Source organism: Solidesulfovibrio sp. DCME, assembly GCF_049995385.1.
Classification (GTDB): Bacteria; Desulfobacterota; Desulfovibrionia; order Desulfovibrionales; family Desulfovibrionaceae; genus Solidesulfovibrio.
Genome location: NZ_CP188261.1, coordinates 3,135,712 through 3,191,126, shown reverse-complemented (window position 1 = coordinate 3,191,126; position 55,415 = coordinate 3,135,712). Strand labels below are relative to the sequence as shown.

Genomic DNA, 55,415 nt, shown 5'->3' with positions numbered 1-55,415 from the left:
TGCCAGCCCACGGGGCCGGTGGCCTTCCAGGGCTATATCGAAGGGGAGTTCGTCTACGTGGCCGGCAAGATTGGCGGGCGGCTCGACGCGTTGCCCGTGGCGCGCGGCGACCGGGTCGCGGCCGGGCAGTTGCTCTACGTCCTGGAGCACGCCTACGAGGCCCAGGGCGTGGCCCTGGCCGAGGCCGAGCTCAGGCAGGCCGAGGACACGCTTCGCGACAGGCAAAAGGGCCTGCGCCCGGAGGAGATCGCCCAGATCGAGGCCGACCTGCGCCGGGCCGAGGCCGAGCGTGCCTTGTCGCGCCTGGAATACGACCGCCGCACCAAGCTCTACGGCCAGTCCGTCATCGCCCAGGAGGAGCTCGACACCTCCCGCACCAGCCATGACCGCAGCCAGCAGCAGGTCCGGGAGCTCGAAGCCAAGCTGGCCACGGGCAAGCTGCCCAGCCGCGTCGATCAGGTCCTCGCCGCCCAGGCCGCCGTGGAAGCGGCCCGGGCCGCCCTGGATCAGGCCCGCTGGAACCTGGGCCAGATGTCCCAGCCGGCCGGGGTGGCCGGCCTGGTCTACGACGTGCTCCACTACCCGGGCGAGTGGGTGGCCGCCGGCAGCCCGGTGGTGACGCTGTTGCCGCCGGCCAACGTCAAGGTCCGTTTTTTCGTGCCCGAGGCCGTGGCCGCAGGCCTCGCCCTGGGCCAGGAAATCCGCGTGGCCGCCGACGGCGGGGAGCCGGCCGTGGCCCGCGTCGCCTACATCGCGCCCACGGTGGAATACACCCCGCCGGTCATCTACAGCCAGGGCTTTCGGGAAAAGCTCGTCATCATGGTGGAGGGGCGCTTTACTCCGGAGGTGGCGGCCCGGCTGCATCCCGGCCAGCCGGTGGACGTGTCCCTGGAGGCGGCGCCGGCCGCCACGCCCGGCGGAGGCGGCGCATGACCGAGGCGGCCCCGGTCATCGACGTCACCGGCCTCACCAAGGTCTTCGGCAAAAAGACCGTGGTGGACCACATCGACATGCGCGTGGCCCGCGGCGAGATCTACGGCTTTCTCGGCCCCAACGGCTCGGGCAAGACCACATTTATCCGCATGCTGTGCGGGCTGCTGCGCCCGGACGACGGGGCGGGGACCTGCCTGGGCTTCGACGTGCGGGCCCAGGCGGAGCTCATAAAACCCCACGTGGGCTACATGTCCCAGAAGTTCTCGCTCTACGAGGACATGACCGTGCGGGAAAACCTGGATTTCATCAGCCGCATGTACGGCGTGGCCAACCGGGCGGCGGCCATTGCCCGCACCATCGAGCGCATGAACCTGGGGCGGTTTCGCGACCAGTTGGCCGGGACGCTTTCCGGAGGCTGGAAGCAGCGCCTGGCCCTGGCCGCCTGCATGATCCACGAGCCCAAGCTGTTGCTCCTCGACGAGCCCACGGCCGGGGTCGACCCCATGGCCCGGCGCGATTTCTGGGACGAGGTCCACAAACTGGCCGGCGAGGGCATCACGGCCCTTATTTCCACCCACTACATGGACGAGGCCGAGCGCTGCCACCGCCTGGCCTACATCGCCTACGGCCATCTGCTGGCCACGGGCACGGTGGCCGCAATCGTGGCCGCCGAGGGGTTGGTGACCTACGAGGTCAGCGGCCCCAACCTCTATGGCCTCATCGACACCCTGCGCGGCCTGCCGGGCGTGGAGCAGGTGGTGGCCTTCGGGGTGACGCTACACGTCAGCGGCCGCGACCGGGCCGCCCTGGAGGCGAGCCTTACGCCCTTTCGGCGCGATCCGTTGGTTTTTCGCCGGATTCCCTCCAACCTGGAAGAGGTTTTCATCAGCCTCATGCGCAAGGCCTTGTCCTGACGGGGAGGGGAAGCATGTTTTCGCCCAAACGCTTCGCGGCCATGGTGTCCAAGGAATTCACGCAAATGCGCCGCGATCGCCTGACCTTCGGCATGATGGTCGGCATACCGCTCCTGCAACTCATCCTCTTCGGCTACGCCATCAACTCCGACCCCAAGCATCTGCCCACGGCCATCCTGGACAACGACCGTTCGGTGTTTTCCCGGGACATGGCCGCGGCCATGAAAAATAGCCTCTACTTCGCCTTCACCAAGGAACTGTCCAGCGAGGCCGAGGCCGACGAACTGCTGCGCCTGGGCCGCATCCAGTTCGTGCTGACCATTCCTCCCAATTTTGGCCGCGACCTCATCCGCGGCGACCGGCCGGTGGTGCTCCTCGAAGCCGACGCCACCGACCCCTCGGCCACTTCCAACGCCGTGGCCGCCATCCGCCAGGCGGCGACCGACGCCTTCACCCGCGACCTGACCGGGCCGTTGCTGCCCCTGCGGGCCGGGCAAGGCCCGGTGGACCTGCGCCTGCACGCCCGCTACAACCCCGAGGCCGTCACCCAGTACAACATCGTGCCCGGGCTCATGGGCGTGGTCCTGACCATGACGCTCGTGATCATCACCTCGTTGGCCATCACCCGCGAGCGCGAGCGCGGCACCATGGAGAACCTGCTCATCACGCCGGTGCGGCCGGTGGAGGTGCTGCTCGGCAAGATCCTGCCCTACATCATCGTGGGCTATCTGCAGATGGGGCTCATTGTCCTGGCGGCCCTGCTCCTGTTCCACGTCCCCATCGTCGGCAGCCTGCCGCTGTTGTTTTGCGTCTCCTTTCCCTTCATCGCCGCCAACCTGGGCGTGGGCATCACCTTTTCCACCATCGCCCAGAATCAGTTGCAGGCCGTGCAGATGTCGTTCTTCTTTTTCCTGCCGAGCATCCTGCTGTCGGGCTTCATGTTCCCCTTTCAGGGCATGCCGGTCTGGGCCCAGTGGCTCGGCTCGGTGCTGCCGCTGACCCACTACCTGCGCGTGGTGCGCGGCATCGTGCTCAAGGGCAACGGCTTCCTCGACATCCTGCCCCACATGTGGCCGGTGTGCCTGTTTCTGCTCGTGTCGCTGGGGCTTGGCGTCAAGCGCTACCGCCAGACCCTCGATTAGCCTTGGCCGGAACCACCGAACGCGGCGGTATTTTTCGAAAGAACGTGTTGTTTTCGGGCCTTGCCCCCAAAGGCCGGCCCTTGGTCCCGCGAGGGCCGGACTACCGCTTGGACCCGCCGAGGATCGCCCCGAGCAGCCCCCGGGCGATCTGCCGGCCGATCTGCGTGCCGATGGAACGCAGGGCGCTTTGGGCCATGCCCGTCAGCAGCTTCTCGGCCTGGGAGGGCTTGTCCGGCCTGGCCGGCTTCTCCGGCTCCTCGCGGCTTTCGGCCCGGTCGCGCAGGAGCTCGAAGGCCGACTGCCGGTCCACGGCCTGTTCGTAGTGGCCAAAGAGGCTGCCTGCCCGCACGATCTCCCGCTGTTCGGCCTCGGTCAGGGGCGTCAGCCGGCTGGCCGGCGGCACGATCAGGGCCCGCTCGACCACGCCCGGCTGGCCGCGCCCGTCCAGGCAGGAAACGAGCGCCTCGCCCACGCCCAGTTCGGTGATGGCTTCGGCCGCGTCGAAGGCCGGGTTTTGGCGAAAGGTGGCCGCCGCCGCTTCCACGGCCTTGCGGTCGCGGGGGGTGAAGGCCCGCAGGGCGTGCTGCACCCGGTTGCCGAGCTGGCCGAGCACCGTGTCCGGGAGGTCCAGGGGCGACTGGGTCACGAAATAAACGCCCACGCCCTTGGAGCGGATCAGCCGCACGGTCAGCTCGATTTTTTCAAGCAGCGCCTTGGGCGCGTCGGCAAACAGCAGATGGGCCTCGTCGAAGAAAAAGACGAGTTTGGGCTTGTCCGGGTCGCCCACCTCGGGCAGGCGCTCGAACAGTTCGGCCAGAAGCCACAGGAGCATCACGGCGTAGACCTTGGGCGAGGCAAGCAGCGCGCCGGCGCACAGGATGTTGATGACGCCAAGGCCCGAGGCGTCGGTCTGGAGCAGGTCGTCGATATCCAGCGCCGGTTCGCCGAAAAAGGCCTGCCCGCCCTGGTCGCCCAGGGAAGCCAGGGCGCGCTGGATGGCCCCCACCGAGGCCGCCGAGACGTTGCCGAAGCGCGTGCGGTACTCGGGCGCGTGTTCGCCCACGTGGGCGGTCATGGCTTGCAGGTCCTTGAGGTCGAGCAGCAGCAGGCCGGAGGCGTCGGCCACCCGGAAAACGATCTCCAGCACGCCCGTCTGGGTCTCGTTGAGGCCCAGCAGGCGGGACAGCAGCAGCGGCCCCATCTCCGAAACCGTGGTGCGCAGCGGATGGCCCAACCGGCCGAAGACGTCCCAGAAGGCCACGGGAAAGGCCTGGGGGGAAAGGTCGAGGCCCAGTTCCCCGGCCCTGGCCGCGATCTTGGGGTTGTCGCCGCCCGGGGCGCCAAGCCCGGACAAGTCGCCCTTGACGTCGGCCAGGAAGACCGGGACGCCCCGGGCCGAAAAGGCCTCGGCCAGGACGCGCAAGGTGACGGTCTTGCCCGTGCCCGTGGCCCCGGCCACCAGGCCGTGGCGGTTGGCCATGGCGGGCAACAGCAGGCAGTCGGCTTTCCCCCTGGCGACCAGAATCGGTTGGCGATCGGTTGTCATGGCTGCTCCTTTCTCCTAAAACGACGAAGCGTCATCCGGTAGGTTGTTTCCCATAAACGGTCCGTCATCGGCCGTCCGTCGCACGGTGCCGGGCGAAACGTCCGCAACGGAGGGTGTCATGGTTCGCCTGCGCGCATTGCTTCTCGCCTGCCTGGTCGGTGCCATCCTGATCGCCGTACCGGCCCTGGCCGCCGAGCACAAGGAAAAGAAGGAAAAAGCCGTTCCCGACATCACGGGCGTGTGGAAGGGCATGTCCGACACCGTGTCCATGGGCAAGACCAGCCATGTCGAGCCTTCCGACAGCCCGAAATTCCAGCACATGGACTGGACGTTGACCATCGACAAGCAGGACGGCCCGAATTTCTCCGGCACGAAAGCCTCGGCCAAGGGCAAGGAGGCGGTGGTCGGCGTCCTGGACGGGGCCATGGTCTTCATGGCCGACGACGACGGCACCTGTTTCGGCAAGCTGACCGGCAAGAACACCATGATCGTCAAGTACCTGGAAGCCGGCAAGGACTCCAAGGTGGCTTCGGTCACCCATTTCCGCCGCGAGGCCGCGCCCGAGGCCAAAACGCCGGCAGCCCAGTAATTCGCAGTCAGTTCTGACCTTTTATTGCTCCTTTGGCATGGTGGCGGGTCGCGGTTCCGGTCGCGGCCCGCTTTTTTTGCGCGGATGCAGGGTGCCGTCGTCGAAGAGGGCATCGTAGCGGGCCGTGTCGCCGGGATGGGAGTCGTAGCAGTCCGAGGCGGCCACCGGCCGGCCGGCGGCCAGCAGTTCGCTGACGGTCACGAAGCGGTAGCCGCGCTTGGCCAGTGCGGCCAAAAGCTGGGGCAGGGCCTCGGCCGTGCCGTGGCCGAAGCCGTTGGCGTGGCCGATGACGATGTCGCCGGGGCGGATGCGCGCCAACACGGTGTCCAGGATGCGCTGCGGCGTCGAGGCCGGGTCCGGGTCGCCGGAGGTTAGGCTCCACTGCACGGCGCAAAGGCCCATGTTGCCGAGCAGGGCCAGGGCCTGGGCGGTGCAGCGGCCGTAGGGGAAGCGAAAAAGCGTCGGCACGGCCGGGATTTTGGCGATTTCCGCCTCGCCGACGCCTTTTTCCCGGGCCAGGCGGGCGACCTCCTGCCGCAACAGGGCGTATTCGGCCTGGGTCCAGGCGATCTCCCGGGCCATGGCCGGGGAGTCCAGCCGGCCGAAATTGCCGTGGGTCCAGGCGTGGCTGCCGATTTCGAACAGGGGGTCGGCCAGCAGTTCCATGGCCCGCCGGGGGTGGGAGCGCATCCACTTGCCGCCGGCGAAAAAGGTGGCCTTGGCCCCGGCGGCGCGCAGGGCCTCGACCACCGCCCCGTCGTAGCCGGACACCTGGTCGGCCAGTTCGCACAGGTCGAAGGTCAGGGCCACGAGTTTCTCGCCGTGGGTGTCCACCCGGCGGATGGAGCCGGCCAGGCCCGGCGGCAGGGGGGGCAGTTGGGCGAAGGCCGTGGCGGCCGGCGGCGAGCGATCGGGCGCGGTGACGCGGCCGGATTTCTTCTCGGCCGGCTGGACCGTGCGGGTGTCCGGCCCGGCCACGGCGTCGAAGGCCGCCCGGGAACCGCCGGCCCCGGCCCGGCCGGCGGCGGCGCCAAGGACAAGGGTCAAGACCAGGAGCAAGGCCAGGAGCATGGCGAGGGATTGTTTCAAGAAAGCCTCCCGGGCGGCTCGAGGAGGCCGCGCCCGGGCACGATGCCACCGGGCCGCGGCCTTTGGCAAGGCGTGGGGGAGTGGCCAGACCTGGCCGGGGGGGGCAGGGGCCAGGCGGCCGGGGAACGGCCGTGGAGGGGGGCACCCAGAGGGAAGGGGGGACAGACGCGGCCGGGGAATGGGCCTGACCGGGGTACAGCCGTGGACGCGAAACAGCCGTAGGGCCGGGGGACAGACGCGGCCGGGGAACGGGCCTGACTCAGGGGCTGGCGTGGCCGTGGGGCAACCGGCCGTGGGACGATTGCGGCCGTGGCCGGGGGGCGAGCGGTGGCGGCGGCAACCTCACCGGCAAGGCCGGGTGCAAGCACCGGCCCCGGTCGACCGCCATCGGACCGGGGCCGGCTGGGCGTCGGACGAACCTGTTGGTCTTGGGTTAGGGATTACTCGGTGACCAGCATCACGCTCGAGGCCTTGACCATGGCCTTGACGGCGTCGCCTTCCTTGAGGCCCATGTCTTCGACGGAATGTTTGGTGATGACCGAGGTGATGGCCACGCCCGGAGCGATCTCGATGACCACTTCGCTGCTGACCATGCCGTTGGTGATGGATTTGATGGTGCCGGGGATGAGGTTTCGGGCGCTGACTTTCATGCACGTCTCCTGGTTGGAGGTTGTCAGAAGATGCGACTATACCAACCGGGAAACAAAAGGGTCAATGCTGTCAGTATTTCTCTTTGGCTGTCACGCGATTTGCCGTGGGCATGTGACCTGTGGCGGCTGGCCGGCTCTTGCGTTGCCTGAGGCGCGTTTTACCGTTGGCCATGAACGGGCCTTGCGCCGCGCAACAGACGAGGACTACCGATGCTGCGGGCCGCTATGCCCGAGATACCGGACTGAAGGCGGGCCGGCCGCCGGCCAGACACAGCGCAGGGATCGGGCCTCGCTCCCGAAGCGTCGGAGAGAAGGCATGGCAGACGCCGCAGTGGCGTAGCGCAGGGCGCGGGCCGCTTCCCGCAGGCGACGGGCAGCGGCCAAGTTGCTGGGAAAGGGGGACGGTGCCAGGCCGGGCGGCGCTCAGCGGCTGGAGGTGCCGCTTTTCTTGTGTTTCTTGGCTTTGGCCGGGGAGGCGGCCTTGGTCGCCTTGGTCGCCGACGCCTTGTGGCGGGTCTTTTTGACGCTCCCGTCGTGAGCGTCGAGGCGGGCCGAAGCGCCGCGCTTGGCGCCGATCTTGGCCCGGCCGTGGTCGGCCTCGGCCACGCGCAGGGCCTTGGCGTGGCGGCCGGCGCGGGAACGCTTGATTTTTACCGGGGCGGCCGGTTCGTCGTCCTGGCCGGGCCCGTCGGTTGCGGCCAGCATGGTGCTGACGGCGCCGGAGAAGGAGGCGTTGAGGATGCGTTCGGTTTCGCGGTTGCGCACCTGCTTGGAGCGCCCGCCCAGGATGACGGCGATGACGCGGGTGTCGCCGCGCTTGGCCGTGGCGATGATGTTGTAGCCGCTGGAGCCGACGTAGCCGGTCTTGAGGCCGTCGACGCCCTCGCAGGTGCCGAGCAGCCGGTTGGTGTTGCCGTGGACCGCGCCGCAGTGGTTGATCTCGGTGGCCGAGTGGTAGCGCAGGGACTGGGGATAGTGGCGCAGGTAGCTTACGGCCAGTTTCATGAGGTCCCGGGCTGTGGTCAGCTGGCCGGGGGCGGGCAGGCCGTTGGGGGTCTTGAAGGTGGTGGCGGTCATGCCCAGTTCCCGGGCCTTGCGGTTCATGCGCTCGACCCAGGCCGGCACGCCGCCGAAATGCTCGGCCACGGCCACGGCGGCGTCGTTGCCCGAGGCCACGGCCATGCCGCGCATGAGTTCGTCGAGGCTGACGACTTCGCCGGTGCGCAGGTTCATGGTGGAACCGCCCGTGACGTCGGCCCGGCGGCTGACCCGGACCTTGTCGGCGAAGCTGGCCTTGCCCGAGGAAACCAGGTCGAAGACCAGGTACATGGTCATGACCTTGGTGATGGAGGCCGGGGCGATGCGTTTGTCCGGGTCCTGGGTGAAAAGGACCCGGCCCGAGCCGTATTCCGTGACCATGGCGGCCTTGACGGCCAGCTTGCCCGGGTTTTTGGCCGGCAATGCCGTTTTCGGACCGATCAGGCACAACACGATGGCGAGGAACAAAACGCGTCGCATGAGCTCTCCCCGTTTAAGAAAGTGAAACGAAACCCCCGAGTCCAAGCCGTCCCCCGACGGCCCCCACAGGCAGCATGATCCATGCCACGGCCCGGAAACCATTTTTGGGCCGCAAGGCAACAACCCAGGATCGTACGGGAAAAAGAGAGGGTCATGCCGGCTGGTGGGCAGGCCCGGACACGGCCGTGGCGGCCGTGTCCGGGTGCTGTTTGCAATTGTCAAACGAGGCGGTTGATAATCTTAAACATCTTGCAGGGCAAGGGGAAACGCCGCGACGGATGCCGACAATTCCGTAATCCAACGGCACCGGGCGTCGGCCGGGGGCGACCCTAGAGGCCGTAGACGGCCTGGGCCTTGGCCTGCAAATGGCGGATGAGCGGGCCGGCCGTGGGCGCTTTGCCCGTGGCCGCCGTGATCAGGTCGCGCGGGCGCAAAAGCCGCCCCTTCTCGTGGATGTTGGCCCGAAGCCAGGCCAGCAGGGGCCGGAAATCGCCGCCGGCCATGGCCGTGTCCAGGTCAGGCAGGGCGGCCCGGGCCGCCTCGAACAGGCAGGCGGCGTAGACGTTGCCCAGGCTGTAAGTGGGGAAATAGCCGAAGGCGCCCATGGACCAGTGCACGTCCTGGAGGCAGCCCTCGGCGTCGCGTGGCGCCGCGAGCCCGAGGATCTCCCGGGATTTTTCGTTCCAGGCCCCGGGCAGGTCGGCCACGGCCAGGTCGCCGCGCACCAGGGCCAGCTCCAGCTCGAAGCGCAGCACGATGTGCGGGTTGTAGGTCGTCTCGTCGGCATCCACCCGGATCAGCCCCGGCCGGATGGCGCCCACGGCCGCGAAAAGCTCCTCGGGAGTGCGGGCGGCCAGTTCCGGGAACCGGGCGGCGGCCAGGGGCAGCACGTGCTCCCAGAAGGGCAGGGAGCGGGCCACCTGGTTTTCCCACAGCCGCGACTGGGATTCGTGCACGCCCAGGGAAGCGAATTCGCCCATGGGCGTGCCGTGGCGGGCGTCGCCGGTGTCGTGGCCGAGGCTGTAGAGGGCGTGGCCGGTTTCGTGGACCGCCCCGAACAGGGCCTTGGTCCAGTCGGCTTCGTCGTAGCGCACGGTGATGCGGGCATCGTCCGGGCCGATCAGCGTGGAAAAGGGATGGGCCGAGACGTCCAGGCGCGAGGCCTCCGGGGGCAGGCCCAAAAGGCGCGTGATGTCGGTGACGAAGGCCTGCTGGGCGGTCAGGGGATAGGGGCCGGCCGGCAGGGGCTTCGGCGCGGGGGCGTCCTTCACGGCTGTCAGGAGGGCTTTGGTCGCGTCGCGCAGCTCGGCCAGGATGGGGGCCAGGCTGGCCGCCGTCTCGCCGGGCTCGTAGCCGTCGAGCAGGGCGTCGTAGGCTTCGCCGGCATAGCCGATGGCCTCGGCCTTGCGCCTGGAAAGTTCAAGCAGTTCTTGAAGGTGTGGCGAGAAAGCCTTGAAATCGTTGTCCTTGCGGGCAAGCTCCCAGGCCCGCTGGCCGGCGCTGGCCGCCCGGGCCAGGGCCACGGCCAGGTCCTCGGGGATCTTCACGGCCAGGTCGAAATCGCGCCGCCATTCGCGGATGTTGGCCGCCTCGGGCGAGCCCGGTTCCCGGGCCAGTTCCGAGCCTTCGCAGGCGGCCAGCCAGTCGCCCACACGCGGGTCCGTGGCCCGGCGGTGCAGGATGGCGGTCAGCGCCCCGATCTGGGCGGCCCGGCCGGGATGGGCGGCCGCGGGCAGCATGACCTGCTGGTCCCAGGAAAGAAGGCCGAGGGCCGCGCCGATGTCGGCGCTTTCCCGGCCGTGGGCAACGAGGCTGTCATAGGCTTGCCGTGCGGTCATGGCTTCCTGCTCCGGGGTGCGGGTTTGGCCTGCGCCTTGCGCGCGGCCATCATGGGTTCGTAGATGGGCTGATAGAAGTAGCTGACGTCGCCGTCGTTTTCCGTGGGGTGGTAGGCGCAGTAGACGTTGACGTCGCCCAGGTTCCAGGCGTGGTAGTATTTCTCGGCGTTTTCCTGGGTCGGCGGGCCATAGGCGCGCACCAGGCCTTCCAGGGCCGTCTTGTAGGCGGCCAGGCCGTCGAACTCGATCCAGACGTGGTAGAAGCGGTCCTTGTGGAATTCGTAGTAGGCCTCGCGGATGGGCGCGCCGAAGATGTCCTTGGGTCCCTGGGGCCAGATGCAGGTGGTCACGCCGGCGGCCTTGTCCGTCTCGTGCAGGGCCAGCCCCGGAAACGTGTGGGCCGCATCGCCCCACTTGAGCCCCCCGAAGCCCGGGGGGGCCAGGCCGGGCGTGGCCAGGCCGGCGGCCTGGTCCGGTGTCGGCCCCATTGCCGTGGCCGGGGCGGCGCCCGGAGCCGCCAGCGGGGCGGGCGTGCGGTCCGGGACGGCCGGTGCTGGCGTTGCGGCCGTGGCCAGAAACGGGGCCGGGACCTGGTCCTGGATGGACGGGGCGGCCGGGGCTGGCGTCGCGGCCTGGGGCGCAGCGGCCACCTGGGCCGGCGTGGCGGCCGGCCGGCCGGCGGCGTCCTCGGGCAACGGCTTGCCCATGACCACGCGGAAACCGTTTTTGCCTTGGTTCGGCGCGGTCTTGGGGGCGGTGGACTGGGCCGGGGCGGTGTTTTTCGCGGACTTGGCCGTACCCGTCGGCGCGGCGGCCTTGTTGGCGGGGGCACAGGCGGACAGGGCCAGGGCGAGACACAGGACCGGGGCGAGACGGAAGCACATGGAGGGCATGGAAAACTCCGGGCGCGATGCGGGCGATCCGCTATGGTAGCCAAAGCCGGTGCGAAAGGGAAGGGTTGCGGCGCCAGGCAGTCGCCGGCCCATCGGCTTTACCCCATAGGCTGGGCGGCGTAGACGGGATGTGCGCCAGGCTCGGCGGTAAACCGACCGCAACCCGGACAGGGGCGCGTCGCCGTCGCCGGTGGCCCGGGTGTGCGCCGGACACGGCGGCGACCCGGCCACAACCGGTCCCGCGGTCCATTGGCCAGGCCGGCGGCGCAAAGGAGTGTTGCCCATGAAAAACATCGACTATCGCGACGCCCCGGCCAGGGAACTGACGTCCGCCACCATGCGCGGCGTCACCGGCCGGGTGGTCATCGGCAAGGCCGACGGGGCCGACAATTTCTGCATGCGCGTCATCGAGGTCGCGCCCGGCGGGGTGATCCCGCTGCACCAGCATCCCTGGGAGCACGAGCAGTTCATCCACGCCGGGACCGGCCGCATCCGCATCGGCGAGGACTGGTCGGCCTTGGAGCCCGGCCGGGTCGTGTACGTGCCGGCCGATGCGCCGCACGGCATGGAAAATACCGGTGACGAACCGCTGGTCTTCCTTTGCCTGGTGCCGGGCTTCGCCCCGGAACTCTGATCGGCCTTAGGGCGTGGTGAAGCCGAACCGGGCGAAGGTTTCGCGGGCCTCGGGCGTGGCCAGGAAATCGAGAAAGGCCGCCCCGCCGACGGGGTTGAGGGCGTCCGCGGCAATGGCCCCGGGGTAGGCCACGGGCGGCGTGGTCGGCACCACGGCGGCCGTGGCCACGGTGTCGCCGGCGATGGCCGCGTCGGTGGCGTAGACGAAGCCGGCGTCGATTTCCCGGCCCGACAGGGCCGCCAGCACGTGGCGCACGGACGGGTAGTAGACGAGCTTGGAGGTCAGGGCGAACCACAGGGCCTTGTCCTGCAGCGTCCGTTTGGCGTAGCGCCCGGCCGGCACGGATTCGGGGTTGCCGACGCCGATGCGCCGCACGCCGCCGCGCGAGAGGGAATCGAGCCCGGTCACCCCGGCCGGGTTGCCGGCCGGCACGGCCAGGACCAGCCGGTTGCCGGCCACGGTCCGCCGGGTTTTGGGGTCGATGCGCCGCCGGTCGGCGGCCGCGTCCATGGTGGCGGCATCGGCGCTGATGAACACGTCGCAGGGCTGGCCGTTGGTCATTTTCTGGAGCAGCGTGCCCGAGGCGGCGAAGGCCGGTACGAGGATCAGGCCCGGATGGCCGCGTTCGAAGGGGGCGCGCAGGGCCTCGATGGCGTTGGTGAGGCTTGCGGCGGCAAAAACCGTGACCTCGCCGGCCAGGGCCGCCGGGGCCAGGGCCAGGACCAGCAACAGGGCCGCGCCCAATCGTTTCATGCCAAGCCTCCTGCGTGGGGGGTGTTGTGTTCGATGGAACATCCATAGCCCAAGCGGGCGCCGAAAAAAAGGGCCGACGGGAGGCTTCCCCCGCCGGCCCTTGCGTTTTGGCCGGGTGGCTAGAACGTGTATTTGAAGCCGAAGGAGGCCATCCAGGCGTCGTGGACCATGGCCGTGAAGCGGCGTGTGGAGGAGTTCCAGATGCTGCCGTTGGGATTGTTGTAATGGGCCCAGCCGGTTTCCACGATAAAGGCCAGGTTCTCGTAGAGCATGTACTTGGAGTCGCAGTTGGCGCCGAGGACGGATTCGCCGATGGCCAGGTCGTTGCCCATGGTGAGGTATTTGCCGTTGCCGCCCGAGGCGGCGACGGCCTTGCGCAGGCCGGCCGGGGAGTTGTTGCCCCAGGTGGCGGTGAAGGTGAGGCGGTGGCTGAGGCGCTCGAGGAAGCTGATGTTCTTGATGGAGCCCGTCAATCCCCAGGCGCCGATGGAATTGACGTTCATGTTGTTTTTCGAGAGTTCCTGGCCGGTGGAATTGAGGAAGGTGTTGCCGAGGCCAAAGTAGTTCTGGATGGAGGGAATGCGTTGCGACCCGTTGTTGAGGCTCGAATCCTCGCCGGTGCTCCACCAGAAACCGGCCTGGGGCGTGCCCCAGTCCAGGCCGGTGTATTCGAGGCCGGCGTCCACGAACCAGCCCTGGCGGCGGTTGCGTTCCCGGTCGTTGGCGGCGCCCTGGCCATACATCAGGTCGGCGTAGAATTTGAGCGGGTCGGCGGCGGTTACGGTCGCGGACGCGCCGCCCCACCAGTAGGCGTTCTGGTTGTTGACAAAGCCCGTGCCCACGAAGGAGCCGCCGGACACCATGCCATTGCGGATGGAGGTCACCGCCGAGGCGCTGGCCTTGCCCATGACCGCGGCCAGGCCCCAGGGGGTGAACTTGAAGCCGTTTAAGGTGATCGGCAGGGTCAGGAAATAGGTGTCCAGCTCGTCGCCGACCTGGGTGGTGGTGGGGTCGTAGGTGCGGTTGACGTCGACGAGCCGGGCGAAGCCGAACATGGTGTCGAGGGTGCCCGCAACGAGGGGGGTTCTGACCACGAATCCGGCAAAGGAGTTGGTCGCGCCGTCTCCGGCGCCCCCTTTGGTGGCGAACACCGGCGAATCGTAGAAGAGGGGCGATTCGGGCATGGAAAAGGGCTGGAGGCCGGCGGTGATGTCCACGTCACAGCCCGGCCATTTGAAGGCGAGGTAGGCTTGGTAGACCTCGATGGCCACCGCCGGGTTGGCCGCGGTGTAGGTGCCGTAACCCCAGGGCGTGTCGTTGACCCGGGTGCCCAGGCGGAATTTGACCGCCTCGTTGGCCACGAAGTCCGTGCGCAGGCGCCAGCGCTGCCAGGTCTCGAAGGTTTCCTCGGTCTGGCTGCCGGTGGCGTTCCAACTGGTCCAGTTGTGGTTCTCGAAAAAGACGCCGTAGGCGCGGAAATCGCCGGCCATCCTGACCTCGGTCGCTCCTTGGGCCGTGGCTGCGCAGGCCAGAAGCAGGCACAGCAGCAAAAGCGGCATAAGGCGTTTCATGGCTTCTCCCGTCTTGATGGAAGTGTGTTTCCGTTACAAGGTTGCTACACTATCGACATTGGCCGGCAATACAGGGGAAGCGGCAAAGCGATGTCTTCACTGGCGCGATGCGCACGTTGAAACATGATGGGAATGTCAGAAATCAACAGAGAAGTAAATCGATAATTGTGGTCACGGCTTTGTTGTTTTACGTGACCTCATGCTGTGTTCTCTGGCGAGATGTGTCTCGCGAATCGTGACTTTGTCGATATCTGTTTTTTGAAGACAGCGAAAACGGATCGAGATGGTACTGCCGCATCGTTTTCTGCGCAGTCATAAAGTCGTAACAGTCTGGAACTTGGCTGGCCGGCGCATTTTCCTGCCGCGTCTCGGCGTGACAGGTTGCGCCGGCCCTGGTCTGTGGTTCCCCTGGGAAACGTGACGGTGTTGACAGGCGCCACGCCCCGTGGTTGAAGCAGGGGCTTGGCCGCCGCCGGCAATGCCGGCAAGCGGCCGGGACAACGTCACAAGCCGGAGAAGCGCATGGAGTTGAAAATCAATCTTCCCGAGGCGGAGATGCCCCGGCAGTGGTACAACGCCCTGCCCGACCTGCCGACCCCCCTGGCCCCGCCCCTGGACCCCCAGACCCAGAAGCCCCTGAATCCGGAGCAGCTTGAGGTCATTTTTCCCAAGGCCGTCATCGAGCAGGAACTCTCGCCCCAGCGCTGGATCGACATCCCCGAGCCTGTCCTGGACATCTACCGGCTCTTTCGCCCCACGCCGCTGGTGCGGGCCAAGCGGCTGGAGGAGGCGCTGGGCGTCAAATGCAAGATCTTCTATAAAAACGAATCCGTCTCGCCGGCCGGCTCCCACAAGCCCAATACCGCCGTGCCCCAGGCCTACTACAACAAGCTCGAGGGCGTGCGCCGCATCGCCACCGAGACCGGGGCCGGCCAGTGGGGCACGGCCCTGTCCTTCGCCTGCTCCCAGCTGGGCCTGGACTGCACGGTCTACATGGTCAAGGTGAGCTTCAACCAGAAGCCCTACCGCCGCATCCTGATCAATGCCTACGGCGGCGAGATCTTCCCCTCGCCCTCGGACAACACCCGGACCGGCCGGGCCGTCCTGGCCGCCGACCCCGACTGCTCCGGCTCGCTGGGGCTGGCCATCTCCGAGGCCGTGGAGGACGCCGCCACCCACGACGACACCAAGTACGCCCTGGGCAGCGTGCTCAACCACGTGCTCCTGCACCAGACCGTGGTCGGCCTGGAAGTGGAAAAGCAGCTGGCCATCCTGGGCGAGAAGCCGGACTATCTCGTGGGCTGCGTGGGCGGCGGCAGCAACTTCGCCGGGCTGGTCCTGCCGTTTCTGCCGCGAAAGCTTTCCGGCGAGCGGATCCGCTTCATCGCCGTGGAGCCCAAGGCCTGCCCGACGCTCACCCGCGGCCAGTTCCGCTACGACTACGGCGACGTGGCCAAGCTCACGCCGCTGCTCAAGATGCACACCCTGGGCCACGCCTTCATGCCGGCGCCCATCCACGCCGGCGGGCTGCGCTACCACGGCGGGGCGCCCATCGTGTGCAACCTGGCCAACGAAGGCATCGTGGAGTCCACGGCCTATTTCCAGACCGAGTGCTTCGAGGCGGCCCGGCTGTTTTTGCGCACCGAGGGCTACCTGCCGGCGCCCGAGACCTCCCATGCCATCAAGGCGGCCATCGAGACGGCCAAACAGGCCAAGCCCGGGGAAAACGTGGTCTTTCTCTACTCCGGCCACGGCCTGCTCGACCTGGCTTCCTACGACGCCTTCCTCCAGGGCAAGCTCACGGACTTCGCCTATCCCGAGGCCCACATCACCGAGGCCCTCAAGGCCTGCCCCGATATCGACGCCTAGGCCTTCCCCGCAGACGGCGCCAGGGGCGCTGTCTGGGAGAAGCACGGCCGGCCATGGCCGGCGACAGCACAACAAAGACCGGCGGCCCGACCAGGATTCCTGGCCGGGCCGCCGGCGTTTGGGCCGCCGAGGCGGGCGGGCATGGCCGTCTGTTCTGCGCCGGCTAGTCGGTGCTGAGGATGACGCTGAAGGCCTTGAAGAAAAACCAGACCGTGTCGCCTTCCTTGATGTCCAGGCTTTCCACGGATTCGGCGGTGATGAGCGCGCACATGGGCGTGCCGCCATCGAGCATGCCCATGATCTCCACGGCCACGCCATCGCCCCGGATGCCGGTCACCCGGCCGGGGAAACAGTTGCGGGCGCTGGTGCGGGCCTTGAACTCGTCCTTGCCCAGAAGGACCCAGGGCGCCTTGACCAGGGCCGTCACCTGGCCGCCTTCGGTCAGGCCCAGGCGCTCGAAGCTCTCGTTGGTGATGACGGCCACGACTTCGAAGCCGTTTTGCACGGCCAGGGAAATCTCGGTGAGCAGGGGACTTTTGCGCACGCTGTTGACGGTGCCGAAAAAGGTGTTGCGGGCGCTGGTCTTCATACGGCTCTCCTTGGTGACACAGTGGTTGAGGATGCGCTGGCAGTCCTGTTCGGAAAAGGAGCAGTAGATGGAGGTGAGCACCAGGCTCGAGTGGCCGAGCATGACCTGGACCACGGGCAGGGGCACGCCGCCGCGCAACAGTTCCACGGCCCGGGAATGGCGTAGCGACGTGGGGCTGACGCGGCCGGGCGGCAAGCCGGCCTTGACCGCCTGCTCGTAGAGCTTGCGGCGCACGAAGCCCGGGTCGAGCTTGAAAAGCTCCCCGCGCACGTGCCGGTTGGCCGGGCTTGCCGCGAACCGGCGCACTTCCTCGAGAAACGGTTTGGGCACGATCACCCGCCGGGCGACCTCGTCGGGCTTGCCGCCGCCCAGGGTCACCATGGACTGGCCCATGTCGATGTCCGTGTTTTCATTGAGCGCCAGCACCTCGCCGAGCTTGCCGCCGCTGTGGCGCAACATCTGGAAGACCAAGCGCATGCGTTCCCGGGCCCGGCGGATGGGCGCGGTGCGGGCGGCGTCGCGCCAGCCGTCGAAGGCGGCGCTTAACCTGTCGATCTGCTCGCCGTCCAGGTAGCGGATGTCGCGCGGCACCTTGAAAAGCGCCGCCTGGCACGGCCCGCCGCCGGGATGGTGCCGCCTGGGGGCGCGGTCACCCTTCTGGGCCAGCAGGGCCTCGGCCTGCTCGATGAGCCGTTCCAAGGCCGGTGTGTCGAAGCGGGCGAGCCTTTCCAGGATGTTGTCTTCGGAGGTACTCATGCTAAGGATCGATAGCGAAGTATGCTTGTGTTGTAAAGAACAGAATGAGTGTATCACGAATAGTATATCTGGCGTGATACCGAGATGTCTCGCGCCAAAAATCAAGCCGATAAGCGAACACTGCAGTTATTGTCACGCGTTTTTTAATTCTCGTGATTCTAAAATCCGGCCATTTCCCCCTGATCAAGAATTCCAATCCCGGCGGTACTGGCTTTTTTTTCCGATTGTTGTAGCCTGCGGCATCCCGGCCGGCGGAAATGCGGCGACCGGAGCCAAGGAGGTTTGCGAGCATGGCGACATTTGTCTGCGTGCACGGCGCGTTTCAGGGCGGCTGGGTCTTTCGGAACACGGCCGCCGCCCTGTTTTCCCTGGGCCACGCGGCCCATGCCCCCACGTTTTCCGGTTGCGGCCACCACCGTGGCGCCAAGGCCAAGGACATGGGCCTGGCCGACTACGTCCGGGAATTGACGGCCTATCTGGAGCTTTTCGACCTCGGCCAGGTCATCCTCGTCGCCCACAGCTATTCGGGCATCGTCTGCGCTGCGGCCATGCCCGGGCTGTTGCCCCGGCTGGCGGCCTTCGTCTCCCTGGAAGGCATCATCCCCAAGCCCGGCGCCTCCTTCGCCGACCTCGGCGGCGAGCCCTTCCGGGCCATGCTCGAGGCGCGGCGCCTGGATGGCGGCCTGGTTTCCCCCTGGCCGGCGGCCATGTTCGGCGTGGCCGGCGCCCCGGACGAGGACTGGTTCATGTCGCGCCTGGCCCCGTTCCCCATGGCCGCCTTCACCGATGCGGTGCCGGACGGGGAGCTCGTCCTGCCGGCCAAACGCCATTACGTGCGCTGCCTGGACAACCCCAACCCGATGCTCGCGGCCATGGCCGAACGCGCCCGGGGGCTGGGCTTTGCCATGCACGAGCTGCGCACCGGCCACTGCCCGCAGATCACCGTGCCCGTGGACGTGGCCCGGCTGCTGGCCGCCATCGCGGAAAACGGGGCGTCGTAGGACATGACGCTCGCCGCCCGGCTGGTCAAAAAGCTCCCGCATTTCGGCCTCGACGTGGAGCTGGCCTGTCCGCCGGGCACGATCCTGGCCGTGACCGGGCCGTCGGGCTCGGGCAAGACCACGGTGTTGCGCCTGCTGGCCGGCCTGGACGAACCCGACGCCGGCCGCATCGCCCTGGACGGCGAGGTCTGGCGCGACGTGGCCGCCGGCGTGCGCGTGCCGGCCCGAAAGCGGGGCGTGGGCCTGGTCTTCCAGGAATACTCGCTGTTTCCCCACATGACCCTGGCCGACAACGTGGCCTACGCCACAAGGGACGCCGCCTTTGCCGGCCAGTTGCTCGAGCTGTTCGGCATCGCCCACCTGGCCGGCAGCCGGCCGGGGGGCATGTCCGGCGGCGAGCGCCAGCGCGGGGCGTTGTGCCAGGCCTTGGCCCGCCGGCCCAAGGCGCTGCTGCTCGACGAGCCCTTTTCCGCCCTGGACGCCGCCACCCGGGCCACCCTGCGCGAGGCGCTGCTCGGCGTGCGGGCCCGCTTCGCCATCCCCATCGTGCATGTGACCCACGACCTGGCCGAGGCGGCGCTGCTCGGCGACCGGGTCGTGACCATCAACCGCGGACGGATCGATCCGGACTGGTTCGCCCGGCAACTGGCCCTCTACCGCCAGGAACGCCAGGCCCTGCTCGCCCGCTTCGAGGAATCGCCCCCGGCCGAGGCGACGGTCCGGCCGCCGCGAAACATCCCCACGGAGGAACGCCCATGCGACGCATCGTTTTGACCCTGGCCCTGGTCCTGTGCCTGACCGGCAACGCCCTGGCCGACAACCTGCTCGTGGCCGCCGGCGCCGGCTACAAAAAGCTCGTCACCGACCTGGCCGCCGCCTTCGAGAAACAAAGCGGCGTCAAGACCGAATTGTCCTTCGGCAACATGGGCCAGGTGGCCACCCAGGCCAAGGCCGGCGGCGTCATCGACGTCATCGTCGGCGAGAAGGGCTTCCTGGATACCATGGGCCTGGCCTTCAGCGGCACCGCCCCCATCGGCAAGGGCATCCTGGTCGTGGCCTGGCCCAAGGGCAAAACCCTGGCCGCCCCGGCCGATGTGGCCAAACCCGAGGTCAAGCGCCTGGCCATGCCCGATCCGCAAAAGGCCATCTACGGCAAGGCCGCCACGCAGTACCTGGAGAAAGCCGGCCTGACCAAGGCCGTGGCCGACAAGCTGCTGGTCGTGGCCACCGTGCCGCAGGTCACCACCTACGTCGTCAGCGGTGAGGTGGACGCGGGCTTCGTCAACCGCACCGATGTCATGACCCTCGGCGACAAGATAGGCGGCTACCTGGAAGTCGATCCGGCCCTGTACGCGCCCATCGAGATCGTGGCCCAGCCCCTGGCCGACGCGCCCCATGCCGCGGCGGCGGGGAAGTTCGCCGCCTTCCTGGCCACGGACGCGGCCAAGGCCATTGCCGTCAAAAACGGGATGTAGCCCTTGCCCGACGCAAGCCTGCTCGCGGCGGCCACCGACCCGGGTGTCGTCTTCTCCGTCACCCTGACGCTTCAGGTCATGGCCGTCGCGATTCCCTGTTTTTTCCTGTTGGGCGTGCCCCTGGGCTACCTGCTCGGCCGGGGGCGCGGCCGGCTGGTGGCTGCCCTGGATTTTCTGATTTCCCTGCCCCTGGTGTTGCCGCCCATGGCCGTGGGCTTTTTCCTGCTGCTGTTGCTTGGGCGCGAGGGGATTTTGGGCGTCTACCTCCAACGCTTTTTCGGCCTGCAGATCGTCTTTAGCTTTCCGGGGCTGGCCCTGGCCTCGGTCACGGCCGGCATACCGTTGATGGTGCGCCCGATCCAAGCGGCCGTGCGCGGTGACCTCATGCGCCTGGTCGAGCTTTCGGCCGTGCTCGGCAAGCCGCCCCTGACCACTTTCGTGCGCGTGGTCATGCCGCACTGCAAAAAAAGCATCGCCGCCGGCCTGTTTCTGGCCACGGGCCGGGCGCTGGGCGAAGTGGGCGTGAGCCTGCTTCTGGGCGGCGACATCATCGGCCGCACCAACACCGTGTCCCTTGAAATCTACAATGCCGTCTTTACAGGCGATTTCCAGCGGGCCGGCCTGCTTTCCGGGCTTTTGGCCATGGTGTCCCTGGCCCTGGTGTTCGCGCTCAAGCGCACGGGAAGTGGTTAAGGCGTGACGGTTTCGTCGAGAGGGAGCTTGACAATCATTCTCAATGTAGTTACCCAAGAGGCCATGCAAGGAGCGCAGCCCATGGCCCCCCTCGAAAGCCTGACCCATTTCCCTCCCGGTAGCCGTGTGCGTGTCGAAACGTTGTGCGATTGCCCCAAGGCCAGGGGCCGGCTTTGTGCCATGGGCATCACCCCTGGAACCGTGGTGGAGATCACGGCCTGTTGTGGCGGGCCGGTCTGTCTGCGGGCCAGGGGTTCGTGCTTTTCCATCGGCCACGGCCTGGCCGAGAAGGTCATGGGCCGTCTGGACGCCGCCGCCTGCCAGGTGGCCTAGTGCCGCGTCCTGGAAAAAAGAGTGGCTTGTCCAGGTTCAACACCCCAGAATAATTGTTTTTCCTTGAAAAATTCGATCGTATTTCCGTAGGGTCGCCAGGCCAGGCCGCCGACCGGGTCAAGCCTCGGCCAGGGCAGCGGCGTTGGCCGGTTGCCAGGCGGCAGCCGCCGCCACCGGGCACCTCCCCATCATCCGCGCCCAAGCGGGCGCATGGCAGGGCACAGCGGACCTTCGCCGTGCAGGAGCAGGCATGAATCAGCCATCGGATCAGGCATGTTTTGGCCTTCGTCGCTTGCAAGTCGGGCAGCGGGCCCGGATCTGCCGGGTGGAGGCGGCCGGCGAACTGGGCCGGCGGCTGCGGGACATGGGCCTGGTGCCGGGCACGGAAGTCGCCGTGGTCGGCCGGGCGCCGCTCAAGGACCCCGTGGCCCTGCGCCTGCGGGATTTCACGTTGACCCTTCGCAACAACGAGGCCGACCACATCGTGGTCATGCCGGTTTGACGCCGTACCATCTCGATAGGCTCCCTTGATTGCAGCCCCCGGCCCTGTGACAGGGGCCGGGGGTTTTGGTTTGCCGGCGGCCTTTCCCCTTGCTGCGGGCCCGTATTGTTCTGTATAATATTCCTGAAGTGTCACGAAAAACACGGTCGTTCCGGGAGGTGTCCCATGTTGGATATCGTGGAGCGGGCGGCCCGTTGTTTCACCGAGGGCTATAATTGCTGCCAAGCGGTGCTGCTGGGCTTTTGCGGTCCCTTGGGCCTGGGTGAGGAACTGGCTGCCCGGCTGGGTACGGGCTTCGGCCTGGGCATGGCCCGTGGGGGAACCTGCGGCGCGGTGTCCGGGGCGGTCTTGGTTCTGGGGCTGTGCGGCGGGGGGGGCGGATCGGGCGGTGCGGCGGCCAAGGCGGCCACCTATGCCCGGGTCCGTTATTTTTACGACCGTTTCATCGAGCGGCACGGGGCGCTGGTCTGCCGCGACCTCCTCGGCCTCGACCCGACCACGCCACAGGGGCTGGAACAGGCCGTGCGCGAGGACCGCTTCCACAGGGTCTGCTTGCCGCTGGTGCGCGACGTGGCCAGCCTGGCCAGGGACATCGCCGTGGAGGCCGGCCTGTGCCCGGCCTGCGACCGCACCGCGCCGTGACGCCGCCGCGGCTGGGCTGGCGGCCTGACGGTGTCCCGGGATGGCCGCGAGGGCGGGCAGGGCACAGGCTGCGGCCCGGCACGGGAGGACGCGTCGGAGAGGGGGACGCGGGCCTGACATCGCAAGGGTGGGCCTGCCCCAGATCTCAGACGTCCGGGCCGGAGGGCAGACACGATGCCTGACACCATGCCGCCTGTGCCGCCAACGGACTAGACGCGCTGCCACGACGCGGCCGGCCGGCTGGTTCCCTGCCCGGGCAGTGGCCAGGACGGCGCCTTTCCCCATCCCGCCGACAGCCTGGCCGCGCGGTTCGTCGCCGCTGGCCGCGGCCTCGTCTCCGATCGGGCCACGGGGCTTGTCTGGCCCGTGGATGCCGGGCTGGCCGGGTTTCCCATGCCCTGGGCCGAGGCCCTGGCTTTTGCCGCCGGCCTGGCCGGCCAGGGCTCTTGCGGCCGCACCGACTGGCGGCTGCCCAACCGCCGGGAACTGCGCAGCCTCGTCTCCTACGGCCAGGCCCGGCCGTCGCTGCCGCAGGGCCACCCCTTTCAAAACGTCTTCGCCGGTTGGCACTGGACGTCCACCACGGCCGCGCCCGCCCCGGCCTATGCCTGGTACGTGCATTTCGAAGGCGGGCGGATGTTTTACGGCCGCAAGGACCAGGACTGCCTGTGCTGGCCCGTGGCCGGGACGTGCCTGTTGCCCCGCACCGGCCAGGTGACGTGCTTTGACGCGGCCGGACGCGAGCGGGCCTGCTCGGCCACGGGGCAGGATGGGCAGTGGCAATCGGGCCGGGCCTGGCCCGTCCCGCGTTTTGCGCCCGCACCCGGCGGGGGGCCGGGGGTCCTCGACCGGCTGACCGGCCTGGTCTGGGCCGGCCACGCCGATGCCGCCGCTGGCCCGGTCGGCTGGGAGGCGGCGCTGGAAGCGGCCGGGCGCTCTGCGGGCGGCGGTTGGCGGTTGCCCGACATCAACGAACTGGAATCCCTGGTGGACGCCTCCATGGCCGATCCGGCCCTGCCCGCCGGCCATCCCTTCACGGCCCTTGGCGAGGCCTATTGGTCGTCCACCACCAGCGCTTTCGACCCTGCCTGGGCCCACGCCCTGTACCTGCGCAAGGGCGCCGTGGGCGTGGGCGTCAAGAGCGGGCCGGAATTCCTGGCCTGGCCCGTGCGCGGCCCCCTGGCCTAGAACCGCTCGAAATCGTCGTCCGAGGACTCGGCGGCCAGGTTCAGGTTGAGGCCGCTTCGGGCCGGCTGGTGCGGCCTGGCGGCCGGCCTGGCCGGTTTCGCCGCCTTGGCCGGCCGTTTTCCGGCGGCCAGGGCCTTTGGCGGCACGGTGCGGGGCCGCGCGGACATGGCGTCGAGCTGGAAGTAGGAAACCGTCTCCTGGAGTTGCAGGGCTTGGCTCGAGAGTTCCTCGGCCGTGGAGGCCATTTCCTCGGAGGCCGAGGCGTTTTGCTGGACGACCTGGTCGAGTTGCTGGATGGCCCGGTTGACCTGCTCGGCACCGGCGTTTTGCTCCACGCTCGAAGCCGTGATCTCCTGGATGAGTTCGGCCGTGCGCTGGATGTCGGGCACGATCCTGGCCAGGAGGTCGCCGGCCTTTTCGGCGATGTCCACGCTCGAGGAGGACAGCTCGCTGATCTCGCCGGCGGCGTTGCCGCTGCGTTCGGCCAGTTTGCGCACCTCGGCGGCCACCACGGCGAAGCCCTTGCCGTGCTCGCCGGCCCGGGCCGCCTCGATGGCGGCGTTTAAGGCCAGCAGGTTGGTCTGGCGGGCGATTTCCTCGATGATGCCGATTTTCTCGGCGATCTGCTTCATGGCCGTGACGGTCTGGGCCACGGCCTTGCCGCCGTCCTGGGCGTCCCGGGCCGTGGCCAGGGCGATCTGTTCGGTCTGCTTGGCGTTGTCGGCGTTCTGGCGGATGTTGGCGGTCATCTGCTCCATGGAGGAGGAGATTTCCTCGACGCTGGCCGCCTGTTCCGTGGCCCCCTGGGACAGGCTCTGGGTGGTGGCCGAGAGCTCCTCCGAGCCCGAGGCCACGTTTTCCGCCCCGGATTGGACCTGGCCCACCACTTCGCGCAGCTTGGCGATCATGTGGCGCAGCGCCGCGGCCAGCGCCCCGATCTCGTCTTTCTGGTCGAGCTCGATGCGCTGGTTGAGGTCGCCGGCGGCCAGGCCCTCGGTGGCCCGCACGCCCAGCAGCACCGGCTTGGTGATCATGCGCGAGATAAAAACGCCCAGCAGCACGGCCAGGGCCACGCCCACGCCGATGCCGGTAACGGACATGACCGAGGCGCGCCGGGCGGCGTCCTCGCCGTCGGCCTTGGCCTGGCGGGCCGCTTCCTGGGATTCGGCCATGAGCCGGTCCAGCAGGTCGAAGCAGCGGATCTGCTTGTCGCGCACCGTGACCATGGCCACCTGGCGCATCTTGGAACAGACGGCCGACACCCGGGCCACTTCTTCCGACAGCGTGGCGAAATGGCCGATGGTGGCCGCCACGGCCGGGGCGACGTCCGCGCGCAGGATGTTTGCGAGTTCCTCGCGCGGGGCGTTTTTGGCGACAAGCTCCTTGATCTTGCCCACGGCCTGGTGCAGCCGGTCGTGGATGGTCCGGATATCCGCCAGGGTCTTTTTGAAGACCGGGTTGGCGATATCGCGGCCCTCGGTGTCGAGCCACTGGCCGAACGAGCACTTGGCCGGGTCGTCGCCGCCGGCCAGGGGGGCGCCATAGAGGATCAGGGCATCGACATCGCTTAATAGTTTGTAGTGGTCGCCCCGATACTGCGCGAGCTTGGTGGCCAGGGCGTCGGGATCGTCGATGTCCGATTTGTCCCACTCGCGAGCCAGGTCGAACGTTTCGTTGTTGATTTTGACCCATTCCTGCCAGGCCGGGCCGAATTCCCGCCACAGCCGCTCGGCCTGGGCGGTCTTGGGCAAGGCGTCGTATTCGTCCCAGGCCTTGCGGTAAGCGCCCCGCAAGTTGGCGATGTTGTCGAACTGCCGGGCCCGGTCCTTGGGGTCGAGCCCGGGGATGAGCAGCGAGCGCTGGGCCACGCGGACGGATTCCCCGGCGATCTTGATCGATTGCAAGTCGCGCACGGCGGGCATGGTGACGTCCGTGACCGTGGTGAGTTCCCGCGAGACACTCGACAGGCCGCCTAGGCCCACAAGCCCTACGATCAGGGTGATGGCGGCGCAGACGAGGAACCCACCGACCAGTTTGACGCCCAGCTTCAGATTGCCCATCTTCGTACCCCTCAGGCTCAGGATTGTACCGCAGTTGCGTCTCTTACAATACGGAAAATCCCTACGGGGGCGCTAGGGCCTTTGTCAAATGGCTCTTGTGTGGCCGGGCTGGTCAGGCCGCCTCCCGGGCAAGCCGGCCGTCGCGGATGGCGATGATCCGGGAAGCCATGGCGGCATAGGCCCGTTCGTGGGTGACCATGACCACGGTGAGCCCCTCGGCGTTGAGGGCCGTGAGGATGTCCATGATCTGCCCGCCGGTGTCGCCGTCCAGGCTGCCCGTGGGCTCGTCGGCGAAAAGGATGGCCGGCTCCGTGACCAGCCCCCGGGCGATGGCCACGCGTTGGCGCTCCCCGCCGGAAAGGGCCCCGGGCAGCCGGTCGGCCTTGTCGGCCAGCCCGACCTTGGCCAGGCAGTCCAGGGCGTGGCGCTTGCGCGCGGCGGACACCGGCCGCAGGCTGGAAAGAAACGGGGTCAGCACGTTTTCGCGTACGGTCAGGTAGGGCAGCAAGTGGTGCATCTGGAAGACCATGGAGAAATCCGTGGCCCGCAGCCGGTTGCGTTCCCGTTCGCCCATGGCGGCCAGGTCCCGGCCCTTGTAGCGGACGCTGCCGGCGTCCGGGTGCAGCAGGCTCGACAGGATGTTGAGCAGGGTGGACTTGCCCGAGCCCGAGCGGCCGACGACACAGGCGAACTCGCCCGCCGCGATGGCCAGGGACACCCCGCGCAGCACCGGCGGCGCCTCGGGCGCACCGGCATAGGCTTTGACGACATTCTCGGCGATCAACAGGGGCATGAGGGCTCCTTGTTCCGGCGGGTTAGAGCATGACCAGGGCCTGGGACGGCTCGATGCGCGCCGCCGAAAGGGCCGGCGGCAGCGAGGCCAGGGCCGAAAGCAGGGTCACGGCCGCAAAAAGGGCCGCGAATTGGCCGGGCTCGAACACCACCGCCGCGCCGCCGAGGTCGAGCAGGGCCATGAGCCTGAAACTGGCGGCAAACCCCGCCGCCTGGCCGACGACGGCCGCGCAAAGCCCCAGCAACACCCCCTCCAGGCTCATGAGCGTGAAGACCGCGCCCTTGGAATAGCCCAGGGCCCGCAGCAAGCCGATCTCGTTTTTGCGCTCGTTGACCGAGGAGAAAACCGACAGCCCGATCATGACGCAGGCCGTCAGCAGGATGACCCCCGAGACGGCCAAGGCCAGGCGTTTGACGAAATCCACCGTCATCATGCGGCTTTTGACCACCTGCCCCATGGCCTTGACGTCCGTGCCGGGCAGGCTGGCCGCGATTTGGGCCGTGATGTCCTCGATGGGGCAGCCGGAGCACAAGGCGGCCACTTCCACGAAATGGACGCGGTCCGGCTGGCCGGCCGCCCGTTGCAGGGCGTGGATGTCGGTGAAAAGCACGCCGTCGTCGCCCGAGCCCGTCTCGCCGAGCACCCCGGCCACGGTAAACGGCTGCCCCTTGATGGTGACCGTGTCGCCGGGCCCAAGGCCCAGGCCAGCCGCCGCCTGGGATCCGGCCACAAGCTCCCCCTCGCCGGGGGTGAGCCGGCCGGCCGTTTCGTGCCAGTAGCTCTTGATGCGCATCTCCTGGTCGAAATCCACGCCGATCACGCCCACGGGCGTGTCGCCCACCGTGGTGAGCAGGGCGAATTTCGGGGCCACGGCGCTTAAGCGGTCCTTGTGGTGGATGCCGCGGATGGCGGCCAGGGTTGCGGCTTCCTTGAGGGAGCGGATGTCCACGGACACGTCGGCCAGGGCCAGGCCGCCGTAGCTGACGGACAGGGTCTCGGTTTTGGGGCTCACCAGGATGTTGGCCCCGTAGGCGGCCAGCTTTTCCTCCAGGCTCGCGCCCACGGCCTTGGACAGCTCGAGCAGGGCCGTCACCGAGGCCACGCCGATGGAGAAAACCGCCACCATGAGCAGGGTGCGCGGCAGCTTGCGGCGCAGGTTGCGCAGGGGAATGGTCAGGATGTTCAAGGGCGGCTCCTTGGGGCGGGCGGGCCGTTAAAAATACGACGCGCCGGCCGTCAGGGCGGCCATGGGCACCCGCAGGCTGTCGCCGGTCACTTCCGCGGCCAGGGGGGCGGGATTGCAGCCGCCGTGGACCTCGCCGACCTTGCTGCCATGGAAACGGCGGCCGCAGTTGACGCAGACCATGAACTCCCCTTCCTGGCGGTAGCCCTTTTTCTCGGGGAAACAGACGTCGCAGGCGTCGAAGGCCGTGCGCACCTTGCCGTCGGCGCTTTTGACGGCGAAAAAGCGCACTTCCTTGCCCCCGGCCGTCACGGCGTAGAAATGGGCCTTGCCGTCGGACACGTCGGCCAGGGGTATCGTGACCGCGTCGCCCTGGGGCGAAAGGGTCTTGGTGTCGGAAAAGATGCCGAGCAGGGCGCTTGCCGGGTCGGGCAGGCTGCAAAGCGCGGCCAGGCCGAGGCAGGCGGCCACGAGGGCCGGGGCGAGAAAACGGGCGCGGACGGGATGGCGCATGCGGGTTCTTCCTTTGGCTGGGGGGTTGCGGCGGGGCCGTACGCGATGACGCCTGGCCGGGCCTGTTAAATATGACCAGTTTGGTGTGAATTTTGCCAGGAGATAGCAATCCTGATGCCAACGTCAAGGGGCCAGGACCCAGGGCCGGGCTGCCTCCCCCAGCCGGCCCGGCCCCAGGCCCTGGAACGGGCCATGCATTCACCGGCCAGGCTTCCGGCCTGGCCGGGCCTGTCCCCCCGCTGGCGTCGCGTTTCTGGACAGGTGCCCTTTCGAGGCGTATAAATAATAGACGGACGTGTCTCGAAAACAGACATGGCCGCGAACCCATGGGCACGGATATGCGTTTCTTTCGCCACAAAAATCCCTTTGGCGGGGCGTCCTCGCCCCTGCTCGTCATCGGCGCGGCCGGCATCCTGGCGGCGGTGGTGGTGGCCATGGCCGTCATCGACCTGGGCCGGGAAAAGCAATACATGACGCAGCTTTTGCTGGAAAAGGGCGCGGCGCTCATCAAGGCCTTCGAGGCCGGCACGCGCACCGGCATGCGCGGCGGCTTCGGCGCCGAGGTCCGCCTCCAGCATCTGCTGGAGGAAATGGCCAACCAGCCCGGCATCTTCTATCTGGCCGTCACCGACGCCGACGGGAAAATCGTGGCCCACAACGATCCCTCCCGCATCGGCCAGGAGCTGTTCACCGCAGGCGAAATGGCCGCCCTCGGTCCCGACAACGCCGAAAAGTGGCGGCTGGCCACGGAAGAGGGAACCGGGCGGCAATCGTTCCTCGTCTACCGGCGCTTCGTGCCTTCGGCCGGCCGGCGCGGCCCTCATGGGCCGCGCATGCACCCGCCGGTCCAGGAGCGCTCCTTTTTCTGCGCCGAGGACTGCGACACGCCGGGCCAGCGCCGGGACCTGCGCGGGGTGCCCCTGGACATCTTCGTCGGCCTCGACGTGGCCCCCATCGAGGCCGCCCGGCGGGCCGACCTGCAAAACACCTTGACCACGGCGGCCGTGCTGCTGGTGCTGGGGCTTGGCGGCGTGCTGGCCCTTTTCTGGGCCCAAAGCTACCGGGCCCAGAAAAGGGCCCTGCGCCATACCACGGCCCTGGCCTCGGAAGTGGTGGCGGCCATGCCGGCGGGGCTTTTGCTCGTGGACCCGGCCGGCACGGTGGCTATGGCCAACGGCGCGGCCGAGGCCCTGGCCGGCGTGGCCCCGGGGGGGCTGGCCGGCCGGCCCGTGGAGGCGGTGCTGCCGCCGGGCCTGCTGGCCGAGGCCTGGGGCGGCGAGCGCGAGATGGACCTGGGCCTTGGCGGCGGCCGGCCCGCCCCGCTGGCCGTGTCGGTCTCCTCGGTGACCACGGAGGAGGGCACCTCCGTCGGCTCCCTGGTCGTGCTGCGCGACCTGCGCGAGGTGCGCCGGCTGGAGGCCGAGGTCCGGCGGCGCGAAAAGCTCGCGGCCGTGGGCAACCTGGCCGCCGGCGTGGCCCACGAGATCCGCAACCCGCTGAGCTCCATCCGGGGCTACGCCGCCTATTTCGGGGCCAAGTTCGCCCCGGGCAGCGAGGACCGGCAGGCCGCCGACGTGATGGTGCGCGAGGTGGACCGCCTCAATCGCGTCATCTCGGAACTGATCGAATTCGCCCGGCCCTCGGACCTGGAACGCCGGCCCGTGCTTCTGTCCGACCTGGCCGGCCACGCCGCCCGCCTGACCCGGCCCGACGCCGTGGCCAGGAATGTGGCCGTGGACCTGTCCGGGGTCACGGACGGGCCGGAAGTGGCGGCCGATCCCGACCGGCTGGTCCAGGCCCTGCTCAACCTGTGCTTAAACGCCATCCAGGCCATGGAGGCCGGTGGCGTCATGGCCCTGGCCACGGGCATCGCCCCGGACGGCCGGGCCTTCGTGTCCGTGGCCGACGACGGCGGCGGCATCGCTGCCGCCGACCGGGACCGGATCTTCGATCCCTATTTCACCACCAAGGCCCGGGGCACGGGCCTGGGGCTGCCCATCGCCCACAAGATCGTCGTGGCCCATGGCGGGGAGATCGTGCTGGCCGCCCGGCCGCAAGGCGGCACCCTGGCCACGGTCTTCCTGCCCGCCACGGCAGGGCAGGGCGGCAACGGAGCAAAGGATGCGGGCGAAAATACTCGTGGTTGACGACGACGCCGGGCACCTGTCCATGTTGCGCACGGTGCTTTCCGGCTGGGGCTACCTGCCGGAAGGGGCGACGGACGGCGAACAGGCCGTGGCCATGGTGCGCGGTAAGGCCTACGACGCGGTGCTGCTCGACGTGCGCATGGCCGGCATGGGCGGCATGGAGGCGCTTTCGCGCATCCGGGAATACAACCCGGCCGTGCCGGTCATCATCATGACGGCCTATTCGTCGGTGGAAACGGCCGTCTCCGCGCTCAAGACCGGGGCCTACGACTACCTGACCAAGCCGCTCGACCTCGACGTGCTGCGCCTGACCCTGGACCGGGCGTTGGACCACATGCGCCTGGCCGCCGAGAACGAGACGCTGCGCCGCAAGCTGGCCACGGGCGTGGCCGGGCCGGAGATCATCGGGGCGAGCAAGGCCATGCGCGAGCTTTTTACCCTCATCGGCATGGTCGCGCCCACCGAGGCCACGGTGCTGGTCACGGGCGAGTCCGGTACGGGCAAGGAACTCGTGGCCCGGGCCATCCACGCCGGCAGCGCCCGGGCCGGGGGGTCGCTGGTGGCCGTCAACTGCGCCGCCTTGAGCGAAACCCTGCTCGAATCCGAGCTGTTCGGCCACGAGAAGGGGGCGTTTACCGGGGCGGAGAAGCGCCGCGAGGGGCGGTTCATGGCCGCGGACAAGGGCTCGATCTTCCTCGACGAGATCGGCGAGATCGCCCAGCCCGTCCAGGCCAAGCTGCTGCGCGTCATCCAGGAGCGCGAGATCCAGCGCGTGGGTGGCGACCGGCCCATCGGCGTGGACGTGCGCATCCTGGCCGCCACCAACCGCGACCTCAAAAAGGAGGTCGAGGCCGGGCGCTTTCGCGAAGACCTCTACTACCGCCTCAATGTCGTGTCCGTGCCCGTGCCGCCCCTGCGCGAGCGCTGCGAGGACATCCCGCTTCTGGCCCAGCATTTCCTGCTGCGCTTCGCCGAAAAAAACCGCAAGCGCATCAAGGGGTTCACGCCCTCGGCCATGGACCACCTGGTGCGCTGCCCCTGGCCCGGCAACGTGCGCGAGCTGGAAAACGCCGTGGAACGGGCCGTGATCCTGTCGGTGGGGGAATACGTCACCGAGCGCGAATTGCCCTTGTGCGAGGGCGGCCATCCGGTCGAGGGGCCGGCGGAGGCCGGGGGGGCGACGGGGCTGGCCGGGCGGCCCCTGGACGACGTGGAGCGCGAGGTCATCCTGGCCACGCTGGCCTCCTGTGGCGGCAACAAGAGCGAGGCGGCCCGGGTGCTTGGCATCACCCGGGCGACGCTGCACAAAAAACTCAAGAAGTACGGCGAGGAATAGCGGCTTTGGCAGCCGGTTGCCCGTCGCGCCCCGCGGACTGGCCGCTATGGCGACGGCCGCAACAAGCTGCGGGGTGGGTTTCGTTTTCGCTCCGGATAGGCTATGCATCGACCGTAAGGGTCTCTTTGGGCTCGGCTGGCGGAAGGGGCGGATGGCCGTTGCCCATGGCCGAGGAAAGAGACGTAGAAGCAATTCATGGAAACACTCGCCAAACCGATGGTGCTGGGGTTGGTCAACAACGCCGCCCTGCTGCTCGCCCTGGCTTTCTTGTCCGATGTCTTCGGCCGGGATGTCGGGGAACAGGACGCCTGGCCCAAACGTGTTCTGGTCGGCGTATGCCTCGGCGGCATGGCCGTGGCCGTCATGCTGGGGCCATGGGAACTGCGACCCGGACTTTTTTTTGATACCAGGTCCATCCTGCTTGGCGTGACCGGGCTTTTTTTCGGTGCCCTGCCCACGCTGGTGGCCATGGCCATGGCCGTTTCGCTGCGCATCGCCCAAGGCGGCCTCGGCATGTATGTCGGCTCTTGCGTGATCCTCGCTTCCGGCTGTCTGGGGCTTGTGTGGCGGGCACGCCGCAAACAGACCCTGGCCGAACTGGGTTTCGGGGAGCTCTTCGCCTTCGGCCTGCTGCTGCACGTTGTCATGCTGTCCCTGATGCTGTTGCTTCCCGGCGGCCACGCCCTCGAAACCCTGCGCAACATCTCCCTGCCGGTGTTGTTGATTTATCCGGCAGCCACGGCGGGGTTGGGGCTCCTGCTCGTGAGGCGCCTGGCCCGCAACCGCCTCGTCATCTTCCTACGGGAAAGCGAATCCCGCTACCTGAGCCTTTTCGAGAACAACCATGCCGTCATGCTCCTCGTCGACCCGGATTCGGGCCGCATCGTGGACGCCAACCCGTCGGCCTGCGTCTTCTATGGCTGGAGCCGCGAGGCGATTCGGCTCCAGCGTATGCAGGACATAAACACCCTGCCGCCGCAGGACGTGCGCGCGGCCATGCAAGCGGCCAAGAAGGGGCGGGTCAAATCCTTCCGCTTCCGCCACCGGCTGGCCGACGGCCGCATTCGCGACGTGGAGGTCTATACCGGGCCGATTCGCTTCGACGACCGGCAACTGCTCTATTCCATCGTCATGGATGTCACGGAAAGCCTGGAAGCCGAGCGGCGCCTGTCCGAAAGCGAACAGCGGTTCCGGCTGCTGGTGGAAAACGCGCCCAGCGGCGTGTTCGTCCAGGTCGAGGGCCGGTTCGCCTACCTCAATCCGGCCGCCTGCCAGTTGTTCGGCCTGCCCGAGGCGGAAGGGCTTTTGGGCGAGCCCGTCATCGAACGGGTGGCGCCGGCCTTTCGGGACAGCGTGCTGCGGCGCATCCAAACACTCAATGTCGACCGTCAGGCCGTGCCGTCGGTCGAACAGGCCATGCTGCGCCTGGATGGACAACTGTTTTTCACCGAGGCGGCGGCCGTGCCCATCGAATGGGACGGCCGGCCGGGAGCGTTGGTCTTTTTCCGCGACGTGACGGAACGGCGTCGAGTCGAGGAACGGGTGCGGGTCAGCGAATCCCGGCTGCAGAGCCTGTTCGCCCTGACCCAGATGGAGACGGCCTGCGAGGCGACGCTTCTGGCCCATGCCGCGGCCGAGGCCCGGCGGCTGACCGGCAGCCGCTATGGCGGGGTTTTTCTGCGGGGCGAGGCGGATGGTGGGCTGCGCCATGTCGAGGCCACGGGCAATGCCGCCTGCCTGGTGCTGTGGGACGGCGAATGCCGCGACCCGGACGGGGTGGCGGCCTGGGTGGAGGCCTCCGGTATCCGGGAACCCGGGATCGTGACCGATCAGGGGCCGCTGGCGGCCATGGGGCAGATGCTGTTCGTGCCGGTGGTCGCCGGCCGGGACATGGCGGCGGCGATGCTGGTCGCCGGCAAGGGCGAGCCCTACGACGAGGCCGATGTCCAACTGGCGGCCCTGCTGGTGGACACGGCCTGGCGGCTGGTGGCCCGGCGCCGCGACGCGGCGGCGCTTCTGGCGGCCAAGGAGGCGGCGGAGACGGCCAGCCGGGTCAAAAGCGAGTTTTTGGCCAACATGAGCCACGAACTGCGCACGCCGCTCAACGGTATCCACGGCATGGCCCAACTGCTGGCCGGCACGGAACTTTCGGCCGAACAGCGGGAATACGTCGATGCCGCCCTCAATTCCTGCCGCCGCCTCACCAGGCTCCTGGGCGACATCCTGGACCTGTCGCGGGTGGAGTCCGGCAAGCTGGGCCTGGTCAAGGAGCCCTTTTTGCTGGCCGACCTGGTCAACGCCGTCACCACCGCCTTCGAGCCGACCTGCCGCGAGGCCGGGGTCCAATGGGTCGTCGCCGTGGAGCCGGGCGTGCCGTCGACGCTTTTTGGCGACGAGGGCCGCGTGCGCCAGATCCTCTACAACCTGGCCGGCAATGCCGTGAAATTCACCAGGTCCGGCAGCGTGCGCCTGGAGGCCTGGGCCGGCCCGACGAACAGGGCCGGCGAGGGGAGCGTGCTGTTTTCCCTCGTCGACACCGGCGTGGGCATTCCCGCCGAGGAACTCGATACCGTGTTCGAGGCCTTCCACCAGGTCGAGCGCTCGTTTACCCGGCGGTTTCAGGGGGCCGGGTTGGGCCTGGCCATCGTCCGGCGGCTGGTGCGGCTCATGTGCGGCGCCATCACCATGGAAAGCGAGGTGGGCCGCGGGACGCGCTGCACCTGCGCCCTGCCGCTGGTCCACCGCCGGCCGGAGCCGCCGGGGCAGTCGGCCGGCCTGGCCGGCGGGGGCCGCGAAGGCCGGCCGGCGGGCCGGGGCGGCTTCCGGCTGCTCGTGGCCGAGGATGACCCCATCAACGCCCTGGCCGCGCGCCGCATCCTGGAAAAACTCGGCCATGCCGTGGTGGTGGCCGCCGATGGCCGGGAGGCGGTGGAATTGGCAACGGCCTACCGGCCGGACCTGATCTTCATGGACGTGGGGCTGCCGGTGCTCGACGGTATCCAGGCCATGGCCGCCATCCGGCAAGCCCTGGCCGGGCAGGGGCACCCGGCCGTGCCCATCGTCGCCCTGACCGCCCACGCCATGTCCGGCGACCGGGAGTCGCTGCTCGCCGCCGGCATGGACGCCTATTTGGCCAAACCCGTGGACCGCGAGGAAATGATGGCCGTCCTCGACCGTTTTCTGGGCAAGGCGGGCGCGGCCTGATGCCGTGGCCCGTGTAACGACGAGCGTATTTTCAAGAAAAAAACAGTTTTTGATGTTGCCGCGAAAAGGCCGGTGTCCCCTTTCAGGGGCGGCCCTCGCGGCGTTTGGCCGGGACGCGCAGGCTCTGGCCCAGGGACAGGCGCGTGGAATCCACGCCAGGGTTGGCGGCGGCCAGGTCGGCGGCGGGAACGCCGAGCTTGCGGGCGATGCCGTTTACGGTGTCGCCTTTTTTCACGGCATAGGTCTTGCCCGACAACTTGACCTTGGGCGCGGGCTGGGCCGGCGTCGGCTGGGCGGCGGGATCGGCGACCGGGCGCACGTCCCGGGCGTAGGCGCGCAGTTCGTCGGCGCCGGCGCTTTGGGGCAGGGGCGTGCCGTCGCCCAGGCCGGCCAGGACCAGGCCGGCCAGGAACCTGGCGCCGGACTCGGTCAGGTGCACGCCGTCGGCCGTGCGCAGGAGCACGGTTTCCCCGGTGGCCGCGTCGCGGCCGTGGCGGCTGAAGCGGCCGTCGGGGTCGGAGAAGGCGGCGGCGGTGTCGATGAACCGGCAGCCGGCGGCGGCGCACATGGCCGCCAGGGCCGCATTGACCTGCCGGACCCCGCCGGCCAGGGAGGCTTCGCCCATGGACGGCACGCCGACCCAGTAGACGCGGACGTGCGGATTGGCCCGGCGGGCGATGTCCACGAGGCCCTTGGCCTTGGCGGCGTAGGCCTCGGGCCAGGCCGGGTTGTCGAAATAGACCCGCGCGCCGTCCGGGCCGTCCACGGGCATGACGTCGTTGGCGCCGAGCATCACGACCAGGATGTCCGGCACTTCCCCGGCGACCCGTTCGTGCAGGCGGGCCGGCCAGTCCAGGAGTTCCGGGCGGGTGAGGCCCGTGGAGCGGGTGCCGTCGCGGGCGAAATCGAGGCCGGGCGTGCCGGCCAGGGCCCGTTCGAGCTGCTCGCCGAGGCTGATGGACAGGGAGTCGCCGACCACCAGCAGGCGTGTGGCCTGGGGTTTGGGGGCGGGGGCTGCAGGGGCTGCGGGGGCGCGCCTGGAAAAGACGTCGGTGGGCGCGATGGGCGTGTCCGGGCTTGGGGGCGCGGGGCTGTCCTCGCCCCGGCAGGCCGTGCTGACAAGGCTGAGGCCGCACAGCAGGCAGGCCAGCACGAGGCGTATCCGCCAGGCGCGCGGCCGCCGCGGACGCGTCCGGCCTGGTCGGGGAGGGGCGTGTCGGCGACGCCGGTTTTCCATAGTGGTCATGCCCATGTTCGTCTGGCCGCGTCCGGGGAGTACCGGCGATGGGGACAAAGTACCCCCGCCGGCCGGTCGAGGCAACGGCCTTAGCCGGCTTGGCCGAAAGCCGCGCTCCCGATGGGCGGGCCTGGCGGAGGCAGTGGGGGGTGCCCGCTCACGGCGTGCGCGACGGCGCGGCCGCAGGCGAGCCTGTTGTTTTTTGGCGCAGCTCCATGTCCTTGCCGATGGCCGCCAGGAAGGATTGGGCCAGAATGTCGCCGCCGGCCACGGTGAAATGCACCTTGTCGTTGGCCCGGACCTTGATCTTCACGCCCTTTTCGTTGGGCAAAAAGGTCGAATAGTTGCCCTGGTCGTCGGCCAGGAGCGTCCAGGTGTCGAGGTAGCGGCTGGTGGAAAACCGGCCGCATTCGGCCTTGACGATGTCGTTCATGACCTCGGCCTGCTTGGCGTAGGGTGGATCGCCCATGATGGGCAGGCCGATCCAGTAGTTGCGCACGCCCCGTTCCTGCATGGCCTCGAGGAAGTTCTCGACACGCATGGAAAAGACCTCGGGCCAGGTCTTGTTGGGACTGCCGGCCGGCCGGGGTTTTTCGTTGAGGTTGATGTACTTGGCGTCGTTGGCCCCCATCATGACCACCACGACGTCGGGCTTGTATTTGTCGAGAAAGACGCGAAGCGCCTTGCCCCAGTCGTAGTACTTGGGGTTGGCCAGGCCGCTCGAGACTTTTCCTTCCTCGATGAGTTCGAGGTTGTCCAGTTCGGCCACGCTGCGCCGCAACGACAGGGACAGGCCGATGGCCAGGGAGTCGCCGACCACGAGCAGCTTGCGCGGCGCGGGCAGCTTGGCCGTGGCCAGGCTGGGCGCGCCCGGCTGTGTGATTGCCGTGCCGGTCGTGGCGGTCGCGGCGGCCGGCGTGGCCGGATGCGGTACCGCGGCCTCCGCCGGGGCCTGCTCGGTGTCCTCGGCGGCCAGGGACGGGCGCGGCGGGGCCAGGGCGGCCAGCAGGTCGTCGGTGTCCACGGCAATGTCGGGCTTGAGCACCGGCTGGTTGGGGTCGAGGCGGTTTTTGAGGGCCAGGGCCTCGGCCTCGGTGGCCGGGTCGTCGCGGCAGGCCAGGGAATTCTTGTAGGTTTCGTCGAAATAGGGGGCCAGGGCGCAGTCCAGGGACTTGGAGGCCGGGCCGAGGCCCGATGCGCGCCAGAGGTTACGGGCGCGCCGGACCTGCCGGGCCACGCTGGGGGCCGGGCCGTCGGCCAGATGGTCGTCGACCCAGATCGAGACCTTTTCGATGTTGGCCATGGCCGCGACGACCAGGGCGATCAGATATACGAGGCAGGCTTTTTTCCAACTCATGGGCCGTGGCTACGCTAACGGGTTTGATGCGGTGGCGGGGTTGGCCGACGGGGTCAGCGGGGCGTGGCCATGGCCGTGACGATGCGGTCCGTCAGCAGGCGGCAACCGGCCGTGGTGAAATGCACGCCATCCTTGCCGCGAAGGGAGATGGCCTTGCCGGAAACGGTTTTTTTGGCGCAAAACCGGCCCGAGGTGTCGGCGAAAAGGTCCCAGGACTCGATGAAACGGCACGAGGGCGCGCCGGTGCAGGCGGCGCGCATGGCCTCGTTGGTGGTCCAGGCCCGCTGGCTGAAGGCTTTCTCGCGCATGGGCGGCAGGCCGACCCAGTAGACCCGCACCCCGTGGCGGCCGGCGATGTCCAGGAACCGCCCGGCCTTGGCCGTGAAGTCCTGGGCCCATTGGGGCGTGCCCCGGCCGTTCTTGGCATCGTTGCCGCCAAGCATGACCACCAGGGCGTCGGGCTTCTCGGCCTCGAGGAATTCGGCCAGGGCCTTTTCCCAATCGTAGAACTGGGGCGAATTGAGCCCGCTGGAAACCTTGCCGCGCGGGAGCAGCGCGACGTCCCCGGGCCGGCCCATGGACTGGGGCAGGGTGAGCCCCAGGCCCACGGCGAAGGAATCCCCCACGAGCAGAATCTTGCGCGGCCTGGTGGCGGCATCGGCGGCGGGGCCGGGGGCGCGCAGGGCCGGGGTCGGGTCCGTTTTGCCCGAGTCCGTCTTGGCCGGGGCCGCCTTGCCCTGGTCCGTCTTGGCCGCGTCCGGCGGGGTTTGGCTTTTCTTGGCCAGGCAGGGCCCGGCCGCAAGGCACGAGAGGACCACAACCGTCAAGGATGCGGCCAGGAAGCGGGCGAGGTTCCGTATGCAGGGGTAACGCCGGGATGGCGGCGGGAAATGTCGCATCGATTCGAGCATAGTCCCGGGAGTTTGGTTTGTCCAGGAGGGGCAGGGCGACGTCAGGCGGCGGATTTCGGGCGCAAGCCGTCCCGGACGAAGCTGCGGGCCAGGGCCAGGCACAGCATGGCCTCGGTGGCCACCGTGGCCAGGGCCGCGCCCTTGGCGGCCAGCAGCGGGATCAACAGCAGGTTGAGGGCGATGTTGACCACGGCGGCGGCGATGGTGGCCACGGCGTAGGCCCGCTCCCGGCCCAGGGCCACCAGGGCCTGGGTGAGGACGTAGTTGGGCAGGATGAAGGGCAGCGAAGCCAGCAGCCAGGAAAGCAGGGGGATGGCCGCCACGTACTTGTCGCCAAAGGCCAGGGTGAGGATCCAGGGGCCAAGCAGCAAGCCCCCGGCCACGGCCGCCACGGACAGCCCGATCATGACGCCGAGCATGCGCCCAAACGACTGGCGAAACGCGGCCGTGTCCTGCAGGGAGACGCGCAGGCGCCGGAAAAAGATGTGGGCCAGGGGGGTGGCCAGCATGATCACGCCCTCGATGAGGCGGTAGGCGGCGGCGTAGTTGCCGACAATGGCCGGGTCGTCGGTGAGCTGGCGCAGCAGGATGACGTCGCAGCGGAAATAGATGGTGGTGGCGGCACTGATGCACAAAAAGGCGGCGCATGGCCCGTAGACCTCGCGGCTGGCGGTCAGCCGGGGCGGCAGGCGCAGGGCCCGGCCGAAGGGGGACAGCAGCGCCCCGGCCTGGCCGAGGAGCAGGCCGAGGAAGATCGCCGCCGTGCCCGCGCCGGGCAAAAGCAGGGCCGCCCCGGCGCCAAGGGCCGTGGCCGTGCGGCAGATGGCCCGCCACACGCCCTCGGCGGCGAAATTGTTGCGCCCCTTGAGCTGCGCCGAAACCAGGGCGGCGGCGGTGAAAAGGGCGTAGTAGCCCACGGCCGCCGCCAGGGACAGCCGGTCGGCGGCGGGAAAGCACAGGGTCAGCCCCAGGCCGAGAGCGGTCACCAGGCCCAGATGCCCCAGGGCCAGGGACAGCAGCCCCGGCCGCCCTTCCTTGGGGGCCAGGGCGGCCATGGCCGTTTCGCGGAAAATAAGCGTGGTGAAGCCGCCGTCCTGGAAAATGGCGAAGATCGAGGCCAGGGTCAGGATGTAGGAATACTGGCCGAACACCGCCGGCCCAAGCGCCCGGCCCAGCACGAAGGTCAGGCCCACGGACACGGCGGCGGCGTAGAGCGTGGCCGCCCACTGGCTGGTCAGGGCCTTGGCCAGGGCCCGGCTCATGGCGCGACCCGGCCGGTGGGCGCGGCCATGACGGACAGGATATGCGCCACCGCGGCGGGCAGGTCCCGGGCCAGGGCATGGGGCCAGCCCGGCCGGCGCGCGGCCGGGACCAGCAGCGGCCCGGCGAGCTCGGGCAAGCCGAGCTCCCGGGCGTGGCGCGCGCCGTGCCCCGTGGCCACCAGGATGGTCAGGGGCGAGCCGAAAGCCAGGCCGAAGGCGATGTCCGAGGCGGCGTCGCCGATCACGGCCGTTTCGGCCCCGACCAGGCCGTGGCGGTCGGCCAGGGCGGTAAAAAGGCCGGTGGCCGGTTTGCGGCAGGCGCAGCCCTCGGCCGGGGCATGGGGGCAAAAGGCCGTTTCCGTGAGGGTGACGCCGTGGGCCGCGAGCAGCGCGTCCACACGGGCCTGCACGGCCCGGTAGTCGGCCAGGCCGTAATAGCCCCGGCCGATGCCGGACTGGTTGGTGACGCCGAAAAGGCGCACCCCCGCCCGGGCCAGCCCGGCGAGTGCCTCGCCCGCGCCGGGAACCAGGGCCACGCCGTCGGGGTCGCTCAAATAGTGGCGTTCCTCGATGATGGTGCCGTCGCGGTCGAGCAGCACGTTGGTTATGGCTTGGGGCATCAGAAGTCGTCCTGGAGGGCCGGCAGGTAGGGCTGGGGCCGGGCGGAAAGGAACAGCGACAAGGGGGCGCCGCCGTTGTCCCGCAGGGTTACGGGAAACGTCGGGCTGTCCACGGGAAGGCCGGTGAAGGACGTGGTGTCGAGCACGGCCTCGATGCGCAGGCGCGTGTCGTCGCGCGACCACAGTTGCGCCCCGGGGCCGGACAGGTCGAAGCGCACGAAGCCGTTGGCAATGGGCCTCGGGAAGCGCAGCACCGAAACGCGCCGGACCATGAGCCCCTCCCACAACCCGGAACGGTTGCTGGTCAGCCTGTCCAGGGGCGTGAAATGCGTGCCGTCCGGCGAAAAGGATACGGTCACGGTGTTTTTCCCGGCCTTGTCGGCGAAGACCCGGGGATAGGACAGGATGCGCAGCAGCTTGATGGGAAAGGCGGAACTGAGCGGCACGGTCACCGAGCAGGGGCCGGGGTCCCGGCAGGACAGGCAGTCCTCGCCGTCGTTTTTGCGGATGTTAAACGACAGGGGGAAGGCCGCCAGGGCTTCGGCCTCGGCGTGGAAGCTCGGCTCGAAGCGCAGCACGCCGCTCTGGCGCTCCAGAAGGAGCGTCGACGGCGCCGGGGCCAGCACCGGCACGGGGACGGCCTTGTCGCCGATGGAAAGGCGCGGCCGGTTCAGTTCCCCCGTAAGCTTGACGGCGGCGAACTCCACCGGCGGCGCGGCGCCCAGGCGCAGGGTCGCCGGGTTGCCCTGGGCCAGGGCGAGATAGGGGTCGGCCAGGGCCGGGTCGTAGAAGAGGTAGGCCGGTTCGCCGCCGGGGCCGGGGATGGTGAACACCGGGCCCAGGCTCGGATATGCCGCCCGGAAGGCGGCCAGGCGGTCGTGGGGATTGGCCGGGCCCTGGGGGATGTCCGGGCCGGCCGGAAAAACATAGAGGGCATCGGCGTCGACCAGGGGCTCGTCCGGCCGCCAGGCTGCCAGGCTGTTGTTGGCGGCGGCGCGCCACAGCGCATCCTCGGCCGGGCCGGGGCCGGCCGGTCTGCCGGCCAGGTCGGCGCGGACCTCCAGGCGGGTGACCTCGATGACCCCGGGATTGAACACCGGGCCGTAAGCCAGGCGCAGGCGCAGTTGCCCGGCCCCGCCCGGCGGCAGGGCCACGGGGTAGTCGCGGCTGATGAAGCGGCGTTTTTCGTGATTGGCCGGGACGAGCCGGCCGTCCGGACCGCGAAAGCCCTCGCCGGTCAGCACGTCCAGTTCCGTCAGCGCGCCGTCGTCGGCGGCCAGGGACACGGTCACGCGGGAGTCGGAAGGCAGGTCGCCCAGGAAGGAGGCGGAAAATTCCAGGTGCACGGTCGCGCGGGCAAGCTGCGTGCCCGGGGCGGCGACGAAGCGGTAATCGGCCCGGCCGGGCTTGTCGTAGTCGTAGTGGGTGAGGGTATGGTAGCGGCTTTCGGGGCCGAGGTTTTCCGCGGCCTCGCAGTCGGCGTAGAAGTTGTAGGTGGTGAAGTCCTCGACATAGGCGGCCTTGCCGGCCGCATCGGGGAAAAGGACCACCGGGGCGGTGCTGACCAGGCCCATGGCCGAAACCACGGTGTCCTGGATGGTCACGCGTTTTTGCCCGGGAAAGGGCGTAGCCGGCGCCGTCAGGTCGCTTTGGATGAGGTGGAAGGCCCGCTTGTAGCCCTTGGCGGTAAACGACGAGAGCTTGTCGAAGACGCCGGGCAGGTACCAGTCGGTAACGAGCTTGGGGTTGCGGTTGCTCTGGAAGAACAGGTAGCGGATGTTGTTCTTGTTCCAGGCCAGGTAGTCGGCCAGTTCCTTGGAATAGGACGTCTCGCGGCGGTAGTAGCCGGGCAGGGAGCGCAGGTTGGGGATGCTCACCAGCAGGCAGGCCAGCAGGCCGGCCAGGGGCACGCCCCAGGCTGCCTGGGCCGGGGAAAGCCGCAGATGGCCAGCCAGGCGCTCCATGAGCCAGGCCGCACCGAGGCCGGCCAGGGCGAACAGGGCGTAGCAGGCGTTGAAGGCATAGCGCGAACTCAGTTCGAGCTGCATGCCGGCGGCCAGGAACGCCACGATGGGCATGGCGGCGTAGGCCGCAAACAGGGCCAGGCCGTCGCGCCATTTGGGCCGCCAGGCCACGGCCAGGCCGCCCAGGGCCAAAAGGGCCAGAGGCAGCCAGGGCAGCCCGCGCCGGGGCGCGGCATAGGCGCCGAATTCCGCAAGCGCCGTCAGCAGGAAATCGCCGGGCACCGACGGCGAGCCGCCGCCGGATTTGAGCAGGTCGAAAACGTTGCGGTAGGCGGGAAGCCACGGCAGGTAGCACAGCCCCACGAAGGCCACGCAGGCGGCCAGGGCCAGGCCCTTGCCCAGGGCCTGGCGCGGGGAAAGCTCTTTTTTCCCCAGGCCGCGCAGCAGGAACCAGGCCGTGAACACCCCTTCGGCGGCGATGTTGGAGGTGGCCGTGTAGGCGGTATAGCACATGGCCAGGGTGGCCAGGGCGTAGGCGGCGTAGCGCCTGGCGCCTCCCCGGGTCAGGGCCCGGTACAGGGCCAGAAACGAGAGCAGCCCCAGGAGCATGAACAGGCTGTAGGGCCGCAGCTCCCGGGAATAGTGCATCTGGTAGACGGAAAAGGCGGCCAGGGTGGCGGCGCACAGCCCGGCGGCGCGGCTGAAGACGGCGGCGGTCAGGGCGTAGAGCGCGGCGATGGAGGCCGTGCCGCAGGCGACGCTTACAAGCCGCAGCACGGCGTCGTCGCGGCTGACGGCCAGCACGGCATGGGTGAGCAGATGGTACAGCGGCGGAAAGAACTCGCCGCCGATGTCGGAAGGCCCGATCACCGTCAGGGTGTGGAGCATGCGGGACACGGGCAGTTTGGCGATGCCAAGCGTTATGAACTCGTCCCACCACAGCGACGGCTCGCCCAGGTGCAGCAGGCGCAGGACGGCTGCGGCCACGAGCAGCAGGCCGAGCACGGTCGTATACAGGCGGCGGGTGTCGTTTGTTGGCATGGGGGGTGCGGCTTCCTGCGGCATACGCGAAGGCCAAGGCCATTTAGCCAAGCTTTGGCGGGAAGACAAGGGTTGCGGTGGCACGGGCACCGTCCGGGTGGCCCCGGCCTGCGCCTGGGTCAGAAGGGCCAGGAGCCGTCGAGCGCATGGCGCGGGCATCGTCCGGGTGGCCCCGGCTTGCGGCCCGTCGTTCAGCCCGCGCCAACGGCCGCGTCCGCTCCGGTCGTCTCGGCCAGTATGCCCCCGGCCAGGACGCGGCCGGCGGCGTCATAAAGCACGGCCACCTGGCCGGGCGTGGGCCGGGTGACCGGTTCGTCGAAGGCGATGGCCAGCATCCCCTCGGCGACCGTAGCCAGGGCGGGCCGGGGACGCATGCGGTAGCAGGTCTGGGCCAGGACCGTTTCGGGCCAGCGCGCGGGCGGGACAAGGCAGTTGGGGGCCACCGCCCGGCAACATTGGGTGAAAAGCAGGTTTTTGGGGCCGACGCGCAAGGCGTTTCGGGCCGCGTCCTTGGCCAGGACGTAGAGCGGTTCGCGCCAGCCGACACCCAGGCCCTTGCGCTGGCCGATGGTGTGGCGCCACAGGCCCTGGTGGGTGCCCAGCCGTGTGCCGTCCGGCAACAGGATGGGGCCGGGGCCGGAGAGCGTGGCGCCGCTTGCCGCCAGGTAGGCGCGGTAGTCGTCGCCGGGTACGAAACAGACCTCGCGGGATTCCCGGGGCAGGGGCGGCGCCAGGCCCAGGGCGGCCAGGGCGTCCGGATTGTCGGTCTTTTTCCTGCCGGCCAGGGGAAAGACGACCCGGGCCAGGGCGTCCTTGGCGACCAGGGACAGGAAGTAGCTCTGGTCGCGCGTAACGTCCGCGCCGCGAAAAAGGGCCGGGCCGTCGTCGGCCGTGTCCAGCCGGGCGTAGTGGCCGGTGGCCAGCCGGTCGGCGCCGAGGCTACGGGCGGTATCCAGGAGCAGGCCGAACTTCATGTCCCGGTTGCAGGCGGCACAGGGGTTGGGCGTTTCCCCGGCGGCGTAGGCAGCGATAAAGGGTGCGATGACGCGGGCCGCAAACGCCTGCGACAGGTCGACGGCCGCAAACGGCACGCCGAGGCGGTCGCACTGGGCGGCGATGGCCGCGGCCAGCGTCAGGCGCGCCGCATCGGGCGGCAGGAAATGGGCATGCAGTCCCAGGACCTCGTGCCCGGCCCGCCGCAGCAGCCCCAGGGCCAGCAGGCTGTCCGATCCCCCGGACAGGGCCACGGCGATGGTCATGATCGCATGCCCGGCAGCGTTGCGAGACTGCGCAGTGACGTCATGGCCCCCCCTTTCCCCCTTTCGGGAGGTCCAGGAAGGGCAGTGCCCCTCCTGGCCGCCGGAGGCATCTTCTCTTCCTTTACGCGAGCCCGGCCGGTTGCGGCAGTTTGGGCAGGGCGTTGCCGAGGACTTTGGCCGTGCGCAGGATGGCCGTTTCGTCGAAGGCCGGGCCGAAGAGCTGCATGCCGATGGGCAGGCCCGAGTCCTTGCCCAGGCCCACGGGCATGGACAGGCCGGGCAGGCCGGCGAGGTTTAAGGAAATCGTAAAGATGTCGCTTAAGTACATTTGCAGCGGATCGCCGGACATCTTGCCGATGGGGAAGGCGGCGAAGGGCGAGGTCGGGCCGCAGACCACGTCGCATTTGGAATAGGCGTCGAGGAAGTCCTGGCGGATCAGGCGCCGGACCTGGGCGGCCTTGCGGTAGTAGGCGTCGTAGTAGCCGGCCGAGAGCACGTAGGTGCCGATGATGATGCGTCGGCGCACCTCGGCGCCGAAGCCTTCGGAGCGCGAGAGTTCGTAGAGTTCCTCCAGGGTCTTGGCCTGGGGGGCGCGGCGGCCGTAGCGCACGCCGTCGAAGCGGGCCAGGTTGGAGGAAGCCTCGGCCATGGCCACGATGTAGTAGGTGGCCACGGCGTAGGGGGTGTGGGGCAGCGAAACGGGCACGACCGTGGCGCCGAGGGCCTTGGCCGTGTCCATGGCCTGCCTGCACGCCTCGCGCACTTCGTCGTCCACGCCCTCGCCCCAGTATTCGTCGGGCAGGCCGATGGTCAGGCCGGAAAGGTCGGCGGCGCCGGCGATTGCCTTTTCGAAGTCCGGGACCTCGCGCGGGGCCGAGGTGGAATCCTTGGCATCGTGGCCGGAAATGACGGTGAGCATGGCGGCGGCGTCGTCGGCGGTGCGGGCCAGGGGGCCGATCTGGTCGAGGCTCGAGCCGTAGGCGACCAGGCCGTAGCGGGAGACGCGGCCGTAGGTGGGCTTGATGCCGACCGTGCCGCAGAAGGCGGCGGGCTGGCGGATGGAGCCGCCGGTGTCGGTGCCAAGGGCGGCGAAGCACTGGCCGGCGGCCACGGCCGCGGCCGAGCCGCCAGAGGAGCCGCCGGGGACGCGGGAAAGGTCCCAGGGGTTGGCCGTGATCTGGTAGGCGGAATTTTCCGTGGACGAGCCCATGGCGAATTCGTCCAGGTTGGCCTTGCCGAGGATGACGGCGCCGGCGTCCTTGAGCTTGCGGATGCATGCGGCGTCGTAGAAGGGCACGAAATTTTCGAGGATTTTGGAGGCGCAGGTGGTGGGGGCGTCGGCGACGCAGATGGCGTCCTTGACGAGTATGGGCACGCCCCACAGGCGTTTGGCCGGGTCGGGTCCGGCGGCGTCCAGGGCCTTGGCCGTCTTCAGGGCCTTTGCGGCTTGCAAATGCAAGATGGCCTTGATCTTGGGTTCCGTCGCCTCGATGCGGTCCAGGCAGGCGGCCACGGCCTCCTCGGCCTTGATGTCGCCGGCGGCCAGCTTGTCGCGGACTTCGGTCAGGGTCAGGGAAACGATGTCGGACATGGTGCTTCCTTTGCAGCTTACTGGCTGGTCGCGGCGTAGGCGTCCAGGACGGCCATGACCCGGGTCAAGGCCTCGAGGATCGCGTCCTCGTTGTCGCTTACGGCAATGGTGATGGTGTATTTTCCGTTATAAGCGTGGCCCAGATGCGAGAGCGCTTCCTCAACCCCGCTTTTGAGCTTCGGATACGGGGAAAGGTACTCGGTGTAAAACTGGAGCGACGGTCCCGCCGGCTTGCAGAACGCGTAGCTGATCTGTTTGCCGTGGAGCGAAAACCTCAAGGAAAAGTTCGTCACTCCCGGCTCGGCCGCATGTCCGTTTTGCTGGGCCAAGCCGACGATCTTCTCGAAAACCCCCTTGCGGGGAAAGCCGCTGAGTTGGGCTTCGATGTTCGCATACTTCTTTTTGACCGTCGCCTTGTTGGCTTGCGCGCTTTCGGTCTGGCCGATAACCCGGGGCACGAAGGCCTTGAAGTGTTGCCCGGCATTCACGAACTGCTTGAGCTCCACGCCAAGCACCTCGACGTCGGCCATCTTGGCATTGAGAAATTCGATGATGCGCCGCAATTCCCGGGGGATGGCATCGGAGACGAACAACAGGCGCAGGACACCCTTGGCCAGGTTGTCGTCCACCGTTTCCCAGAAGATGTCTTGTTCGTCGCCGGGGAGCGCCTCGCCCGCCTGGAGCAGTCCGCCCAAGGCCTCGGACAGGGAGCGCCCGGCGGCGGCGGCCGTTTCCTCGGCCAGGGCCCGCATCTTGCCCCGGGGCCAATATTCCATGCCGTTGGCGGCATAATCGAGCATCTGGGCCACGACATCCCGGCGAAGCCTCGGGTCGCCCGAGCGCTTGCACTCGACCAGCGTCGGCACGCCATCCTGATCGACGAACAAATGGTCTATGCTCCAGAAATCGCCGCCGTCCGGCTCGCACGGCACGCCGGCCTCGCGTTTGACGAGCAGCCAGCGCCGGGGGTTGTCCTGGTCGATTTGGTCGCCCGGCAGCAGTTCCGGCGTCGTGGCCAGATGCGCCTGCAGGACATGCTCGGCGTCGTAGGCGCACTCCTCCATGGGGAAAAGCTGGGAGGCCTCATCGCCTATGAGAAATATCCTGGACTTTTGCATGTGGCCTGCCCGTGCGGCTGCCGCAACGACAGGCGCCGTCGGCCGCCCGTCACCGCAAGGGAACGGGGGCCGACGGCGCCACCATTACACGATCTTGGGGACGATGAAGAACTGCCCGTCCGTGGCCGGGGCGTTGGCCAGGATCTGGTCGCGGGGAAAGGTCTTTTTCGCCGCGTCCTCGCGCAGGGGGGTGGCATGCAGGACCGGGCTGTAGAGCGGTTCCACGCCGGCCGTGTCCACGGCGCCGAGGGTCTCCATGTAGGCCAGGATGCCGTCCATCTGGGCGGCGAACCCGGCCAGGGCGTCCTCCTCCAGGCGCAGGCGGGCCAGTTCGGCCACCTTGGCCACTTCTTCGGGGCGTATGGGCATAGTCTGTAGTTCCTTGGCGGTTAGGAAACGGAAAGGGCCTGCTTGTGGGCCGGCACCGGAATCAGCGGCGCGGGCTGCTGCTCGGGCAGGGGCTTGGCCGGCTGGGGCGCGAGAGGCTGGGCCGGGGCCGGCTGGGCCGGTTGGCTCGGCTGCGCCGGCGCGGGCTGGGCCGGGGCCGGATTGGGCGAATAGGACTGCTCGTTTTCCGGAGCGGGATTCTCCAGGGCCTTTTGCCGGATGGCGTTGAGGCGTTGGCGGAAGCCCTCGGGATCGAGCAGCACCGGCCCGGCCACGGACGGCCGAAACAGGTACATGGCCACATGGGCCTTGCCGTCGGGCGAATAGGACAAGGGCGCCATGCTGAAATCCATGCCCGTGGCCGCCTGGGCCAGCCGGGAACTGACGTCCTGGGGCGGCGACCCCTGGGGCAGCCTGCCCACGCGGGCGGCGAAGCGGGCGAAATCGTAGCCCACGGCCTCCCACAGGTCGGCATGTTCGGTCCCGGTGCCACGCATGGCCGCGATCAGGTCCTGGGTGGCCTTGCCCTGGTTTTCCGGCCACCAGGCGCCGGGGCACACGGCCAGGCGGTAGTTGTTGATGTTAATCGGCGTCTTGGCGGCGGCGGCCCGGTAGAGGGCCTCGGTCCACAGCTGCGGCCCGAGGATGAGCAGGTCCTCGATCTTGTTGCGGAAGAAATTGGCCAGCACCTTGTCGGCCCGGGCCCATTCGTCGGGGATGAAGACCGCGCCGAAACCGGGGCGGCCGCCGCCGGTCTTGAGCATCTCGAGCACCGTGGCGTCCCAGCCCGTGGCGTCCTGGGGCGAATAGACGCCCGTGGCCGTGACCTGGCCGCCGCGCTGCCCCACGGCCAGGGCAAAAGCCTCGCCCATGGACTGGCCGTAGCGGTCGCCCGGGCGCAGGATGCCGAACTGGTTGATGCCGTAATCGGCCAGCGACAGGCGCAGCAGCGCGTCGATCTCGTCGGCGGCGCTGGGGAAAAAGCGCCAGGCGTCCACGCCCTCCCGGGCCTCGCCCAGGGTGGACATGAAGGCCAGAAACACCCGGGACTGGAGCAGGCCCGTGGATTGCAGTTCCTTGAGCGTCAGCGGGTGCATGGGCCCGCCGACCAGGGAGACCTCGGGCGGCAGGTTGCGCACGGAATCGACCCAGCCGGGCTGGGTGGCGTCGATGACGATGACCTCCAAGGGTGTGCCGGCGGCGGCCAGGGCGTCCTGGGCAGCCTTGACGCCCTTTTGCACCTTGCCGCCCAGCTCCCGGAAGGGGCCGCCCAGTGGCAGCAGCAGGGCCACGGTATTTTGGGCCACGGGCTTGGGCGGCGGCGTGGGGGCCACGGGCTGGGGCGGGGTTTCCGGCGGGGCCGGCGGTGGCGGCGGGGCCGGGGCGGGGGCGAACAGGCCGCCGCAGCCGGTCAGGGCGGCCAGGGCGAAACACAGGAGCAGACTCGCGATCAGGCGAGGGGTATTGCGGCGTATACTAGTCATGGCCTGCATGGACGAACCGGGTTTGGCGGCCGGGCCGCCGTGCCTAAGGGCGTAAAAAAGCCTGACCCGCCTCGGGGACGGGTCAGGCTTTTCGTTACGCGCGATTGGCCGCGAAGGCAAGTCCGCGGCGGCGCGCCTTATTTCACTTCGGTGTAGTCGGCGTCGACCACGTCCTCGTCGGCCCCGGCCTTGCCGGCCGCGCCCGGGCCACCCGGGGCGCCGGTCGGCCCGCCCTGGGCGCCGCCGGCCTCGGCCTTTTGCTGGTAGAGCTTCTCGGCCAGCTTGTGCGAGGCCTGGGACAGGTCATCGGTGGCCCGCTTGATGGCCTCGGCGTCCTCGCCCTTGAGGATGTCCTTGAGGTGGTTGAGCTTGGACTCGATCTCGCCGCGCGTGGCCGGGTCGACTTTCTCGCCGAGTTCGTTCAGGGACTTCTCGGTGGTGTAGACCAGCGTGTCGGCGTGGTTGCGGGCCTCGATGAGGGCCTGCTTGCGCTTGTCGTCCTCGGCGTGGGACTCGGCGTCCTTGATGAGCTTTTGGATGTCCGATTCCGACAGGCCCGAGGAGGCCGTGATGCGGATGGACTGCTCCTTGCCGGTGCCGGTGTCCTTGGCCGAGACGTTGACGATGCCGTTGGCGTCGATGTCGAAGGTGACCTCGATCTGCGGGATGCCGCGGGCCGCCGGCGGCAGGCCGGTCAGCTCGAAGCGCCCCAGCGTCATGTTGTCGCCGGCCATGGGCCGCTCGCCCTGGAGCACGTGGATGGACACCGAGGGCTGGTTGTCGGCCGCCGTGGTGAAGACCTGGCTCTTGCGGGTCGGGATGGTGGTGTTGCGGTCGATGAGCTTGGTAAAAACGCCGCCAAGGGTCTCGATGCCCAGCGACAGCGGGGTCACGTCGAGCAGCAGCACGTCCTTGACGTCGCCGGCCAGGATGCCGCCCTGGATGGCCGCGCCCATGGCCACGACCTCGTCGGGGTTGACCGAGCGGTTGGGCTCCTTGCCGAAGAACTCCTGGACCGTCTTCTGGACCAGGGGCATGCGGGTCATGCCGCCGACGAGCACGACCTCGTCGATCTCGGCGGCCTTGAGGCCGGCGTCGGCCAGGGCCTTGCGGCAGGGCTCGACGGTGCGCTGGACCAGGTCGTGGACCAGCGATTCCAGCTTGCCCCGGGTGAGTTTGACCATCATGTGCTTGGGGCCGGAGGCGTCGGCCGTGATAAACGGCAGGTTGACCTCGGTCTCCATGGCCGTGGACAGTTCCTTTTTCGCCTTCTCGCCGGCTTCCTTGAGGCGCTGCAGGGCCATGCGGTCCTGGGCCAGGTCGATGCCGGTCTCTTTCTTGAATTCCTCGACCAGGTAGTTGATGACGCGCTGGTCGAAGTCCTCGCCGCCGAGGAACGTGTCGCCGTTGGTGGCCCGGACCTCGACGACGTTGTCGCCGACTTCCAGGATGGAGATGTCGAAGGTGCCGCCGCCGAGGTCGAAGACGGCGATCTTCTCGTTGGATTTCTTGTCGAAGCCGTAGGCCAGGGAGGCGGCCGTGGGCTCGTTGATGATGCGCTTGACCTCGAGGCCGGCGATGCGGCCGGCGTCCTTGGTGGCCTGGCGCTGGGCGTCGTTGAAGTAGGCCGGCACGGTGATGACGGCTTCGGTCACGGTCTCGCCGAGGTAGGCTTCGGCGTCCTTTTTGAGCTTGCCGAGGATGATGGCCGAGATTTCGGCCGGGCTGTACTTCTTGCCCTCGACCTCGACATAGGCGTCGCCGCCGGTGCCCTCGACGATCTTATAGGGGCAATGGGCCAGCCATTTGCCGACTTCCGGGGCGTCGAAGCGGCGGCCCATGAGGCGCTTGATGGCGAAGATGGTGCGCTCGGGGTTGGTCACGGCCTGGCGTTTGGCGATTTCGCCCACCAGCCGCTCCTTGGTAAAGGCCACGATGGACGGGGTGGTGCGGCCGCCTTCGGGGTTGGTGACGCACTTCGGGTCCTTGCCCTCCATGACGTAGACGCAGGAGTTGGTGGTCCCGAGGTCGATCCCGATTATCTTACCCATGATAGCCTTTCCTCCTTGGGGGTTCCGGTATGCTGTCCCGCCGCGTCGGGCGGATGTTTTCGTGGGGACAGGTGGACATATAAGGCCCGGTTTTCACGAGTAAAGGGGGTTTTGGCGAAAAAAACGCCCCTTTTTGCCCGTTTTCCCCGTCCCTAGGCCGTCCCGGCCTTGTTGACCATCACCTTGGCCGGCCGCAGCAGACGACCGCGCAGGGTGAAGCCCTTCTGGACCACCTGGGCCACGGCGTCGTCGGGCAGGCCGGGGTTGGCGGCCATGCCCAGGGCCTCGTGGGTCTCCGGGGAAAACGGCTCGCCGACCTGGCCGAATTCCGTCACGCCGTGGCGGGACAGGATGTCCACGAAGGCCTTGCGGGTCATGTCCACGCCGACCACGAAGTCCTTGCAGGCGGCCAGCCCCTTGCCGTGGGCCAGGGCCAGGTCGAGGTGGTCGAGCACGGGCAAAAGCTCGGCCACCAGGGACTCGGTGGCGTACTTCTGGAAATCCTCTTTTTCCTTGAGCAGGCGTTTTTTGAGGTTTTCCGTCTCGGCCAGGCTGCGCAGCCGGCGGTCGGCCTCGGCGGCCAGTTCGGCGCGCAGGCGGTCGATTTCCTCTTCCGGGGTCGCGGGCGCGTCCGGGGCCTGGCCAGGGGTTTCGATGTCGTCGCGTTTTTCGTCAGGGGCCATGCATCCTCCACGTCTGTCGCGCCGGGCGTGAAAAAAGGCCGGCCGGGGCCGGGCCTGCCTGGCACGCGGTGCTTGTCGCGTTAAAAATGCCGGTCGAGAAGCCGGGTCAGGGCATCGGCCGTGCAGTTCACCACGGGCACGAGCTTGGCGTAGTCCATGCGCAGGGGGCCGATGACGCCGATGGCCCCCAGGGGCACACAGCCCGTGCCGTAGGGCGCGGTGATCACGCCGAGTTCCGCCAGGGCGGCCTGATCCGATTCGCCGCCGATGGTTATGACCGTTTTAAGTTCGTTTGCCGTTTTGTCCAGGAGATGGAGAAGGATCGTGCGTTCTTCGAGCACGCGCATCAGTTCGCGCATGTGCTCGGCGTCGGTGAATTCAGGCTGGGACAAAATGTTGGGCGTGCCGTCGACAAAGACCTCGACGGCCGGTTCGCGTTCCTGTTCCACGGCGCAGCGGGCCATGGTCAGGGCCCGGCGGCACAGGGCGCTTAAGGACTGCCGGGCCTGCTCCAACTCGGCCACCAGGCGCAGCCGGGCCTCGGCCACGGTCATGTCCGTGAACAGGTCGTTCAAATAGTTGGCGTAATACACCAGGTCGTCGGCCGTGACCTCGGGGTCGGCCTCGATGACACGGGTGCGCACCAGCCCGCCTTGCAGCACCAGCAGCACCATGACCAGGCCGGGGTTTAAAAGCGAAAAGTCGATGCGCTTCCACCGGGCGGACGATTCCTTGGGCACCACGACCATGGCCACCTGCAGGGACAGGCCGGCCAGCAGCCGCGAGGCCCGGCGCAGCATGTCGCCGACCTCGAGCCCGGCCATGGACAGGCCGTCGGCGATGCGCCGGCGTTCGGCCTCGGGCACTTCGGCCGGGCGCATGACCGTGTCCAGGTAGAAGCGGAAGGCTTTCGCCGTGGGCACGCGGCCGGCCGAGGTATGGGGCTGGGCCAGGTAGCCGGATTCGGTCAGGTCGGCCATGATGTTGCGGATGGAAGCCGGCGAGAGCCCAAGCAGGCTCTGCTTGGACACGGTGCGCGAACCGACCGGCGCGGCCGAGGCGATGTAGGCCTCGATGATGGTGGTCAGGACTTCCCGTTCCCGGTCCGGCAGCGACATGATGCGACCTCGTTTGGCACTCCACGAAAAAGAGTGCCAAACGGGTAACAACCGAACCCGGGCGTGTCAAGGGCGGCGACGGAAAATTGCTTAAAAAATCATGAAATCACAGTGTGTTATATCTTGTCCGGGGCAGGGGCGGCCTTCCGTGCTCCGGACGCCGGACACGGACCGGCCGCGCATCCGGGGGGGCAAGCTGGCGGATGGCAACGCAATGACCGCCACCACGGGCCGCAACCACGCGGCGCCGCCGCCCTAATCCTGGCCGGGCACCAGTACCGGATAGCCGGGGTTTTCCGGGGCCGCCGCCGTGGCCGGCCGGGACGGCGCGCGCTCCAGGTCGGCCCACAAGGCCACGAAGTCGCGCCGGGCTTGTGCTTCGCTTGGCCGGGTGTCGCGCATGAGCCAGGAATCGGCCACGGCCAGGCGCAGGCCGTCCATGGCCCGGCTTACGGTGTCGGACAGGCAGGCCGGCACGGCCAGGCGCGGCAGGATGTGGCGCAGCTCCGTCAGGGCGGAGGCAGGGCCGTAGAGGGCGTCTTTCTGTAAAGCGGCGTGGGCGATCGCCGCGTAATAGCAGAGAAAGGCGGGAAAAAGCACATAGAGAACCGACTTGTGCAAGCGCATGACAGACTCCGGCAGTAGGGCAGCGGCCACAAGGCCGCCGCCGGTTGCGGATGTTTTTGACCCATGCGTATCGCGATGCGGGCGGCCCGTCTCTACGGACGATACGCATAGGGCCGTTGGATTGCTCCGGTCTTTATTCTAACGACGAGCACCGGGCTGGGCGGAACCGCTTGGCAAACCGGTCACAACGCCGATGATCCTATCATCTGATGTTTGGTGGCCATAAAAAAAGACAGGCTCGATCACGCACCCTCCAAGGCCCGGGCGTCATTGGTGGTGCGGTCCAGGGCTTCCATGGCAAAGGCCACGGCCTTGTCCGGGTCCTTGGCGGCGATGGCTTCGAGCAGGCCGATATGGATGCGGTCCTGGTATTGATTGACGCCGCGATCGGCGATGAGGCTGTCGAGAAAATCCTGAAAAACCATGCAGAAGCTGCGGTAGAGGTCGGCGAGCAGGCCGTTGCCGCTGGCCGCGGCCACGGCCGAATGGAAGGCGATGTCGGCTGCGACGTAGCCGTGGGTGTCGCCGGCGGCCATGGCGGCGCGCTTGTTGTCCAGGCACTCGCGCATGGCCTCGATGTCGCCGGAGGTCCTGTTCAGGGCAGCCAGGCGGGCCGTTTCCACCTCGATGATGCGGCGCACCTCGCGGATTTCCTCGGCCTTGGCCCGGCGCAGGCGGTATTCCAGGGGCTCGTGGCCCGAGGTGCGGTCCAGGACGTAGGTGCCGTCGCCCTGGCGAACCTCCAGCAGGCCGGCGGACACCAGCACGCGGATGGCCTCGCGCACGGTGGAGCGGCCCACGCCCAGTTGGGCCATGAGCGTCGGCTCGGTGGGAATCTTGGTCCCGGGCGCGAAAATGCCCAGCGAGATCTTTTCCTGGATCTGCTGGATAACCAAGTCGCCGAGTTTACGGGGGCGCACGGGAATGAGTCGGGACGGCATCATCTGATGATCTCCTCAATGACCATAGGCGGCCGACCCGGCCCTGTCAAGAGGGCGATGGCGATCAGTGGGCCGATGGCGATCGGGGCCTGGGGCCGCCCCTCACGGCTGTCGATGGCCGGTGGCGGGGAATCGGAAGCCTGCCTGAAAATCGTCCCGATCCGGGCGGGAGAAGAGGGGGCGATGCGACATCCAGGGACGCAGAAGGGGCGTATGCCGGAAAATGCCGATGGTCAGGGGCGCGGGCATGTTCTGCGGGCCGCCGCCCCTTGCGACCGCGGCGTGGTGTGCGGGACCGGCCCGGGCAAGTGCCCGGCCGGGGCCATCGGCTTTGGCCGCAAGCCGCGCGAGGCGGGAAATAAGGTGGACTAGCCGGAGGCGGACACGGCCAGGGTCAGGCCGTTGTATTGGACCGTGGCCGTGAAAAAGGTGGTCGTGTCCGTCAGGGCCAAGCCGGCCTTGACCGCGTCGTAGCGGGCGGCGTCGTCGGCGAAGAGGTCGACGGAGTGGCTGGTCAGGTAGGAGGCCGGGTCGCTGATCAGGGCGGCCAGGTCCAGGCCCGATGACAGGCTCGTTTCGCCCGTTTCCACGGTGATGGTCAGCCCGGCCGTTTGGGTGCCCAGGGAATTGGTGAAATCCGAGGCGTCGGCGAAATTGGTGATCCGGCCGTCGGTGGTCCAGGCGCCGTCGCCGGAAAGCCCCAGCGACCCGAAGGTCACGGCGGTGTAGGCGGTCGCGTCCGTATCCGGGTGTGCGGCCATGTAGGCCTGGGCGGCGGCGCCGCCGAGGCTGTGGCCGGTCACGTAGACCTGGCTTATGCCCAAAGCCGAAACTGCCGTGTCGAAGGCCGCCACCCCGTCGGCCAGCAGGTCGTAATAGCCATTGGTATCGAGCCAGTAGACGGCGTCCCGGCTGGCCTCGTAGGCGCTTATCCCGTCGAGGGAATAGTCGATGTCGTCGGTGCCGCGAAAGGCGACGATGGCCACGGGTTCGCCGTTGACGACGGTGGTCCAGGCGTCGAAGGCGGCGTTGCCGGCGATGTAGGTGCCGCTGCCGCTGCCCGTGAGGTCGAGCTGGGTAAGCCCCGCCGCCTCGAGGCCGGACACGAGGCTGGCGTCGTCGCGGTAGGCGGCGTCGGAAACCACGGCCAGCACGGTTTCCAGGTTGGCCGCGGTCAGGGGGACGGTGGTCCAGGTGCCGGTCGTTTCAGCCACGCCGGGCTCCGACAGCAGGGCTATAGTACATGGCAAAACGGTACGCCGGGTTCGGCCGGGGCGTCAATGGCGCGTGGGGCGGGACGAAGCCGCGTTACGCGAAAAAAATGAGCTCTCCGTCGGCGACAGCGGCCCTGGCCCGACCTGGCTGGGGCCGATTCCGGTTCGCCCGGCCGGCGGCCTTCAGGCCACGCGC

The 55,415-nt window shown here is 68.6% G+C and carries 49 protein-coding genes (2 of these 49 only partly in view); 18 read left to right on the top strand and 31 right to left on the bottom strand.

Annotated elements, in window-relative coordinates:
• The 3 genes in view from ACP59X_RS14075 to ACP59X_RS14065 are tightly spaced (at most 14 nt apart) and all read left to right on the top strand, a layout consistent with a single transcriptional unit that may run on beyond the window.
• On the top strand, positions 1–933 hold the 3' portion of the coding sequence (locus ACP59X_RS14075; protein WP_428559392.1) for an HlyD family secretion protein. It extends 72 nt beyond the left edge of the window; the window shows 933 of its 1,005 coding nt (coding positions 73–1,005); its start codon lies beyond the left edge, outside the window; its stop codon occupies positions 931–933.
• Complete coding sequence (locus ACP59X_RS14070) at positions 930–1,847, top strand: ABC transporter ATP-binding protein (RefSeq protein ID WP_428559390.1); 918 nt, start codon at positions 930–932, stop codon at positions 1,845–1,847. The genes ACP59X_RS14075 and ACP59X_RS14070 overlap by 4 nt, the downstream gene beginning before the upstream one ends.
• Before the next feature lie 14 nt (positions 1,848–1,861).
• Entirely contained in the window at positions 1,862–2,989 is a 1,128-nt protein-coding gene (locus ACP59X_RS14065; RefSeq protein WP_428559387.1) for an ABC transporter permease, read from the top strand.
• A gap of 100 nt (positions 2,990–3,089) precedes the next feature.
• Here the strand turns inward: ACP59X_RS14065 and ACP59X_RS14060 are convergent, their stop codons facing one another.
• Positions 3,090–4,535 carry a helicase HerA-like domain-containing protein gene (locus tag ACP59X_RS14060; protein WP_428559385.1) on the bottom strand — a complete coding sequence of 482 codons (1,446 nt, stop codon included), beginning with the start codon at positions 4,533–4,535 and terminating at the stop codon, positions 3,090–3,092.
• A gap of 118 nt (positions 4,536–4,653) precedes the next feature.
• On the opposite strand from ACP59X_RS14060, the gene ACP59X_RS14055 reads away from it, so the two are divergent.
• On the top strand, positions 4,654–5,124 hold the full coding sequence (locus ACP59X_RS14055; RefSeq protein ID WP_428559383.1) for a hypothetical protein: 471 nt from the start codon (positions 4,654–4,656) through the stop codon (positions 5,122–5,124).
• Between the two features lie 21 nt (positions 5,125–5,145).
• Here ACP59X_RS14055 and ACP59X_RS14050 read toward each other — a convergent pair whose 3' ends face one another.
• The 5 genes from ACP59X_RS14050 to ACP59X_RS14030 all read right to left on the bottom strand — a co-directional run bounded on the left by ACP59X_RS14050 (position 5,146) and on the right by ACP59X_RS14030 (position 11,112).
• Entirely contained in the window at positions 5,146–6,213 is a 1,068-nt protein-coding gene (locus ACP59X_RS14050) for a polysaccharide deacetylase family protein (protein WP_428559381.1), read from the bottom strand.
• A 440-nt stretch (positions 6,214–6,653) separates the two neighbouring features.
• Positions 6,654–6,863, bottom strand: a complete 210-nt coding sequence (locus ACP59X_RS14045) for a TOBE domain-containing protein (RefSeq protein ID WP_428559379.1) — start codon at positions 6,861–6,863, stop codon at positions 6,654–6,656.
• A gap of 423 nt (positions 6,864–7,286) precedes the next feature.
• Entirely contained in the window at positions 7,287–8,381 is a 1,095-nt protein-coding gene (locus ACP59X_RS14040) for a D-alanyl-D-alanine carboxypeptidase family protein (protein WP_428559377.1), read from the bottom strand.
• A gap of 329 nt (positions 8,382–8,710) precedes the next feature.
• Positions 8,711–10,219 carry a carboxypeptidase M32 gene (locus ACP59X_RS14035; protein WP_428559375.1) on the bottom strand — a complete coding sequence of 503 codons (1,509 nt, stop codon included), beginning with the start codon at positions 10,217–10,219 and terminating at the stop codon, positions 8,711–8,713.
• Positions 10,216–11,112 carry a hypothetical protein gene (locus tag ACP59X_RS14030; RefSeq protein ID WP_428559373.1) on the bottom strand — a complete coding sequence of 299 codons (897 nt, stop codon included), beginning with the start codon at positions 11,110–11,112 and terminating at the stop codon, positions 10,216–10,218. The genes ACP59X_RS14035 and ACP59X_RS14030 overlap by 4 nt, the downstream gene beginning before the upstream one ends.
• Before the next feature lie 283 nt (positions 11,113–11,395).
• Here ACP59X_RS14030 and ACP59X_RS14025 point away from each other — a divergent pair, with 283 nt between their 5' ends.
• Positions 11,396–11,746, top strand: a complete 351-nt coding sequence (locus tag ACP59X_RS14025) for a cupin domain-containing protein (RefSeq protein WP_428559371.1) — start codon at positions 11,396–11,398, stop codon at positions 11,744–11,746.
• 6 nt (positions 11,747–11,752) lie between these two features.
• Here the strand turns inward: ACP59X_RS14025 and modA (ACP59X_RS14020) are convergent, their stop codons facing one another.
• A complete protein-coding gene (gene modA / locus ACP59X_RS14020) occupies positions 11,753–12,499 on the bottom strand; it encodes a molybdate ABC transporter substrate-binding protein (protein ID WP_428559369.1) in 747 nt (248 codons plus the stop codon).
• Between the two features lie 119 nt (positions 12,500–12,618).
• Complete coding sequence (locus tag ACP59X_RS14015) at positions 12,619–14,070, bottom strand: outer membrane homotrimeric porin (protein ID WP_428559366.1); 1,452 nt, start codon at positions 14,068–14,070, stop codon at positions 12,619–12,621.
• A gap of 522 nt (positions 14,071–14,592) precedes the next feature.
• Here ACP59X_RS14015 and ACP59X_RS14010 point away from each other — a divergent pair.
• Positions 14,593–15,939: a TrpB-like pyridoxal phosphate-dependent enzyme gene (locus ACP59X_RS14010; protein ID WP_428559364.1), complete on the top strand. Its 1,347-nt coding sequence runs from the start codon at positions 14,593–14,595 to the stop codon at positions 15,937–15,939.
• 163 nt (positions 15,940–16,102) lie between these two features.
• Here the strand turns inward: ACP59X_RS14010 and ACP59X_RS14005 are convergent, their stop codons facing one another.
• Positions 16,103–17,284 (bottom strand): TOBE domain-containing protein, encoded by a 1,182-nt coding sequence (locus ACP59X_RS14005; RefSeq protein WP_428559362.1) that lies wholly within the window; start codon positions 17,282–17,284, stop codon positions 16,103–16,105.
• Between the two features lie 290 nt (positions 17,285–17,574).
• On the opposite strand from ACP59X_RS14005, the gene ACP59X_RS14000 reads away from it, so the two are divergent.
• From ACP59X_RS14000 to ACP59X_RS13965, 8 genes are all read left to right on the top strand, one after another.
• The gene (locus tag ACP59X_RS14000) at positions 17,575–18,285 is read left to right on the top strand and encodes an alpha/beta fold hydrolase (protein WP_428559359.1); all 711 of its coding nucleotides are present in this window, start codon (positions 17,575–17,577) and stop codon (positions 18,283–18,285) included.
• A 3-nt stretch (positions 18,286–18,288) separates the two neighbouring features.
• Positions 18,289–19,059, top strand: a complete 771-nt coding sequence (locus tag ACP59X_RS13995; RefSeq protein WP_428559357.1) for an ATP-binding cassette domain-containing protein — start codon at positions 18,289–18,291, stop codon at positions 19,057–19,059.
• Positions 19,041–19,760 carry a molybdate ABC transporter substrate-binding protein gene (gene modA, locus ACP59X_RS13990; RefSeq protein WP_428559355.1) on the top strand — a complete coding sequence of 240 codons (720 nt, stop codon included), beginning with the start codon at positions 19,041–19,043 and terminating at the stop codon, positions 19,758–19,760. The genes ACP59X_RS13995 and modA (ACP59X_RS13990) overlap by 19 nt, the downstream gene beginning before the upstream one ends.
• Before the next feature lie 18 nt (positions 19,761–19,778).
• Positions 19,779–20,453 (top strand): molybdate ABC transporter permease subunit, encoded by a 675-nt coding sequence (locus ACP59X_RS13985; protein WP_428569907.1) that lies wholly within the window; start codon positions 19,779–19,781, stop codon positions 20,451–20,453.
• An 81-nt stretch (positions 20,454–20,534) separates the two neighbouring features.
• Positions 20,535–20,786 (top strand): FeoA family protein, encoded by a 252-nt coding sequence (locus ACP59X_RS13980; RefSeq protein ID WP_428559353.1) that lies wholly within the window; start codon positions 20,535–20,537, stop codon positions 20,784–20,786.
• Positions 20,787–21,036: 250 nt separating this feature from the next.
• Positions 21,037–21,288, top strand: coding sequence for a FeoA family protein (locus tag ACP59X_RS13975; RefSeq protein ID WP_428559351.1), 252 nt, complete (start codon positions 21,037–21,039; stop codon positions 21,286–21,288).
• 165 nt (positions 21,289–21,453) lie between these two features.
• Positions 21,454–21,930: a C-GCAxxG-C-C family protein gene (locus tag ACP59X_RS13970; protein ID WP_428559349.1), complete on the top strand. Its 477-nt coding sequence runs from the start codon at positions 21,454–21,456 to the stop codon at positions 21,928–21,930.
• Positions 21,931–22,170: 240 nt separating this feature from the next.
• Complete coding sequence (locus ACP59X_RS13965; RefSeq protein WP_428569904.1) at positions 22,171–23,118, top strand: Lcl C-terminal domain-containing protein; 948 nt, start codon at positions 22,171–22,173, stop codon at positions 23,116–23,118.
• On the opposite strand, the gene ACP59X_RS13960 is transcribed toward ACP59X_RS13965, so the two are convergent.
• The 4 genes from ACP59X_RS13960 to ACP59X_RS13945 form a co-directional block, all read right to left on the bottom strand.
• Positions 23,115–25,178: a HAMP domain-containing methyl-accepting chemotaxis protein gene (locus ACP59X_RS13960; protein ID WP_428559347.1), complete on the bottom strand. Its 2,064-nt coding sequence runs from the start codon at positions 25,176–25,178 to the stop codon at positions 23,115–23,117. The genes ACP59X_RS13965 and ACP59X_RS13960 overlap by 4 nt on opposite strands.
• A gap of 112 nt (positions 25,179–25,290) precedes the next feature.
• A complete protein-coding gene (locus ACP59X_RS13955) occupies positions 25,291–25,971 on the bottom strand; it encodes an ABC transporter ATP-binding protein (RefSeq protein WP_428559344.1) in 681 nt (226 codons plus the stop codon).
• Positions 25,972–25,993: 22 nt separating this feature from the next.
• Complete coding sequence (locus tag ACP59X_RS13950; protein WP_428559342.1) at positions 25,994–27,157, bottom strand: ABC transporter permease; 1,164 nt, start codon at positions 27,155–27,157, stop codon at positions 25,994–25,996.
• A gap of 27 nt (positions 27,158–27,184) precedes the next feature.
• Positions 27,185–27,667: a Fe-S-containing protein gene (locus ACP59X_RS13945; RefSeq protein WP_428559339.1), complete on the bottom strand. Its 483-nt coding sequence runs from the start codon at positions 27,665–27,667 to the stop codon at positions 27,185–27,187.
• Between the two features lie 338 nt (positions 27,668–28,005).
• On the opposite strand from ACP59X_RS13945, the gene ACP59X_RS13940 reads away from it, so the two are divergent.
• From ACP59X_RS13940 to ACP59X_RS13930, 3 genes are all read left to right on the top strand, one after another.
• Positions 28,006–29,814, top strand: coding sequence for an ATP-binding protein (locus tag ACP59X_RS13940; RefSeq protein ID WP_428559337.1), 1,809 nt, complete (start codon positions 28,006–28,008; stop codon positions 29,812–29,814).
• Positions 29,789–31,150: a sigma-54-dependent transcriptional regulator gene (locus ACP59X_RS13935; protein WP_428559334.1), complete on the top strand. Its 1,362-nt coding sequence runs from the start codon at positions 29,789–29,791 to the stop codon at positions 31,148–31,150. The genes ACP59X_RS13940 and ACP59X_RS13935 overlap by 26 nt, the downstream gene beginning before the upstream one ends.
• A 195-nt stretch (positions 31,151–31,345) precedes the next feature.
• Positions 31,346–34,354 (top strand): PAS domain S-box protein, encoded by a 3,009-nt coding sequence (locus ACP59X_RS13930; protein ID WP_428559332.1) that lies wholly within the window; start codon positions 31,346–31,348, stop codon positions 34,352–34,354.
• Positions 34,355–34,436: 82 nt separating this feature from the next.
• On the opposite strand, the gene ACP59X_RS13925 is transcribed toward ACP59X_RS13930, so the two are convergent.
• The 16 genes from ACP59X_RS13925 to ACP59X_RS13850 form a co-directional block, all read right to left on the bottom strand.
• A complete protein-coding gene (locus ACP59X_RS13925; protein WP_428559330.1) occupies positions 34,437–35,507 on the bottom strand; it encodes a DUF459 domain-containing protein in 1,071 nt (356 codons plus the stop codon).
• Positions 35,508–35,748: 241 nt separating this feature from the next.
• Positions 35,749–36,948: an SGNH/GDSL hydrolase family protein gene (locus tag ACP59X_RS13920; RefSeq protein ID WP_428559328.1), complete on the bottom strand. Its 1,200-nt coding sequence runs from the start codon at positions 36,946–36,948 to the stop codon at positions 35,749–35,751.
• A gap of 53 nt (positions 36,949–37,001) precedes the next feature.
• On the bottom strand, positions 37,002–37,766 hold the full coding sequence (locus ACP59X_RS13915) for an SGNH/GDSL hydrolase family protein (RefSeq protein WP_428569901.1): 765 nt from the start codon (positions 37,764–37,766) through the stop codon (positions 37,002–37,004).
• Between the two features lie 134 nt (positions 37,767–37,900).
• A complete protein-coding gene (locus ACP59X_RS13910; protein WP_428559326.1) occupies positions 37,901–39,121 on the bottom strand; it encodes an oligosaccharide flippase family protein in 1,221 nt (406 codons plus the stop codon).
• Positions 39,118–39,741, bottom strand: coding sequence for a D-glycero-alpha-D-manno-heptose-1,7-bisphosphate 7-phosphatase (locus ACP59X_RS13905; protein ID WP_428559324.1), 624 nt, complete (start codon positions 39,739–39,741; stop codon positions 39,118–39,120). Before ACP59X_RS13905 ends, ACP59X_RS13910 begins: the two co-directional genes overlap by 4 nt.
• The gene (locus tag ACP59X_RS13900) at positions 39,741–42,746 is read right to left on the bottom strand and encodes a glycosyltransferase family 39 protein (RefSeq protein WP_428559321.1); all 3,006 of its coding nucleotides are present in this window, start codon (positions 42,744–42,746) and stop codon (positions 39,741–39,743) included. The genes ACP59X_RS13905 and ACP59X_RS13900 overlap by 1 nt, the downstream gene beginning before the upstream one ends.
• A 191-nt stretch (positions 42,747–42,937) precedes the next feature.
• Complete coding sequence (mnmA, locus tag ACP59X_RS13895) at positions 42,938–44,005, bottom strand: tRNA 2-thiouridine(34) synthase MnmA (protein ID WP_428559319.1); 1,068 nt, start codon at positions 44,003–44,005, stop codon at positions 42,938–42,940.
• Between the two features lie 121 nt (positions 44,006–44,126).
• Positions 44,127–45,596 (bottom strand): Asp-tRNA(Asn)/Glu-tRNA(Gln) amidotransferase subunit GatA, encoded by a 1,470-nt coding sequence (gatA, locus tag ACP59X_RS13890; protein WP_428559317.1) that lies wholly within the window; start codon positions 45,594–45,596, stop codon positions 44,127–44,129.
• Between the two features lie 17 nt (positions 45,597–45,613).
• Complete coding sequence (locus ACP59X_RS13885) at positions 45,614–46,714, bottom strand: hypothetical protein (RefSeq protein ID WP_428559315.1); 1,101 nt, start codon at positions 46,712–46,714, stop codon at positions 45,614–45,616.
• A gap of 84 nt (positions 46,715–46,798) precedes the next feature.
• Entirely contained in the window at positions 46,799–47,083 is a 285-nt protein-coding gene (gene gatC, locus ACP59X_RS13880) for an Asp-tRNA(Asn)/Glu-tRNA(Gln) amidotransferase subunit GatC (RefSeq protein ID WP_428559313.1), read from the bottom strand.
• Between the two features lie 20 nt (positions 47,084–47,103).
• Positions 47,104–48,585, bottom strand: coding sequence for a penicillin-binding protein activator (locus ACP59X_RS13875; protein ID WP_428559311.1), 1,482 nt, complete (start codon positions 48,583–48,585; stop codon positions 47,104–47,106).
• 137 nt (positions 48,586–48,722) lie between these two features.
• A complete protein-coding gene (gene dnaK, locus ACP59X_RS13870; RefSeq protein ID WP_428559309.1) occupies positions 48,723–50,636 on the bottom strand; it encodes a molecular chaperone DnaK in 1,914 nt (637 codons plus the stop codon).
• 152 nt (positions 50,637–50,788) lie between these two features.
• Positions 50,789–51,319: a nucleotide exchange factor GrpE gene (locus ACP59X_RS13865; protein ID WP_428559307.1), complete on the bottom strand. Its 531-nt coding sequence runs from the start codon at positions 51,317–51,319 to the stop codon at positions 50,789–50,791.
• 80 nt (positions 51,320–51,399) lie between these two features.
• Positions 51,400–52,437: a heat-inducible transcriptional repressor HrcA gene (gene hrcA / locus ACP59X_RS13860; RefSeq protein ID WP_428559304.1), complete on the bottom strand. Its 1,038-nt coding sequence runs from the start codon at positions 52,435–52,437 to the stop codon at positions 51,400–51,402.
• Between the two features lie 255 nt (positions 52,438–52,692).
• Positions 52,693–53,064 (bottom strand): hypothetical protein, encoded by a 372-nt coding sequence (locus ACP59X_RS13855; RefSeq protein WP_428559302.1) that lies wholly within the window; start codon positions 53,062–53,064, stop codon positions 52,693–52,695.
• A gap of 242 nt (positions 53,065–53,306) precedes the next feature.
• A complete protein-coding gene (locus ACP59X_RS13850; RefSeq protein WP_428559299.1) occupies positions 53,307–54,008 on the bottom strand; it encodes a FadR/GntR family transcriptional regulator in 702 nt (233 codons plus the stop codon).
• A gap of 210 nt (positions 54,009–54,218) precedes the next feature.
• Here ACP59X_RS13850 and ACP59X_RS13845 point away from each other — a divergent pair, with 210 nt between their 5' ends.
• Positions 54,219–54,377, top strand: coding sequence for a hypothetical protein (locus ACP59X_RS13845; RefSeq protein WP_428559297.1), 159 nt, complete (start codon positions 54,219–54,221; stop codon positions 54,375–54,377).
• Here ACP59X_RS13845 and ACP59X_RS13840 read toward each other — a convergent pair.
• Positions 54,374–55,219 carry an alpha/beta hydrolase family protein gene (locus ACP59X_RS13840; RefSeq protein WP_428559295.1) on the bottom strand — a complete coding sequence of 282 codons (846 nt, stop codon included), beginning with the start codon at positions 55,217–55,219 and terminating at the stop codon, positions 54,374–54,376. The genes ACP59X_RS13845 and ACP59X_RS13840 overlap by 4 nt on opposite strands.
• Before the next feature lie 183 nt (positions 55,220–55,402).
• Positions 55,403–55,415, bottom strand: partial view of an ABC transporter ATP-binding protein gene (locus ACP59X_RS13835; protein WP_428559293.1) — the end only. The gene runs 695 nt beyond the window's last position; the window shows 13 of its 708 coding nt (coding positions 696–708); its start codon lies beyond the right edge, outside the window — the gene reads right to left on this strand; its stop codon occupies positions 55,403–55,405.

Excerpts from the sequence above, each read along its gene's own strand:
- ACP59X_RS14070 (WP_428559390.1), top strand. The coding sequence starts at position 930 with ATGACCGAGGCGGCCCCGGTCATCGACGTCACCGGCCTCACCAAGGTC.
- ACP59X_RS14065 (WP_428559387.1), top strand. The coding sequence starts at position 1,862 with ATGTTTTCGCCCAAACGCTTCGCGGCCATGGTGTCCAAGGAATTCACG.
- ACP59X_RS14060 (WP_428559385.1), bottom strand. The coding sequence starts at position 4,535 with ATGACAACCGATCGCCAACCGATTCTGGTCGCCAGGGGGAAAGCCGAC.
- ACP59X_RS14055 (WP_428559383.1), top strand. The coding sequence starts at position 4,654 with ATGGTTCGCCTGCGCGCATTGCTTCTCGCCTGCCTGGTCGGTGCCATC.
- ACP59X_RS14045 (WP_428559379.1), bottom strand. The coding sequence starts at position 6,863 with ATGAAAGTCAGCGCCCGAAACCTCATCCCCGGCACCATCAAATCCATC.
- ACP59X_RS14040 (WP_428559377.1), bottom strand. The coding sequence starts at position 8,381 with ATGCGACGCGTTTTGTTCCTCGCCATCGTGTTGTGCCTGATCGGTCCG.
- ACP59X_RS14035 (WP_428559375.1), bottom strand. The coding sequence starts at position 10,219 with ATGACCGCACGGCAAGCCTATGACAGCCTCGTTGCCCACGGCCGGGAA.
- ACP59X_RS14030 (WP_428559373.1), bottom strand. The coding sequence starts at position 11,112 with ATGCCCTCCATGTGCTTCCGTCTCGCCCCGGTCCTGTGTCTCGCCCTG.
- ACP59X_RS14025 (WP_428559371.1), top strand. The coding sequence starts at position 11,396 with ATGAAAAACATCGACTATCGCGACGCCCCGGCCAGGGAACTGACGTCC.
- modA (WP_428559369.1), bottom strand. The coding sequence starts at position 12,499 with ATGAAACGATTGGGCGCGGCCCTGTTGCTGGTCCTGGCCCTGGCCCCG.
- ACP59X_RS14015 (WP_428559366.1), bottom strand. The coding sequence starts at position 14,070 with ATGAAACGCCTTATGCCGCTTTTGCTGCTGTGCCTGCTTCTGGCCTGC.
- ACP59X_RS14010 (WP_428559364.1), top strand. The coding sequence starts at position 14,593 with ATGGAGTTGAAAATCAATCTTCCCGAGGCGGAGATGCCCCGGCAGTGG.
- ACP59X_RS14005 (WP_428559362.1), bottom strand. The coding sequence starts at position 17,284 with ATGAGTACCTCCGAAGACAACATCCTGGAAAGGCTCGCCCGCTTCGAC.
- ACP59X_RS14000 (WP_428559359.1), top strand. The coding sequence starts at position 17,575 with ATGGCGACATTTGTCTGCGTGCACGGCGCGTTTCAGGGCGGCTGGGTC.
- ACP59X_RS13995 (WP_428559357.1), top strand. The coding sequence starts at position 18,289 with ATGACGCTCGCCGCCCGGCTGGTCAAAAAGCTCCCGCATTTCGGCCTC.
- modA (WP_428559355.1), top strand. The coding sequence starts at position 19,041 with ATGCGACGCATCGTTTTGACCCTGGCCCTGGTCCTGTGCCTGACCGGC.
- ACP59X_RS13980 (WP_428559353.1), top strand. The coding sequence starts at position 20,535 with ATGGCCCCCCTCGAAAGCCTGACCCATTTCCCTCCCGGTAGCCGTGTG.
- ACP59X_RS13975 (WP_428559351.1), top strand. The coding sequence starts at position 21,037 with ATGAATCAGCCATCGGATCAGGCATGTTTTGGCCTTCGTCGCTTGCAA.
- ACP59X_RS13970 (WP_428559349.1), top strand. The coding sequence starts at position 21,454 with ATGTTGGATATCGTGGAGCGGGCGGCCCGTTGTTTCACCGAGGGCTAT.
- ACP59X_RS13960 (WP_428559347.1), bottom strand. The coding sequence starts at position 25,178 with ATGGGCAATCTGAAGCTGGGCGTCAAACTGGTCGGTGGGTTCCTCGTC.
- ACP59X_RS13955 (WP_428559344.1), bottom strand. The coding sequence starts at position 25,971 with ATGCCCCTGTTGATCGCCGAGAATGTCGTCAAAGCCTATGCCGGTGCG.
- ACP59X_RS13945 (WP_428559339.1), bottom strand. The coding sequence starts at position 27,667 with ATGCGCCATCCCGTCCGCGCCCGTTTTCTCGCCCCGGCCCTCGTGGCC.
- ACP59X_RS13940 (WP_428559337.1), top strand. The coding sequence starts at position 28,006 with ATGCGTTTCTTTCGCCACAAAAATCCCTTTGGCGGGGCGTCCTCGCCC.
- ACP59X_RS13935 (WP_428559334.1), top strand. The coding sequence starts at position 29,789 with ATGCGGGCGAAAATACTCGTGGTTGACGACGACGCCGGGCACCTGTCC.
- ACP59X_RS13930 (WP_428559332.1), top strand. The coding sequence starts at position 31,346 with ATGGAAACACTCGCCAAACCGATGGTGCTGGGGTTGGTCAACAACGCC.
- ACP59X_RS13920 (WP_428559328.1), bottom strand. The coding sequence starts at position 36,948 with ATGAGTTGGAAAAAAGCCTGCCTCGTATATCTGATCGCCCTGGTCGTC.
- ACP59X_RS13910 (WP_428559326.1), bottom strand. The coding sequence starts at position 39,121 with ATGAGCCGGGCCCTGGCCAAGGCCCTGACCAGCCAGTGGGCGGCCACG.
- ACP59X_RS13905 (WP_428559324.1), bottom strand. The coding sequence starts at position 39,741 with ATGCCCCAAGCCATAACCAACGTGCTGCTCGACCGCGACGGCACCATC.
- ACP59X_RS13900 (WP_428559321.1), bottom strand. The coding sequence starts at position 42,746 with ATGCCAACAAACGACACCCGCCGCCTGTATACGACCGTGCTCGGCCTG.
- mnmA (WP_428559319.1), bottom strand. The coding sequence starts at position 44,005 with ATGACCATCGCCGTGGCCCTGTCCGGGGGATCGGACAGCCTGCTGGCC.
- gatA (WP_428559317.1), bottom strand. The coding sequence starts at position 45,596 with ATGTCCGACATCGTTTCCCTGACCCTGACCGAAGTCCGCGACAAGCTG.
- ACP59X_RS13885 (WP_428559315.1), bottom strand. The coding sequence starts at position 46,714 with ATGCAAAAGTCCAGGATATTTCTCATAGGCGATGAGGCCTCCCAGCTT.
- gatC (WP_428559313.1), bottom strand. The coding sequence starts at position 47,083 with ATGCCCATACGCCCCGAAGAAGTGGCCAAGGTGGCCGAACTGGCCCGC.
- ACP59X_RS13875 (WP_428559311.1), bottom strand. The coding sequence starts at position 48,585 with ATGACTAGTATACGCCGCAATACCCCTCGCCTGATCGCGAGTCTGCTC.
- dnaK (WP_428559309.1), bottom strand. The coding sequence starts at position 50,636 with ATGGGTAAGATAATCGGGATCGACCTCGGGACCACCAACTCCTGCGTC.
- ACP59X_RS13865 (WP_428559307.1), bottom strand. The coding sequence starts at position 51,319 with ATGGCCCCTGACGAAAAACGCGACGACATCGAAACCCCTGGCCAGGCC.
- hrcA (WP_428559304.1), bottom strand. The coding sequence starts at position 52,437 with ATGTCGCTGCCGGACCGGGAACGGGAAGTCCTGACCACCATCATCGAG.
- ACP59X_RS13855 (WP_428559302.1), bottom strand. The coding sequence starts at position 53,064 with ATGCGCTTGCACAAGTCGGTTCTCTATGTGCTTTTTCCCGCCTTTCTC.
- ACP59X_RS13850 (WP_428559299.1), bottom strand. The coding sequence starts at position 54,008 with ATGATGCCGTCCCGACTCATTCCCGTGCGCCCCCGTAAACTCGGCGAC.
- ACP59X_RS13845 (WP_428559297.1), top strand. The coding sequence starts at position 54,219 with ATGCCGGAAAATGCCGATGGTCAGGGGCGCGGGCATGTTCTGCGGGCC.